Here is a 56884-nt window from a genome sequence, read left to right as displayed (position 1 = left end):
AGCCGTGGTCCCCGCGCGGCAGAACGTCCAGGATCCATCGCCTCACCGTGGACGATCAGGGGCGGGCTCGGGTGGGTGAGGCCGTCTCCGGGGAACTGGCCGGCGTGGTGCTGGACATCGCCGTGTCCGTCGACGGCCGTGTCGCGTACTCGCGGACCACCGCCGACCGGAAGGGCGCGTACTCCTCCTTCGCCGGTGTGCTGGAGCCGGAGAAGGAGTGGCCGATGCACATGCCGTACCAGGTGCACTGGACAGACGGCGCCACTCTGGTCTTCCCGTCGGACACCCGCTCGAACAGCAAGGTCGTGAAGACGTCCGCGGGGCCGAGGATCGAGCCGGGTGACGAGTGGATGGTCACCCTCGATGTCGGGCGTGGCACGACCGGACGGTTCCCGATCGACGCCGACGTCGAGAGCGACGGACTGCTCGGGCTGCTCGCCGGCGGCCGGACGATCGTCGCCGACGTCTACGACGAGGACCCCGAAGTCAGGCCGACGGTGATCGTATACGACGGGAAGACCGCCGTCGGCTCGGTCTTCACCGCACCCCGGGGCCGGATCATATCGTTCACTCTCGACGCTACCGGCGACTACCTGCTGGTGGGGCAGGACAACCAGAACGACGTCTACGCCATGCCCTCGAAGAAGGACTACGAGCTGGTCCGCATCGACCTTCGGCCGCTGGCGAACACGCCGACACCGGCCAAGGGCACCCGCCGCGACCTCGGCCTGCCCCAACGAGTCGTCTGGCAGGGCATGCCACCGATCGCCGAGCTCGCCTGGTGAGAGAACCCGATCACTGGATGCCGCGACAGGCGGACGGGGCGGCCCGAGGAACAGAAGGTCGCGGCCGCCACCGGTGCGGTCACGGCCAGCGGCGTACTTCGGGGAACGCCGCGCGGGGGCCGTCCAGCAGTGTCGTGGGACGGCCGAGCAGGTGCCTGTCCACGAACGCCCGGACGTACGTCCGAGTGATCTTCACCGCCCGTGCTCCGGGCAGTTGTCCCGCCGGCAGCCCGGCCTGCTCGTTGAGCAGCGGATAGTCGGTGAACGAGTCGTGGTCCGAGCCCGTCACGGTCAGCCAGCGCTTCCACCCGGTCAACCTCGGCCAGTTCGCCCCCCACGAGGGCTCCTCGGCCGACGAGCCCGGCTTGAACGACGTCGCGGTGCCGAACAGCAGGAACGGCCGGGCCAGCCCGGCGGCGGGCAGCGGCTCGATGAACGAGCCGTCCATGTTGGCGCCCGCGTCGATGCGCGGGTCGTCCACCATGGCCTTGGCCGCGCTGTTGCCGCCGATGGAGTGCCCGACCATCGCGATCCGCGTGGTATCGACCTGCCCGGGAGCCCCCCACGAGCCCAGCTTGTCGATGACGAACGACATGTCGGCCGACCGGATCGCCGGGACCAGCCCGGGTGAGTCGGTGATCTCGCACGCCTTGCAGGGGGCGGTCCTGCCGTCGGGCAGGGTCACCCCGGCCGCCTCGTAGGTGTGGTCGACCGCGGCGGCCAGGTAGCCGCGGCTGGCCAGCTCCTCGCCGAGCGCGGTCAGCGACGAGCGCGGCGCCCCGAAGCCGGGGGAGAGCAGAACGACCGGCAGGCGGGTCCGGGCGGGCGCGGCGCCGGCCCTGGCATTGGTCCGCACGTGGCTGAGCGCGTCGGGCGGCATGCCCTCGACGCCCTCCGCCGCCAGCAGCGCCGCCGACTCCTCCGGCGTCATGTACCTGGCGCGCGGCTTGGCGGAGGGCTTGGCCGGGTACCAGAGGCTGACCATGAGCTGGCGGCGTTCGGCGGGGGTCCACGGGTCGGCCCTGCTCTGGTCGACGAGGTGCAGCGTGGCCGCGCCGACGGGGAAGGCGCCTGTGGGCGCGGGCAGGGCCAGGGCGGGCGGGGACGGTTTCGCCGAGGCGATGGCCGGAGACGCGCCCGCCAGTACGGCGAGGGCGGCGGCGGCCAGAGCGCGAGGCAGTGAGGAGGACATGCCCCGCAACGTAAATACTGGTCGCCGCCGGTGGTATCGTCCGGGAAGCCAAGGCCAGGCACCGCATCTTTGCCGTGGCGGCCAAACGGTTCGCCCGGGCCCGTCCAGATACTGAATCCATGGATCTGGATCAGGTAGAACGCGCCATAGCCTCTCTCGTCGAGCCGGACGCCCCCGGCCTCGCGGTCGGTGTCTACGCGGACGGCAAAGTGCTCCGCACGGCGGCCAAGGGCGTGGCCACCGTGGAGTTCGGCGTCCCCGTCGACGCGACCACCCGCTTCGACATCGCCTCGGCCAGCAAGCAGTTCACCGCCGCGTGCCTGCTGCTGCTGGCCAGGGACGGCAAGCTGAGCCTGTCGGACGACGTCAGGAAGCACCTGCCGGAGCTGAGCCTGGAGGTCCCGGTCACGCTGGGGCAGTGCCTGCAGCACACCGGCGGCCTGCCCGAGTGGTACGCCCTGCAGGCGATCACCGGCGTGCCGCTCCAGGTGCTGAGCGAGGAACGGCTGATGAAGATCGTCGAGGCGATCCGCAGGACCGCCTTCGAGCCGGGCACCGACTTCTCCTACTCCAACACCGGCTACATCCTGGCCGCCGTGGTGGTCAGACGGGTCACCGGGCAGTCGCTCGCCGAGTTCGCCCGCGACCGGGTGTTCACCCCGCTCGGCATGACCGACACCGTCTACCGCGACGACGCCTCCGTACCGCTGCCCCGCATGGCCTACGGGTACGCGGGCGGCAGCAGGGCCGACACCGAGGAGAGCGCCGTCGGCGACGGCAGCCTGGTGACCAGCGTCAGCGACCTGGCCTCCTGGTTCGGCTTCCTCGCCGACGGCCGGGTGCTGGGCGCCGACCTCAGGGACGCGCTGCTGGAACGAGCCATACTCGCCGATGGCACTGTGCTGCCCTACGCGCACGGCATCTACCACACCACGATCGGCGACCTGCCCGCCTACGCCCACGCGGGCGGCATGCACGGCTACGTCTCCAACCTGCTCTACCTGCCGGGACCCGACCTCGGCATCGCGGTGCTGACCAACCAGAGCGCGCTGGACCCGATCGGCCTCAGCGAGGGCTTGGCCGCGGCGCTCACCGGGCAGCGGCCCGCCGCCAAGCCGGTCCTGCTGGAGGCGGGGCGGGCAGAGGCGGCCAGGCCGCCGCTGCTCGGGCACTGGCAGGACGTGGCGGCCGGCGAGGCGATCAGCTTGGCCCCTGTGGCGGAGGGCAGGATCGCGGCCGAACTCCACGGGGAACCCGTGGAGTTCGCGCTCGGCGAGGACGGCCGCTGGCAAGGGCAGGGGGAGGCCGACGGCGCCTGGCTGGCACTGGAGGACGGGCGGCTGCTGCTGGGCAGCCAGTCTGCCGCGCGCAGGCCGGTCGTCTTCAGGCCGTGCGCCGCGCCCGGTGACGCGCCCGCGCCCGAGGGGGCGTGGCTCAGCGACGAACTGGGCGTGCTCGCCGTGCACCAGGACGGCGAGCTGAGCGTCGGCCTCACGCTGCGGCTCCCGGTCACGCCCGCGCCCGCGGGGGCCTGGCGGGCGGGACCGTTCACGCTGCGCCTGGACGAGGCCGGTGACCTGCTGCTCAGCGGCGGCGGGCTGCGCGGCATGAGGTTTTTCGCCGCGCCCGAGGGCACGAGGCCGGTAGGCATCCCCCCTGGGCTGGTGTAGCGCGGGGCCTTGTCCTGCAGGACGAGGTTGGGAGCGAGGAGTTTGGCTGTCGGGTCAGTGAACGCGAGGCGTCGTGCTTCTAGCGTCCGACTATCTCCGCCACTCCTTCTCCGAGGTGGTTTCATGACAACCAAAACCGCGCTCAGCAGGGCCGCGATCGCCGCCCTGCTCCTGCTGTCTGCGGGCTGCGCCGGATCCAAGAGCTCTGGATCCGGCGCACCCCGCGACACGTTGCGCTGGGCGTTGGCCGATACGCCCAACAGTCTCGACATCGCACACGGCTTCAACACCCCCTCCACGACCATCCAGTTCGCCGTGCTCGACACCATGGTGACCATCGGGCGCGATGGCCAGGTCGCACCAGGCATCGCCGAGTCGTGGACGCACCCGGACCCGCACACCTACATCTTCACCATGCGCGAAGGCGTGAAGTTCAGCGACGGCACCCCGGTCACCGCCGAGGACGCCGCCTTCTCGCTGGCCCGCCACACCGACCCCAAGGTCGCCTCCCAGGCCGCCAGCTACGTCACCCAGGTGGAGAAGGTCGAGGTCACCGGCCCCCGCACGGTGCGGGTCACGCTGAGCAAGCCGAACCCGACGTTCCTCGCCACCGCCTCGATGTCCTGGCAGATCGTGCCGAAGAAGCTGGCCGAGGCCCACCCGAAGGACCTCGGCTCCCCCGAGGTCCCCACGCTCGGCTCCGGCCCCTACAAGGTCACGAAGTTCTCCCTCACCTCGGGCGTGACGCTGGAGCGCAACGAGCTGTACTGGGGCCCGAAGTCGCCCATGCGCAAGGTCGAGATCAAGACCATCACCGACCCGGAGACGCTGCGCCTGGCCGTCTCCTCCGGCGAGGTCGACGGCACCGCCGACGTCAACCCGCGTGATATCCGCAAGTGGGCCACCCTGCCGGGTGTCGCCACCCTCACCTACCCGGCCAACAACGTCTCCTTCCTGTCGCTGACCGTGAAGAACGGCCCGCTCAAGGACGTCCACGTGCGCCGCGCCATCGCGCACGCCGTCGACCGTACGGCGCTGGCCACGCTGTTGACCGGAGGCCGTGGCGAACGCGCCGACACCATCCTGTCCAAGCCCCAGCTCCTCACCCTGTACGGCGCCACGCCGCCGAAGCTGCTCACCTACGCCTACGACGTGAACGCGGCCAAGGCCGAGCTGGCCAAGTCGGCCTACCCGAAGGGCTTCACCATCGTCGCGCCGTACGACAGCGGGGGTGACGGAACCAGCGCGCTGCAGGCGGTCGTCGCCGACCTCGCGAAGATCGGCATCACGCTGGAGCTGAAGCCGATGCCCTCGGAGGCGTACACCACCCAGCTCATGGAGAACAAGGGCACCTCGATCCAGCTGTCCAACCTGGTCTACGGCACCCCTGACCCGGGCGAGGTCCTGCCCGACCTGCTCAGCCGCGCCTCGGCCGAGCCGCAGGGCTTCAACCGCAGCGGCTACGGCACGGCCGAGCTGGACGCCAAGCTCGACGAGCTCGGTAAGCTCGAGGGGCCGGCCAGGGTCGAGGCGGTCACCAAGGTGCTCACCGAGGCCGCCGAGCAGGTGCCGTACCTGCCGTTGTTCCACGCCGAGGGCGCTGTGGCGCTGAACAAGAAGTTCAAGGGCGACTACCACACCTGGATCTCGAACTTCTTCAGCGTGGTCAGCCCGGTGGCTGGTTCCTGATGGCCTTCATCGCCCGCCGGCTGGCGGCCGCCGTACTCCTGCTCGGCGTGCTGTCGGTGCTCAGCTACACGCTGCTGGCGGCGGCGCCGGGCAACCTTGAGCAGGTCCTGCTCGGCCCGCGCCCGTCCACACCCGAGGCCCGCGCCGCCATCCGCGCCGAGTTCCACCTCGACGACCCGGTCCCCGTCCGCTACGCCGCCTGGCTCAGCGACGCCGTGCGCGGCGACTTCGGCACCTCGGTCTACACCCGCGAACCCGTCACCGAGATCATCGCCGACCGGCTGCCGGTCACCGCCGGCCTGGCCGGCTACGCGCTGATCCTCACCGTCGGCATCGGTGTGCCCGCCGGGCTTGCCGCCGCGATGCGCCGAGGCAGCGCACTCGACCAGGGCATCACCCTGTCCGCGCTGGTCGCCCTCGCGATCCCGACGTTCGCGATGAGCATCCTGCTGCTGTACGTCTTCGCGGTCACGCTCGGCTGGTTCCCCGTCTTCGGAGCGGGCGAGACCGCCGCCGAGCGGATCGTCCACCTGACCCTTCCGGCCATCGCGCTCGCCACCGGGCAGGCGGCTCTCCTCATCCGGCAGATGCGCGCCGCCGCCCTCGACCTGGTGGGGCAGGACTACCTGACGTTCGCCCGGGCGCGGGGGCTCAGCCTGCCGCGCATCTGGATCAGCTACGCGCTGCGCAACACCGCGCTGCCCGTGCTCACCGTCGGCGGCCTGCTGCTGGCCGCGAACCTGACGGGCGCGCTGTTCGTCGAGCGGGCCTTCGGGCTGCAGGGGCTCGGCGCGCTGCTCGTCGGGGCGGTCGGGCAGAAGGACATCCCGGTCGTGCAGGCGCTCGTCCTGCTCGGCGGAGCCGTGGTGGTGGGCGTGAACCTGCTGATCGACCTGGCCTACCTCGCGGTCGACCCGCGGGTGCGACACGGGGCGGTGGCCGCATGAGCGCCATCTCGGGTGCGCCGCTGCTGGGCGGGCGGGTGGCGCGGATGCGCCGCAACCGGCCCAAGGCGCTGACCCTGCTGTCGGGTGGCGTGCTGGCGCTGATGACGGTCGCCGTCGTGTTCGGGCCGTGGCTGGCGCCCTACGACCCGGCCGCGCAGGATCTGGCGCTCGGCGCGACGATGCCGAGCTGGGAGCACTGGGCGGGCACCGACGACCTCGGCAGGGACGTGCTGTCGCGCTGCCTGGTCGGGGCCCGCTCGGCGCTGGTCTGGCCGCTGCTGGTCGCGTTGTGCACGTGCGTGCTCAGCACCTCGCTCGGGCTGCTGGCGGGCTACCGGCTCGGCTGGATCGACGCCGTCATGATGCGCGTCGTGGACCTGTTCATCGCCATGCCCGGCATGCTCATGCTGATCGTCATGGTCGGGGTGCTCGGCGGCGGGATGGGCTGGGCGATGCTGGCGCTGGCGGTGCTGTTCACGCCGGGCGACATCCGGGTGGTGCGCAGCCTCACCATGGCCCAGCGGGAGCTGGCCTACGCCGAGGCGGCTCGCACGCTCGGGCTGAGCAAGTCGCGGATCATGTTCCGGCACCTGCTGCCCAACATCGCGCCGACCGTCGTCGCGGCCGCGCTGCTCAGCTTCGTCGCCGCGCTGGTCGCGCTGTCCGGGCTGTCCTTCCTCGGCATCGGCCTGCCCGCGGGCACGCCGGACTGGGGCCTGATGATCGAGGAGAACCGCGGCCTGCTCGACCTGAACCCGTGGGCGTCCGTCGTGCCCGCCGCGCTGGTCACCGTGGCCGCCACCGCCGCCACCCTGCTGGGCGACCAGCTTTTCGAGAGGCTCTCTGATGCTTGACGTGCAGGGCCTGAAGGTCACCGGCACCCGGACCATCGTGGACGGCGTCGACCTGTCGGTGGCCGAGGGCGAGACGGTCGGCCTGGTCGGCGAATCGGGCAGTGGCAAGTCGCTGACCGCCCGCGCGGTCGTCGGGCTGCTGCCCAAGGGGCTGCGCGCCGAGGGGTCGATCAGGCTCGGCGGCGCCGAACTCGTGGGCGCCAGGGAACGCGTGCTGCGCACGGTGCGCGGGCGGCGGATGGCGCTGCTCATGCAGGACCCGTTCGCGATGCTCAACCCGCTGCGCACGGCGGGCGCCCACATCGCCGAGTCGCTGCGGGGCAGGGCCGGCCGGGACGAGGTCGTCCGCAGGCTGGCCGAGGTCGGCATCGAGGACCCCTCGGTGGCCGGGCGCTACCCGTTCCAGCTCTCCGGCGGGATGCGCCAGCGCGTCGCCATGGCCGCGGCGCTGGCCGGCGACCCCGAGCTGATCATCGCCGACGAGCCCACCACGGCCCTTGACGCCACCACCCAGCACGAGATCCTCGCCCTGCTCGGCCGCATCCAGGAGGCGCGCGGGATGGGCGTGCTGCTCATCACCCACGACCTGCGGGTGGCCTTCGCCACCTGCGACCGGGTCGCCGTCATGTACGCGGGGCGCGTCGTCGAGCAGGGGCCTGGCCGGGAACTGGCCGAGACGCCCGCCCACCCGTACACGATCGGGCTGCTGGCCGCGCTCCCGTCCGTGGAGCACACCCTGGAACGGCTGGTGGGCATCCCGGGCAACGTGCCGGGGGCCGACACGGTGGCGGAGGAGTGCGCCTTCGCCGCGCGCTGCGACCACGCCACCCCGTCCTGCACCACCGCCCGGCCGCCCCTGCGCCTCATCGGCCCCGGCCGCCTCACGGCCTGCGTCCACGACACCACCCCGGCCCCGCCGTCCGCGGCGTCGTCCTCGCGCCCGCCACGGGCCACCTCCGAGCCATCCGCCCCCCTGCTGCGCATCGACGACCTCGGCAAGCGGTACGGCAAGCACACCGCCCTGGGCGGCGTCAGCCTCCAGGTCGCGGCGGGCGAGACGGTCGGGCTGGTCGGCGAGTCCGGGTCGGGCAAGACGACGCTGGCCAGGTCGGTGCTCGGGCTGGTGACGCCCGACAGCGGCCGGATCGAACTCGGCGGCCTGGACATCACCGCCCGCGCCCGGATGGACCCGCGCGAGCGCGCCAAGGTGCACCGGCTCGTGCAGTGCGTCTTCCAGGACCCGTCCACCTCGCTCAACCCGGCCATGACCGTCGGCGCGACGCTCGCCGAGGCGATCGCCAGGGCCGACCCCGGAGACCGGACCCCCGTGGGCGAGCTGCTCGAACTCGTCGGCCTGCCCGCCGGGTACGCCACCCGCCGCCCCAAGGCGCTGTCCGGGGGCCAGCGGCAGCGGGTCGCGATCGCCAGGGCGCTCGCCGTACGGCCGGCCCTGCTCATCTGCGACGAGCCGGTGGCCTCGCTGGACGTGTCCGTGCAGGCGCACGTGCTGGAACTGCTGCGCCGGATCGGGCGGGACCTCGGCACCGGGATGCTGTTCATCACCCACGACCTCGCCGTCGTGCGGCAGATCGCCGACCGGACCGTGGTGCTGTTCAAGGGCGAGATCGTCGAGCACGGCGACACGGCGGCGGTGCTGGACGCGCCCGCCCACGACTACACCAGGCGACTGGTGGCCGCTGTGCCCTGACGTCATGTCGCTGAGGACGAGAGAGCCGCCAATCCTCATACCAAAGGATGAAGCGGACACAGTTCACTTTACGAAAGGCTTGGCTTCATGTACGACCTCATCCTGCGTGGCGGCACAGTCCACGACGGGCTCGGCTCGCCCGGCCGTACCGCCGACGTGGCGATCAGCGGTGGCCGCGTCGTCGCGATCGGCCGCGACCTCGGCGCCGCCACGCGCGTCGTCGAGGTGGGCGGCCTCGTTGTCGCGCCCGGCTTCCTCGACCCGCACAGCCATTCCGACGGCGTGCCGTTCATGGCCGAGGCGCAGCCGTTCAAGCTGCTGCAGGGCGTCACCACCGAGATCGTCGGCAACTGCGGCTTCTCCTGCGGCCCGTCGAACCCGGAGACGGTCGGCTTCATGGCCGAATCGCTCAGCGACCGGGCCTTCGCCACCTTCGGCGGCTATATGGACGCCGTGGAGATGGAGGGCACGACCAACAACCTCGCGGTGCTCCTCGGGCACAACACGTTGCGCCTGGCCGTCGGTGGCATGGACGCGGCGCTGCCGCCGGGCGGGCTGGAGCGGATGGTGGAGCTGGCGGCCGAGGCGTTCGAGGCGGGCGCGTGCGGGCTGTCCAGCGGCCTGGAGTACGTGCCCGGCGCGTACGCCGACACGGCCGAGCTGATCGCGCTGGCCCGTGTCGCCCGGCGCTGGAACACCGTCTACGCCACCCACATGCGCAGCGAGAGCGAAGGGCTCGCCGACGCGCTCGACGAGGCCATCGAGGTGGCGGCGGCGGCCGGGCTGCGCCTGCAGGTGTCGCACTGCAAGGCGTCGGGCCGGAACGTGCACGGGGCGTCGAAGATGCTGCTGGACAAGTTGGCCGCGGCCCGGGTCAGGGGCGTGGACCTGCGCGCCGACATCTATCCCTACCAGGCCTTCTGCACCGGGCTGGTGGCGGTGCTGCCGCCGGCCGCGTGCGAGGGCGGACAGGCGGAGCTGCAGCGTCGGCTCGCCGATCCGGCCGAGCGGGCGTCGCTGCGCGCCCTGGCCGAGGACCCGGCCCAGGGGACCGGCGTCGGGTTCTGGCGGGAGCTGCACCCCGAGGACGTGCAGATCATCCAGCACGCCTCTCCCGAGGTGGCCGGGCGGCGGCTGGCCGAGGTGCTGGACGGGCGCGACCCGTGGGACGCGCTCTGTGACCTGCTCGCCGCCGACCCGCACGCCGAGGGCGTCTTCCACACGATGCACGACCACGACGTCACGCGGATCATGCAGGACCCGCTGGTGTCGATCGGCTCCGACAGCGGCCCGCCCGAGGGGCCGAACCACCCCCGCACCTTCGGCACCTTCCCCACCTTCTTCGGCGACTACGTGCGCGAGCGCGGGGTCGTGCCGATGGCCGAGGCGATCCGCAAGGTCAGCTCGGCGACCGCCGCCCAGTTCGGCCTCGCCGACCGCGGCTGGCTGGGCGTCGGCGCCGTCGCCGACGTGTGCGTGTTCGACGCCGAGCAGATCCGCCACGACGGCACCTATGACGCGCCGGACGTACGGCCGGTCGGTGTCACGCACGTGGTGCTGGGCGGCCGGATGGTGATCGACGACGGCGAGTTCACCGGCGGCAGGCACGGCCGGGTGCTCCGAAGAGGAGCCGTGTGAGCGCAGACGGCAGGGTGACCCTCGGCGTGCTGCTGGACAGCCTCGGCGCCGAGGCGGTCACCGCGTTGTGCCTCCCGTCGGGTCGTCAGACCCTGGTCGGCGCGCCCGTCATCTACGGCTCCGACGAGCCGATGATCGCCTTCGACGGCGCCCTCCTGCTGGTCACCGGCAAGCCCGAGGCCGCACTGCTGGAGCGGGCGGCCTCCGCGGGCGTCGCCGCGGTCGTGGTGCGGGGCGGGCTCGGCGACCCCGCGCCCCTGGTGGAGACGGCCAGGAGCACGGGCGTCGCGCTGCTGGCCGCCGCGCCCGGCCTGTCCTGGGGGCAGCTCTACGCGCTGGTCGACGCCCTGCTCGCGGTCGTCGCCCCCGCCGCCGACCTGGGCGGGGTCCAGGCCGCCGACCTGTTCGCGCTCGCCAACCAGGTGGCCACGCGGGTCGGCGGCGCGGTCGCGATCGAGGACCTGGCCATGCGGGTGCTGGCCTACTCCACGGTGGGCGGCCAGCAGATCGACGAGCTGCGCAGGGAGGGCATCCTCGGCCGGCGGGTCCCCGAGCATCCGACACATCCCGAGGAGTACGCCGCCGTCCTGCGCTCCGAGGAGGCCGTGTGGAGCTACGAGCCGCGCGAGTACCTCCCCAGGCTGGCGATCGCCGTACGGGCCAGGGGAGAGGCGCTCGGGACGATCTGGGTGGTGCAGGCCGACACCCCGCTCGAACCCGACGCCGCCGCCGTGCTCGCCGAAGCGGCGAAGACCGCCGCGCCGCACCTGGCGCGGATCAGCCTGGCCGCCGACGAGGCCCGCAGGACCAGAGACGAATGGCTCGGCTGGCTGCTGCGCGGCGTCGGGCCCGTCGGCGAGCTGGCCACCTCGTTCGGCCTGCACCCCGACGAGCCGGTCGCGGTCGTCGCGATCGGCACCCGGGAGGCCGAGCCGAGGACGGCGCAGTCCACGCCGAGGCGGACCGACATCTTCGCCGCCACCCACGCCGGCGACCTGCTGCGCACCGCCTACGCCGCCTACCGGATCAGGGCGGCCGTCGGCGCGGTGGACGGCAGGGCGTACGCCATCGTCGCGGCCGGCTCCACCGCGCCGCTGCTGCGCCGCATCACCGCCGACACCCTCGGCCAGATCACCGACCGCCTGGGCGGCGAGTGGCGGGCCGGGATCGGCAGGACCGTGGGGTCGGTCGCGCAGACGCCGATCAGCGCCAGGCAGGCCGGTGAGGCGCTACGCGCGATGTGCGGGCCGTTCGCCGGAGGCGAGGTGGGCGGGCACGAGGAGCTGTCGGCGGCGCTGTTCCTGCTGGATGTGGCCGGCTCGATGAAGACCAGGCCGGCGCTGCTGGGCGAGCCGCTGTCGCTGGTGGTACAGCATGACGCCAAGCACGGCACGGACTATGTGCACAGCCTGCGCGTCTGGCTGGCCGCGCACTACGACGTGCCCAGGGCGGCCGAGACGCTGTCGCTGCACCCGAACACGCTCCGCTACCGGCTGCGCCGGATCGGCGAGCTGATCGCGCTGGACGACCCGGACGTCCGGCTGGTTCTGGCGCTCCAGCTGCGGCTGGGCCAGGTGCGGGCGTCCGGCACAAACAGCGGCGAGTGAAGTTCGGCTTCCACGCCAACGCCCCGGCAGGGGTACCGGCGGAATGCTGGAGCGCATGGTCGAACTCCTCACCCGGGCCGAGGCGGGGGTACGCGTCGTACCCCTGCACGGCACCTCCCAGCTCCTGGCCGCCGACCGGCTACTACGCCGCATCTGGAACATTCGAACGGGCGACGATCCGCCGCTGGCCGTCGACATCATGTGCGCGCTCGTCCACACCGGCGGCTACGTCGGCGGCGCCTACCTCGGCGATGAGCTCATCGGCGTGGCGGCCGGGTTCCTCGCCGAGGGCGACAGTCTGCACTCCCATGTCGCGGGGGTGGCGGCCGAGGCGCAGGGCCGCGGGATCGGCAAGGCGATCAAGGCGCACCAGCGCGAGTGGGCGGCCGAGCGCGGCCTGAAGTCCATCTCGTGGACCTTCGATCCGCTTGTCCGGCGCAACGCCTTCTTCAACCTGGCCAAGCTCGGCGCGCGGGCCGAGCGCTACCTGCCCGACTTCTATGGACCGTTGACCGACGGAATCAACGACGGCGACGTCTCCGACCGGCTGTTGGCGCACTGGCCGGTCGAGCCCGCGCCCGTCCCGGAGGCGGCCGGTCCGGCCGAAGGCGCGGTCGTGATCCTCGACGAGTTCGGCGCCGGGCACGAGCCGCTCGGCGCGGCCGTCCTGCACTGCGCCACCCCCGCCGACATCGAGCGGCTGCGCCGCGAGCAGCCGGAGGAGGCCACGAGATGGCGGGCCGCCCAGCGGGCCGCGCTGACCGGCGCGCTGGACGAGGGCTACCGGATCACCGCCTTCACGAAGGATGGCTGGTACGTGCTGGAGAGTGCGGCATGAGACTCGTCGAAGCCGAACTGCGCACGGTCGCACTGCCGCTGGTCACCCCGTTCCGCACCTCGCTCGGCACCCAGACCGTGCGCAACGCGCTGCTGGTGCGGGTGCTCGGCGCCGACGGCGAGGAGGGCTGGGGCGAGTGTGTGGCCGAGGACGAGCCCACCTACAGCCCCGAGTACCTGGAGGGCGCGGCCGACGTCATCCGGCGCTTCTTCCTGCCCGCCCTGTTCGCCGTGCCCGACCTCGACGCCGCCGGGGTCGCGCCCGTGCTGGCGCACCTGCGCGGCTACCCGATGGCCAAGGCCGCCGTCGAGATGGCCGTGCTGGACGCGGTGCTCAAGGCGGGTGACACTGCGCTTGCCGTGCACCTCGGAGGGGTACGGGACCGCGTCCGCGTCGGCGTCTCGGTGGGCATCGCCCCCACTCTCGACGAACTGCTCGACACCGTCGACCGGCACGTGAGCGCCGGATACGCCCGGATCAAACTCAAGATCGAACCGGGCTGGGACCTGGAGCCGGTCCGCCTGGTCCGTGAGACGTTCGGCGCCGCGCTCATGCTCACCGCAGACGCCAACACCGCCTACACACCCGCCGACGCCCGCCACCTGAGCAGGCTCGACGCCTACGACCTGACCCTGCTGGAGCAGCCCTACGCCCCCGACGACCTGTACGGCCACGCCGAGCTCGCCGCCAGGATGGAGACGCCGATCTGCCTGGACGAGTCGATCACCTCGGCCCGTGACGCGGCCCGTGCGATCAGGGCGCGCGCCTGCTCGATCATCAACATCAAGCCGGGCCGGGTCGGCGGGTACCTGGAGGCGCGCCGCATCCACGACCTGGCCCAGGCCAACGGCGTCCCCGTGTGGTGCGGCGGGATGCTGGAGACGGGCCTCGGCCGGGCCGCCAACCTGGCTCTGGCCGCGCTGCCCGGCTTCACGCTGCCGGGCGACATCTCGGCGACGGCCCGCTACTACGACCGCGACATCACCAGGCCGTTCGAGCTGGCGGGAGACTCGATGGAGGTGCCTGTGGGGCCGGGGATCGGCGTGACGCCCGATCCGGAGGCTCTGAAGGATCTAGGGGTGAATTCTCCGTTGCAAGTTAGGAAACCTTCCTAACTTCCTTGACATCGCATCAAGCCACTTGCCACGATCGCCGGTAAGTGGCTTGGCGCGGCCTCCGCCCCGGAGGTGACGCGCTCAGCGAGAGACCTGCTGACCCGGCCGCTCTGTCCCAGCATGCCCACCGTCTCTTATCCCCCAGGAGACAGCCATGTCCAGACATCGTCTCTCGTTAACCGTCGCCGCCGTAGCGGCACTCCTGACCACCCTGGTCGTGGCGGTCGGCAGCGCCTCCGCCGCCGAGACCCTGCTGTCGCAGGGCAAACCCGCCACGGCCTCCTCCGTCGAGACGTCCTCCTACGACGCCGCCGCCGCGTTCGACGGCGACACCACCTCCTCGCGCTGGGCCTCCGTCGAAGGCCACGACCCCGAGTGGGTCACGGTCGACCTCGGCTCGCCGCAGCCGATCTCCCGGGTCGAACTGTTCTGGGAGGACGCCTACGCCACCGCCTACCAGCTCCAGGTGTCCGCCGACGGAAACACCTGGACGACCGTCCACTCCACCACCACCGGCGACGGCGGCCAGGACGAGATCACCGGGCTCACCGCCTCCGCCCGCTACGTGCGGATGCACGGCACCGCCCGCGCCACCCCCTACGGCTACTCGCTGTACGAGATGCGGGTCTTCGGCGGCACCCCCACCACCCCCTCGTCGGAGTACCAGGCCGAGAACGCGGCCCTGTCCCAGGCCTTCGTCGACACCAAGCACGCCGGGTACACCGGCACCGGGTTCGTCGACTACGTCAACACCACCGGCGGGTACGTCGAGTTCACCGTGACCGCCGCCGCGGCCGGCACGACCACCCTCACCTTCCGCTACGCCAACGGCACCACCGCGAGCCGGCCTCTCGCCGTCGCGGTCAACGGGACCACCGTCGCCACCCCGGGCTTCGCGACCACCGGCGCCTGGACCAACTGGCAGACCCAGGCCGTGCCGGTCACCCTGACCGCCGGGACCAACACGGTCAGGGCCACCGCCACGACCGCCACCGGCGGCCCGAACCTCGACAAGCTCACCGTCGGCACGGGCGGGCCCACCGAGCCGCCCGGCGACCCCTTCGTGGTGGCCGCCGCCGGTGACATCGCCGCCCAGTGCACCGCCAGCTCCAGCTCCTGTGCCCACCCCAAGACGGCCGCGCAGGTGCAGGCGATGAACCCCGAGTTCATCCTGACGATGGGCGACAACCAGTACGACGACGCCCTGCTGTCGGACTTCCGCAACTACTACGACAAGACGTGGGGCAAGTTCAAGAGCAAGACCAAGCCCGCCGTCGGCAACCACGAGACCTACGACCCCGCGGGCGTCTACGCCGGGTACAAGTCCTACTTCGGCAACATCGCCACCCCGCAGGGCAAGACCTACTACAGCTTCAACCGGGGCAACTGGCACTTCATCGCCCTGGACTCCAACTACTTCGACGACCAGGCCCAGATCGACTGGCTCACCGCCGACCTGAACGCCAACACCAAGGGCTGCATCGCCGCCTACTGGCACCACCCGCTGTTCAGCTCGGGTGAGCACGGCAACGACCCGGTCAGCAAGCCGATCTGGCAGCTCCTGTACGCGAAGAAGGCCGACCTGGTGCTCAACGGCCACGACCACCACTACGAGCGCTTCGCCCCGCAGAACCCGAACCAGCAGGCCGCCAACGACGGCATCGTGGAGATCCTCGGCGGCATGGGCGGCGCGTCGCCGTACAACATCGAGAACGTCCAGCCCAACAGCCTCAAGCGGCTGGCCGACACCTACGGGGTGCTCAAGCTGAGCTTCACCGACACCTCGTTCAGCTCGCAGCTCATCGGCATCGACGGGGCCGTCAAGGACAGCAGCCCCACCTACACCTGCCACTGACGGATGTACATCTCTCTGAAAGGGGGCCGCCTGTCCAAGGCGGTCCCCGCCAACATCGTCGCGCTCGGCGCGGTCAGCCTGGTCACCGACATCTCCTCGGAGATGATCACCGCCGTCCTGCCGCTCTACCTCGTCGGCGCGCTCGGCCTCAGCCTCGTGCAGTTCGGCCTGCTCGACGGCCTGTACTTCGGTGTCACCGCCCTGGTCCGCCTGGCCGGCGGCCACGCCGCCGACCGCTGGCAGCGCCGCAAGCTGGTCGCGGGCCTCGGCTACGGACTGTCCGCCGTCTGCAAGCTCGGCCTGCTCGCGGCCGGCTCGTCGGTCCCGTGGCTGGGCGCCGTGGTCGCCGCGGACCGCACCGGCAAGGGCCTGCGCACCGCGCCCCGGGACGCGCTCATCTCGCTGAGCGTCCCGGCCTCGGGGCTCGGCGGGGCGTTCGGCGTGCACCGGGCGATGGACACCGTCGGCGCCCTGCTGGGCCCGCTGGCGGCCTTCGCGGTGCTCACCGCCACCGCCGGCGCCTACGACGCGGTCTTCGTGACCAGCTTCTGCGTCGCGGCACTCGGCGTCCTGCTGCTCGTCCTGTACGTCGGGGACCGGCGCGAGCCGCTCGCCGCGGGGGTGTCCATCCGCTCGGCCCTCGGCCTGCTGGCCGACCGGCGCTTCCGGCGCGTGTGCCTGGTGGCGGCGGCCCTCGGGCTGGTGACGGTCAGCGACCCGTTCATCTACCTGCTCCTGCAGCGCGGCCACGCGGTCACCCCGGAGCTCTTCCCGCTGCTGCCACTCGGGACGGCGGCGGTGTACCTGCTGCTGGCGATCCCGCTGGGAAGGCTGGCGGACCGGGTGGGGCGGGTCGCCGTCTTCCTCGGCGGGCACGTGGCGCTGGCGCTGGGCTACCTGGTGCTGATCGGCCCCGGGTGGCTGGTGCCGGTGCTGGTGCTGCACGGGGCGTTCTACGCGGCGACGGACGGGGTGCTGATGGCGGTGGCGGGCCCGTTGCTGCCCGCCGAACTGAGGACCAGCGGCCTGGCGCTGCTGCAGACCGGGCAGGCATGCGCGCGGATGGCGTCGTCGATGGCGTTCGGGGTGCTGTGGACGGTGTGGGGGGCGCCGCTCGGGCTCACCATGATGGCCGCCGGGCTGGTCGTGGCGGCGCTGCTCGCTTGGAGGACTCTGTGACCACGGACCACGTACGGCAGGCGGAGCCGGACACCGCCACGCCCTCCCCGGTGAGGCCGCCGTCCAGCGGCAGGCGCCGGGCCGTCATCCTGGCGGCCGCCACCCTCGCGCTGATCGCCGGCGCCGCGACCTACGCGGTGCGGGCGACCGCCCCCACCCCGGTCGCCGACCGCTCCTTCGACACCACCACCCCGGGCAGGCTGCTGCTGCGCAGCGGCGGCAGGGTGGCCTCGGTACCCCTGGCGAACCCTGGAGCACCTCCCACGATCGGCGGCGCCACCTGCGACCGCTTCTACACGGCCAACGGCACCACCCTGTGCCTGGTGGCCCAGCCGGGAGCACTGCCCAAGACCTACGCCCTCCTCCTGGACCGCAAGCTCAAGGAGACCGGCCGGATCAACCTCGCCGGAATCCCGAACCGCGCCAGGGTCTCCGCCAGCGGGCGGATGGCCTCCTGGACGGTCTTCGTCACCGGCGACTCCTACAACCAGGGCGGCTTCTCCACCTGGACCGGCATCCTGGACACCAGGACCGGCTACTCGATCACCAACATGGAGGACATCCCACTGACCATGAACGGCAGGCGCTACCACTCCGAGGACGTCAACTACTGGGGCGTGACCTTCGCGGCGGACGACAACCGCTTCTACGCCACCGTGGGCACGAAGGGCAAAACGTACCTGGTGGAGGCCGACTACGGGGCCTGGAAGGCGCGAACGCTGCGCGAGAACGCCGAATGCCCCTCGCTGTCCCCGGACGGCGCCCGCCTGGTCTTCAAGAAGCGGATCTCCCCGGAGAAATGGCGCCTGCACGCCCTGGACCTGGCCACCATGCGGGAGACCCCGCTGGCGGAGAAGGCCAGCATCGACGACCAGGTGGCCTGGCTGGACAACGACACCGTCATGTACGCCAAGGGCAAGGACCTCTGGTCGGCCAGAGCCGACGGCACCGGCAGCCCGGCCATCCTCGCCGGACAGGCCTCCTCCCCGAGCACCCCCGCCCGCTAGCGGCCGACCGACAGGCGGAGCTGCTCCTCCTCGACGATCCGCCGGGCCAGCGACTGCTCCGAGACGTCGACCGCGTCAGGGGTGGCCTCCGCCAGGTCGCTGCGGCGGGCGTAGGCGTCGAAGAGCCGCGTCTTGCCCCGCAGGATGGTCAGCATCCGCTGGTCCACGCTGTCGGCGGTCAGCAGCCGGTGCACCTGGACCCGGCGCACCTGCCCCATCCGATGCGCCCTTGCCACCGCCTGGCTCTCCATGGTCGGCTTCACCTGCGGCTCGCAGATGATCACCACGGAGGCGGCCTGCAGGTTGAGACCCACGCCGCCCGCCTGGATCTGGCTGAGCAGCACGGCGTGCCCGGGCGCCGCGCCGAACTCGTCGACCACCTGCTGGCGGCGCGCGGGGGAGAGGTCCCCGGAGATGGGCCCGTGCACGGGGGACGGCAGCGCGCTCTCCACGGCGGACAGCACCGCGCGGAAGTAGGAGAAGACGACCACCTTGAGGTTGTTCTCGGCGGCCTCCTCGACGAGCTCGCGCAGGCGGCCGAGCTTGGCCGACGACTCGGGGCGGGCGTAGGCGGCGCGGCGCATCGCCATGAAGTTCCCCTTGGCCACCGCCTCGCGGTACGCCGAGGCGTCCGAGGGGCTGAAGGCCTCCCACTCGTCCACGTGGACCAGGTCGGGGAGCTCGGTGAGGACGTCCTCCTGGTTGCGGCGCAGATACGCGGGGGCCACGGCGCGGCGGAACGCCTGCGCGCCCGCCGCCCCGTCCGCGGCCCGGATGGTGTCGGCGAGGCCGGGCTGCAGGTAGCCGACGAGGGTGCGGAACTCCTCGACGCGGTTCTCCATCGGCGTCCCGGTGAGGAACAGCACGCGGTCGACCCTGGCGCACCACTTGGCGACGGCTTGGGAACGGCGGGCGGCCGGGTTCTTGACGTAGTGGGCCTCGTCCAGCACGAGCATGCCGACCGGCACCCCGTCGGGGATCTCCAGCCGGTGCAGGGCGTCGACGGTGCAGACGCCGACGTCGCCGGCGCGCAGCCACTCGGCCAGGGCGGCCGGGCGGTCGGGCCCGTGCAGGGCGAAGGCGCGCAGCGTGCTGCGGGTCTCGATCTCGCGCGTCCAGTTGATGAGGACGCTGGCCGGGCAGGCCACCACGAAGTGGGTGTCGCCCCGCGCCTTGAGATGGGCTAGGGCGGCGATGGCCTGGACGGTCTTGCCGAGGCCCATCTCGTCGCCCAGGATGACCCGGCGCTGCGCCAGCGCGAAGCGGGCGCCGAACGCCTGGTAGCCGCGGAGCGAGACCCGGCGGTGGGTGTCGTCGAGCTCCTGCGCCTTGACCCTGGCGGCGACGTCGTCGGGCAGGAAGCCCTCGGCGGCGACCCGGTCACCGGGCTCCAGGGCGGCCAGCTCGGCGAGCAGGTTGTAGTACTCCGGGGCGCGCAGCTCGAAGTCGATCCACGCCTCGGCGTCCGACGGCGCGGGGCGCAGCAGGTCGACGGTGGCCTGGCTGACCAGCAGCGCGGTGCCGTACGCGGCGGACTCGCCGAGCAAATCGCCGACCCGCTCCACGGCCTCCCTGGCCCTGGCCCGGCCCCGCCTGCCCGCGAACAGCATGCGCAGGCGGCCGCGCGCCGGTTTGGCGGCGGGCAGGAGTGCCGCCAGGCGGTCCTCGACCGCGTGGGCGGCCGCGCAGGCGCGGGCCAGGTCGGGCCCGGCGGCCACCAGCCGGGCTAACGCGACCAGCAGGGCCGTGGTCTCGGGATCGCGCCGGTCGACGTCGATCTGGACGGCGGTGACGGCCTCGGCCGCCTCGGCGATCTGCCGGGCGGCGGCGTGCACCTGGCCCGCGGTCCGCGCGCCGATGCCGGGCAGCAACTGCAGAGCGTGCGGTGTGGCGTCCAGGACCTGCAGCACCGTCGTGAAGCCGCCCTGTTCGAGGGCGCCGAGGCGCAACCGCCCGTCGGTGACGTCCCGCAGCCGGGCGACGGGGATGACCGCCAGTTCCGCACGCGCCAGCCGGGCCCGCAGCCCCGCCAGCGCGGTGTGCACCTCGGCGCGGGCCCGGGCGTCGTCGGTCAGCAGGGTGCGCGCGCCGGCGAGAAGGCGATCCGCCTCTGACAGGAGGGACTTCACCCGGACGACTGTAGGGGGAACGCCCCCGCGACCCAACCGGTACGGCCCCCGCCCTCAGCCGCCGCGCCCCCGCCCGTCGAAGTTCAGTCCGTCGAGGCCCTGCCCGTCGACGCCCTGGCCACCAGGCGCGGCGCGAACACGTGGTCCACGTGCGGGGCGTGGTAGCCCTGCAGCGCCTGCCACATCGCCGTCGCCACCGCGCTCGCCATCGCCTCCACCGGCTGCTGCACCGTCGTCAGCGCCGGATCCCCGTGCGCGGCCAGGTAGGAGTCGTCGTAGCCGACCACCGACACCTCGCCGGGCACCGACAGCCCGGCCTCGCGGACGGCCGCGACCGCCCCCAGCGCCATCAGGTCGCTGCCCGCGATCACCGCCGTCGCCCCGGCCGCCAGCAGCCGCCGGGTCGCCGCGTGCCCGCCGGTCAGCGAGTAGTCCGACTCCACGTACAGCGCGTCCTCCACCGATCCGAACGAGCGCCGCATCTCCCGCCGCCACCCCGCCAGCCGGTTCTGTGAGGGCCGCAGGTAGCCCTGCCCGCCGGCCAGCCCGATCCGCACGTGGCCGAGCTCGCGCAGGTGCGCGACCGCCATCGCCGCGCCCGCCGCCTCGTCGGTGGTGACCGTGGAGACCGGCAGGTCCGGCACCTGGCCGCCGACCAGCACCATGGGGATGCGCTGCTGGTGGAGCTGCCAGTAGAAGCCGTGGTCCGCCGCCGGGTTGGCGTGCCGGCCGGAGACCAGGACCAGCCCCTGGATGCCTCGCCGTACCAGGGTGGAGATGTAGTCGAGCTCGGTCGGGCCCTTCGCGGTGGAGCTGCCGATGAGGGCGGTGACGCCGTGGCCGCCGAGTTTGGCCTCGATGGCGCCGGCCAGCAGCGGGAAGACCGGATTGTCCAGCTCGGGGACGATGATGCCGACGAACGGCTCGGCGGCGGGGGCGATCAAACCGTGCTCTCGCATACCCTGCAGAACCTTGGCCCGCAGCTCCTCGGACACGCCTGGCCGGCCGTTGAGCACCCTGCTCACCGTCGCGGCGCTCACCCCCACGCGGGCGGCGATCGTGCGGACGGACGGTCGAGGCATACGGAACCCTTCGAGAAACCATTGAAACATGTTGCGAGATGTTGCGGCGTCATTTCCGCAGCTCCTAGGCTCGCGGACACATCAGACCAGGTGAACGGCGTCTTTCGGAGCAGTAACAGCATGGGCTATCGAGAAACACTCTGCAACACACTGGCGCACCACGACGGGTCGCCGCTGTACGTCGGCGACCCCTCGCCGGGGCTCGGCGACCGCGTCCAGGTGTTCCTGCGCACCTCGCCCGCCCTGAACGTGCGCAGGGTCTACGTGCGCACCGCCCCCGACGGCGAGCCGAGGTTCGCCGAGGCGGTGGTCGACCGGACCGGCGGCGCGGAAACCTGGTGGCGCGGCACGGTCGAGATGGTGAACCCGGAGTGCGGCTACCGCTTCCTGCTGCACACCGCGACCGGCCCGATGTGGCTGACCGCCGCCGGGCTGTCGCCGCTGGAGGTGCCGGACACCACCGACTTCACGCTGACCACCCATCCGGCCCCGCCCGCGTGGGCCGCCGACTCGGTGATCTACCAGATCTTCCCCGACCGCTTCGCCCGCTCCGGCCGGGACCACGGCCCCGACCCCGCCTGGGTACGGCGCGCGGCCTGGGACGACCCGATCCCCTGGGGCCGCGAGGGCGCGTTGCAGCAGATCTACGGCGGCGACCTGTGGGGCGTGGCCGAACGCCTCGACCACCTCACCGACCTGGGCGCGAACCTCCTCTACCTGACGCCGTTCTTCCCCGCCCGCTCCAACCACCGCTACGACGCGACCACCTTTGACAGGGTGGACCCGCTGCTCGGCGGCGACGAGGCGCTGCGCGCGCTGACGGCCGCTGCCCACGCCCGCGGCATCCGCGTCATCGGCGACATCACGCTCAACCACTCCGGCGACGGCCACGAGTGGTTCGCCCCCGGAAGCGCCGTACGCGATGACTTCTACTACGTGGACGGGGACGACTACGCCACCTTCGCCGGGGTCAGCACGCTGCCCAAGTTCGACCACCGCTCCGCCGAGCTGCGCCGCCGCCTCTACGACGGGCCCGGCTCGGTGATCGCCCGCTACCTGGAGGAGTTCGGCCTCGACGGCTGGCGGGTGGACGTCGCCCAGTCGGCCGGCCGGCACGGCGAGATCGAGCTGAACGACCAGGTAGCGAGGCTCACGCGAGCCACCGTGGGCGACGCCCTGCTGCTGGCCGAGCACCAGTTCGACGCCTCCGGCGCGCTGCGCGGCACCGGCTGGCACGGCACCATGTCCTACGCCGGCTTCGCCCGCCCCGTCTGGTCGTGGCTGGCCCGGGAACGCTCCACCGAGTTCTGGGGCGTGCCCGGCCCCATCCCGCAGTACGGCGGCGCGGACATGGCCGAGGTGATGCGCCGCTACTCCGCGCTCATCCCGTGGCGGGCCCACACCCACAACCTCACCCTGCTGGACTCGCACGACACCGCCAGGTTCCGCTCCGTCGCCGGACGCGACCACCAGCACCTCGGCGCCGCGCTGCTGTTCACGCTGCCCGGCCTGCCGATGGTCTTCGCCGGCGACGAGGTCGGCGTCGAGGGCGTGCACCTGGAGGACGGCCGCCGCCCCTTCCCCTGGCACCCCGACCGCTGGGACCAGGGCACCTACCAGGTCTACCGCGACCTGGTACGGCTGCGCCGCTCGCACGAGGCGTTGCGCACGGGCGGCTTGCGCTGGCTGCACGCCGACGCCGACACCGTCGTCTACGAGCGGGCCGCGCCAGGACAGACGCTGCTCGTGCAGGTCAGCCGCGCCGCGCACGAACCGCTCTCCGCCCCCGCCGCGGGCGGCGCCCTCACCGGCGGCCCCGACCTGCGGCCCGGCTCGCCGATGCCCGCCGACGGGCCCGCCTTCCACATCTGGGAGCTCGAAGCGTGATCGACATTCTGCACGGCGTCCGTTCCGCCGCCCTCGGCAACGCGCGCGACGTCTTCGTCTACCTGCCGCCCGGCTACGACCCGGCGGCCGGGCCGTACCCGGTGGTGTATCTGCAGGACGGGCAGCACATGTTCGCCGGAGCCGGGCTGGAGCCGAGCTGGCGGCTGGACGAGACGCTGGACGCGCTGATCGCCGCGGGGGCGCTGCCGCCGCTGGTCGCGGTCGCGGTGTCCAACGCGGGCGACGAGCGCGGCGCGGAGTACTCCCACGTCGCGCCCTACCCCCGCGACCCGCGCGGGCGGTTCGCCGGGGAGCTGTACGAGCGGTTCCTGGTGGAGGAGCTGATGCCGCTGATCCGCTCGCGGTACGCGGTGACCGGCGAGGCCGGGCGCACGGCGGTCATGGGCTCGTCGATGGGCGGCCTGGTCAGCTACCACCTGGCCTTCCGGCGGCCCGAGGTGTTCGGGCTGGCGGCGATCATGTCGCCGTTCCTGGTGTTCGTGGACCCGGAGACGCTGGCGGAGACGGCCGTCTACCGGCGCTTCGCCGAGCGCGGGCCGCGCCGGGTGTGGCTGGACATCGGCGGGATGGAAGGGCTGATCACCGCCCACCACGCCCGGGAACTGGCCGAGCAGCTCGTCGGGCTCGGTTACGCGCCGGACCGGGAGCTGCGCTACCGGCACGAGCCGCGGGCCCCGCATCACGAGAGCGCGTGGCAGGTCCGGGCGGCGAGCGCGCTGCTGCACCTGTTCGGGGCGGAGGGGCCGCCGGTCGAGCTGCGCGCCGAAGCCGGCGAGGTCGTCGCCGTCGGCCAGGTCGTCGATGTCGCGCCGCTCGCGGTGCGGGCCGACGGCTGCGCGTACTCGGCGCTCAGCGCGAGCCTCACCTGGAGCCCCGAGCCCCTGCTGAAGCCGTCGGGCGCCGCTCTGCTCACCCCCGCCGCGCCCGGCACCGCCCAGGTGAGCGCCACCGTGGGCGACCTGACGGTCCAGCGGGAGATCACGGTCGTGGACGGCGAGCCGACCGCGACGCTCGACGTCACGGTCGTCACCCCGCCCGGCACCCCCGACGGCGACACCGTCTACTTCTCCGGCCTGGTCACCACCCAGGTCGCGCCCGGCGTGCACCACGGCGTCTGGCGGCTGCCCCGAGGGCTCGGCCTCAACGGCTCGGTCGGCAGAGGCTGGCGCTGCGACGGGCTGGACGCGGGCGGCCTGCCCGTCCGCGAGCCGATCAGGCACGACCGCGACCGCCGCCTGGTCGTCAACGTGCACGGCTGGAGCGACCCGGACGCCCAGCACGACCCGCACAAGGGCGACACCCCCCGCTCCGGCTCATGAGGAGGACCTCGATGCGCACCACCACCCTGGCCCTGACAGGCCTGGCCCTGCTGGCCGCCGGCTGCGGCACCACCGCCCCCGCGCCCGCCTCCCGGCCCACCCAGGCGGCCACCCTCACCGTCTGGGCCGACGACAGCCGCGCCAAACCGCTGCGCGACCTCGCCGCGGCCTTCGAGAAGGACAGGGGCGTCCAGGTCAAGATCGTGCAGAAGGGCATGGGCAGCCTGCGCGACGACTTCGTCTCCCAGGCGCCCACCGGCCAGGGCCCCGACCTGATCGTCGGCCCGCACGACTGGCTCGGCAAACTCGTCCAGAACGGCGTCGTCGCCCCGGTCGACCTCGGCACGACCGCCGCGGCCTTCCCGAAGGTCGCGCTCGACGCCATGCGCTACGAGGGCCAGACGTACGGCCTGCCGTACGCGATCGAGAGTGTGGCGTTGCTGCGCAACACGGCGCTCGCGCCCGAGCGGCCCAGGACGTTCGGCGACCTGGTCGCCACCGGGCAGCGGCTGGTGCGCGACGGTAAGGCGGACTTCCCGGTCGGCCTGCCCGTCGACCCCAAGGCGGGATCGCCGTACCACCTCTACCCGCTGCAGACCTCCTTCGGCTCCAGCGTGTTCGACGGCGGCGAGCTGGCGATCGACGACAAGGGCGGGCTGGAGTTCGCCGCCTACCTGCGCGGGCTGGCCAAGGCCAAGGTGGTCTCCACGTCGCTGAGCGGAGAGATCGCCACCAACGCCTTCCGGGAGGGGCGGGTGCCGTACCTGATCACCGGGCCGTGGGACGCGCCCGCGCTGGCCAAGGCCGGGGTGGCGTTCTCCGTGGAGCCGGTGCCGCCGGCCGGTGACCGGCCCGCCCGGCCGTTCGTCGGCGTGCAGGGCTTCTATGTCAGCGCGAAGTCGGCCAACCCGATCCTGGCCAACGACTTCCTGCTCAACTACCTGGCCACGCCCGCGTCGCAGCGCGCGCTGCACGCGGCGGGCGGCAGGCCGCCGGCCATGACCTCGGTGCGCGAGGAACTGCGCGGCGACCTGGTGATGACCGGGTTCGCCAAGGCCGCGCTGGCCGGGGAGCCCGCGCCCAGCGTGCCCGCCATGGACGCCGTCTGGGGCGACTGGGGCCTGTCCCAGCTGGCGATCATCACCGGCGACGGCGACCCGGCCAAGCTGACCGGGGACGCCGCCGGCCGCATCCGCGCGAAGATCGCGGACTGACCGGTGAGCAGGTTCGTGAAGCCGGTCGTCCTCGGCGTGGTGGACGCGTTCGCGGTCTACGGGCTGGTGGCGCTCGCCGGGCAGCGCTCGTGGTGGCTGTTCGCCGCGATGCTGGCCGGCACGGTCGCGATCAACGTCATCTACCTGGGCAAGCGGCGCGTCCCCGCGAAGTACCTCGCGCCGGGCGTCATCCTGCTGCTCATCTACCAGGTGTACGTCGTCCTCTACACCGGCTACGCGGCCTTCACCAACTACGGCGACGGCCACAACGGCACCAAGCAGGACGCGGTGGCCGCGATCCTGGCAGCCAGCGAGGTCAGGGTGCCGGGGTCGGCCGCCCAGCCGGTCCGGGTGGTCGAGCGGGGCGGTGAGCTCGGCCTCCAGGTGGGCGGCCAGGTCGGTTCCGTCGCGCGGCCGCTGGGCCCGGTGGCGGAGTCGGACGGGTGGCGGGCGCTGCCGTACGCGGAGATCGTGGCGCGGCAGGCGGAGATCACCGCGCTGCGCGTGCCGGTGCCCGGCCAGGGCAGCCTGCGCACGTCGGACGCGGTGACGGCGGCGATGTACCGCTCGACGCTCCGCTACGACGAGCGCGCCGGCACCGTCACCGACCCGGCCACCGGCGCGGTCTACCGCGACGACGGCCGCGGCCGGTTCGCGGCGGCGGACGGGACGGTGCTCAGCCCCGGCTGGAAGGTGTTCGTCGGCCTGGAGAACTTCCGTACGGTCCTCACCGATCCCGGCATCAGGGGCCCGTTCCTCGGTGTGCTCGTGTGGACGTTCGCGTTCGCCGGGCTGTCGGTCGGGCTGATGTTCGTCCTCGGGCTCGGCCTGGCGCTGGTGCTGGACCGGCCGGGGCTGCGCGGACACCGGATCTACCGCTCGCTGCTGGTGCTGCCCTACGCCTTCCCCGCCTTCATGGCCGCCATCCTCTGGCAGGGGCTGCTCAACCCCGACCACGGCTTCGTCAACGCCGTGCTGCTCGGCGGCGGGCAGGTGCCATGGCTCACCGACCCCTGGCTGGCCAGGCTCAGCGTGCTGGCGGTCAACATCTGGATCGGCTTCCCGTACCTGTTCCTCGTCTGCACCGGCGCGCTGCAGGTCATCCCGCCCGCGCTCACCGAGGCCGCGCAGCTGGACGGCGCGAGCCCGTGGCGGGTGCTGCGGCACATCAAGCTGCCCATGCTGCTGGCCGCGACCACACCCGTGCTGGTGGCCACCTTCGCCTTCAACTTCAACAACTTCAACGTGATCTACATGCTCACCGGCGGCGGCCCCAGGGACGCCACCTCGCCCGTCGACGTCGGCTCCACCGACCTGCTCATCTCGCTGGTCTACAAGCTCGCCTTCGGCGGCAGCGCCAGGAACTACGGCCTGGCCTGCGCGGTGTCCATCCTCATCTTCGCCGTCATCGCGGCGATCTCGCTCGCCGGCTTCCGCAGGGCGCGCAGACTGGAGGCGAACTGAGATGGCCCGCTGGTTCTCCAGGTACGGCTGGCGCCACGCCGTCGGCGCCGCGGCGGTCGTGGTGGCGCTGTTCCCGCTGCTGTTCGTGCTCGCCGCCTCGGTCAACCCGAGCGGCACGCTGACCGGCTCGAACAACCTGTTCGCGGCGCCCACCCCGGCGCACTACCAGGCGCTGTTCACCGACCCGCTGCACCCGTTCGGGAAATGGTTCGCCAACTCCATGGTCATCGGCCTCACCACGGCCGCCGGATCGGTCTTCCTCGGCGCGTGCGCCGCCTACGCCTTCTCCAGGTTCTCCTTCAGGGGGCGCAGGGCAGGGCTGCTCGGGCTGGTCTTCGTCCAGCTCTTCCCGCAGCTCCTGGCCTACGTCGCGATCTTCCTGCTGCTGTCGGCGCTCAAGGACGTCTTCCCCGCCATCGGCCTGGGCAGCAGGCTCGGCCTCGTGATGGTCTACCTGGGCGGGGCGCTCGGCGTGAACACCTACCTGATGAAGGGCTTCTTCGACACCGTGCCGAAGGAGCTGGACGAGTCCGCCCAGATCGACGGCGCCTCGCACGCGCAGATCTTCTTCCGCGTGCTGCTGCCGCTGGTCGCCCCGATCCTCGTGGTCGTCGGGCTGTTCGCCTTCGTGGCGACGCTCAACGACTTCGTGATCGCCGGGCTGGTGTTGACCGACCCCGATCAGCAGACCCTCGCCGTCGGTCTCCACCAGCTCGTCTCCTACAAGCTCGGCCAGAACTGGGGGCTGTTCGCCGCGGGCGCGCTGATCGGCGCGCTGCCGGTGCTCGTGCTCTTCCAGTTCCTGCAGCGCTTCATCGTCGGCGGGCTGACCAGCGGCGCGGTCAAGAGCTGACCCTCGGCGTGGACCTGCCGTTGAACAGGTGCGTGGCCACGCCGTCGCGCACGATGAACATCACCGCGTCGTGCAGCCCGGCCTGGCCCTGGGCCGAGACGAACGTGTACGCGTCGAGGGCGACGAACCGCTTGACCGTCACCGGCAGACCCATCTCCTTGAGCAGTCCCTCCGGCGTCAGGGTGATCTCCAGCCCGCCCTCGGCCGCCGCGACGTCGCTGGTGATCATCGGCCCCGCGTACCTGCCCAGGTACGGCGTGACGTCCACCTCGTACGGCACCGCCGGCGGCACGGGCCGGCCGGTCGGCTCAAGGCCGGTCAGCTCCTGGGTGATCGGGTGCGCCAGGTCGCGCAGCACCCCGTAGGGGTTGCCGCCGTTGCAGGTCAACGCCACGACCACGTCGTGACCCGGCACCACCCACCACTGCGTGATCTGCCCGGGGGTGCCCCCGTCGTGCCCGTAGACGCCGCCGCCCCAGCCGAGGAGGTTGAAGCCGAGCCCCCAGCCCTCGCCCAGCCAGCGGAAGGCCGTCGGCGGGACCTGCTGCGAGGTCATCGCCCGCACCGACTCCTCCGACAGCACCCGGGTGCCGTCCTCGGCCAGGCCGCCGCGCAGGAACATCTCGCCGAAGCGCACCAGCTCACGCGGCGCCGCGCACATCGTGGCCCCTGCGGGCGCGGTGCTGCGGGGCATGCCCCACGGCCTGACCACGACCTGCTCCTCGGTCCCCGGCGCCTTGCTGTGCCCGGCCGCGGCGCGGTGCAGGACGGCCTCCTCGGGGAAGAGCGCCACCTGCCGCGAGCCGAGCGGCTCGAACAGGTGCCTGCGCATCGCCGCCTCCCAGGTGCACCCCCTGAGCTTGGCGACGATCGCGCCGAGCGTGGCGTAGCCGGAGTTGCAGTAGGAGAAGGCGCTGCCGGGCGGGTCGACCTGCCGGGCGTCGCGCAGCAGGTCCACGTAGCGGTCCAGGCTGTCGTCGCCGCGCCCGGTGTCGGTGAACAGGTCGCCGTCGAAACCGCCGGTGTGCGTGAGCAACTGCCTGACCGTGACCTTCGCGCTCGCGTCGGCGTCGGCCAGCGTGAACTCCGGCAGGTAGGTACGCACGGGGCGGTCCAGGTCGACCAGACCCTCGTCGACGAGCTGCATGATCAGTGCGGCCGTCCACACCTTCGTGGTCGAGCCGACCTGGAACAGGCTGCCCGCCGTGGTCTCGACCCCCGTCTCCAGGTTCAGCACTCCGGTCGCGGCCTCGGTCAGCTCGCCCTTCACACTCACCGCGATCGCCGCGCCGGGCACGTCGTGCGCGCGGGCGGCCTGGTCCAGCCGGGACTGCAGGTCGTCGAGCAGCATCGGTCTCATCCCCTCGTCGATTGCTAACGTGTAACGCACGTTATGGTCCGGGCACGGCGGTCACCAGGGCCGATCGGCCAAACAGGGCGGCCTTCATTGTCGGAAGGGACAACCATGGCACGAGTCCGGCGAGGCACCCTCAGCCGCGAACGGGTCGTCGAGGCGGCGGTGGCGCTGCTGGACAGGGGCGGGCCGCTGACGATGTCGGCGGTGGCGGCCGAACTGGGCGCCCAGCAGATGTCGATCTACAACTACGTGAGCGGCAAGTCCGACCTGCTGTACGCCGTCGAGGACCACCTGCTGACCGCGATCCCGCTGCCCGGCCCCGGCGCCGGCACCGACGGGCTGGCCGAGCTGCTGCGCGCCTATTTCCGGCTGGTGTCCGCCCATCCGTGGCTGGTCGGGTTCGCGATCGAGCGCGAGCGCGAGGGGAGCACCCCGGCGAACCTGCGGATCGTCGAGGCGGCCTACGCCGTGCTCTTCCGGCTCGGCCTCACCCCCCGGGACGCGGTGCCGCTGTTCTCGGCGCTGGTCAACCTGGTCGTCGGCGCCGCCGTCCAGCATGCGGACCTGCGCGAGCGCGGCGTCCGTGGGGAGATGCGGGCCCAGATCTCGGCGCTGCCCGAGGCGGAGTTCCCCGCCCTGGCACGCCTGGCCGCCGACCTGCCGGAGACGAGTCCCGCCGACGCCGTGGAGCTGGGCCTGAAAGCCCTGCTCCACGGCCTCGGCACGGTCCCGGACGCGGACGGCGGCACCGGGTAGCCGGGCGTCAGACCCGGACGTTCAACCGTCCCGTGTGCAGGAAGCCGGGCCGGTCGCCGTCGCCCACGAAGGCGACCGCCGAGTGGGTGCCGCCGCGCGCCTCGGCGAACACGAACGTATCGCCGCGCAGCCGGGCCAGCTCGATCCGCTGGGGCTCGCCGTGCGCGGCCATCGCGCCGAGCGGCGTGACCGTCACCCACAACGTCCCGGCCTCGTCCCCCGCCACCTCCCACGCCATCACGTCGGAGACGTAACGCCCGGCGTAGCGCTCGACGTCGACCGGCAGCGGGGAGGAGGGCGGCACCGGAGGCTCCGGCGCGGTGACCCCGGCGAGATCCCGCAGCAGCGGCTCGACCAGCTCGGTCATCAGCGGGTCGGGGTCGCCGCCGTTGGTCAGCAGCACCACGGCCACTCCCGCCTCGGGCACCATCCTCAGCGCCGCGGCCTGTCCCGGCGTCGACCCGTTGTGCCCCACCACCGTCCCGCCTGCCCACTCCTGGAGTTCCCAGCCGAGCCCCCACCGGGAGGTCCGCCCCAGGTCGGGCAGTGTGATCTGCGGCTCCCGCATCAGCCGGGCGAGCGGCCCGGGCAGCACGGGCGGGTCCTCGGCGAGGTGGGCGCGGGCGAAGGCCAGCAGGTCGCGGGCGCGCATCGCCAGGCTGGACCCGGCCGGGTCGTTCGACCGCATCAGCGACCAGACCGGCACCGGCTCGCCGCCCGCGTGGCCGACCGCCGTGCCGTACAGGATGGCCTCGTCGGCGCTGGTGGCGGCGTGGGTCAGCCCGAGCGGGGCGATCAGGTGGGCGCGCAGCGCCGCGTTGTACGGCAGGCCGCGCAGCACCTCGACGATCCGGCCGAGCACGACATACCCGGCGTTGTTGTAGGACCACACCGCGCCGGGCGGTGCGAGCCGCGGCACGTCGCCGAGTAGCGCGACCAGCTTCTCGATCGCGTCGTCACCCCGGCCGGTGTCGGCGAAGACGTCGCCCTCGAAGCCGCCGGTGTGCGCGAGGAGCTGCCTGATCGTCACCGGCTCCGGCAGCTTGAGCTCGGGCAGCGCCGACTGCGCGGTCTGGTCGAGGTCGAGCCTCCCCTCGGCGACGAGCTGGAACACCAGCGTCGCCGTCCAGGGCTTGGCGATCGAGCCGATCTGGAACAGCGAGTCGGGCGTCGCGGGCTGTCCGGTGCGGGTGTTGAGCACCCCGGCGGCAGCCTCGGCCACCTCGCCGCCCGCGGCGACGGCGAGCGAGGCCCCGGTGATGCCGTGCGCTGCGACCAGCGCGTCGAGGTCGGCCTGAAGGTTGAGCGATTCGAGGCTCACGCGGCCCCTCCGAAGGTCGGGTCGAGGCGGTATCCGGCCGGCGGCTCCGCGCCGATCAGGTGGCGGGTGAGGAAGTCCCACTGGCGGCGCAGCACGTGCGCCTCGGCGTGCAGGTAGCCGTGCGCCGCGTTCGGCACCATGAGCATCTCGAAGTCGGCGTCGGCTTCGACGAGCGCGTTGACCAGGCGCAGCGAGAGGCCGGGATGGCAGTTGTCGTCCATCTCGCCGAACAGGAGCAGCAGCTTGCCCTTGAGCCGCCCCGCGTGCGGCAGCAGCGAGCCCTCGGCGTAGTCCTGCGGCGGCGGCCCCTGGTAGGTCTCGCCCCAGATCGCGTAGTACGCGTTGTGCTCGTAGTCCCCGGCGGAGGCGACGCCCACGCTGAAGAAGTCCGGGTGGGTCAGCAACGCCCTGGCCGTGGCCGCGCCGCCGCCCGAGTGCCCGGCGATACCGACCCGGTCCAGGTCGAGGTAGGGCCGCTCGGCCGCGAGCCGGGTGATCGCCGCCACGTGGTCGGCGAGCCCCACCGCCACCCCCGGGTCGCCGTAGGAGGCGTCCTGGAAGGCCCTGCCCCGGTACGGCGTGCCGCGCCCGTCCAGCACCACGACGGCCAGGCCGAGCGCCGCCAGCGACGCCGCGCCCGCCGCCGGGTCGAGCAGCCACGGGTCCAGCGTGTAGCCGCGCAGCGTGGTGCGAAGCTGCCGGGGGATCTGCGGCCCGTTGTAGACCGAGTCGAGGATCGGGTATCGCCTGCCGGGGTCGAAGTCGCCGGGCAGGAACAGCAGCCCGTGCAGGTCGGTCACGCCGTCGGCGGCCTTGACGGTGAACCGCTCGGGCGCCCGCCAGCCCGCCTCCTCCAGCGCGCTCAGGTCGGCTCGCTCCAGCTCCATGACGACCGCGCCGGAGGCGTCACGCAGCACGGTGACGCTCGGCGTGCCCGGGGTGGCGTAGGTGTCGACCAGCCAGCGTCCGTCGGGGGAGGGCTGGGTGTGGTGGTCGGCGTCCTCGGGGGTGAGCACTGTGACGCCGCCGCCGTCCAGGTCGGCGCGGCAGAGCCGCCGGTCGTAGGGGTTCGAGCCGTGCCCGCCCGAGGTGAACAGCACCTCGCGGGCCGTCCAGTCGACCCTGAGCAGGTCGCGGACCAGCCACTCGCCCTCGGTCACGGCGTTCTTCAGCTCGCCGCCGGCATAGCGGTAGAGGTGGCCCCAGCCGGAGCGCTCGGAGTACCAGAGCACCTCGTCGCCGTGGGTGCGCACCAGCGGGTGCTCCACGATGGTGGGGGCGGAGTTCATCACCGTGTCGCTCTGCTCCTCCAGCACCTTCGTCGTCCGGCCGGTTCCGGCGTCGACGCGGTAGAGGACGGCGCCGCGGTAGCCGCGCGTGCCGTACAGCATCCACAGGGTGTCGTCGTTCTCCCACCAGACCCGGCCGAGGTTGAGGGGCGCGTCGTGGGTGAAGGTCAGCGGTTCGTGGTCGAGGTCGATCCGGTCGCCGGTCTCGGCGTCGAAGATCATCTGCTGGAAGGTCGGGAGCGGGTCGCCCGGCATCTCGTAGTGCAGGGTGTGGGCCAGCGAGCGGGGGCCGCCGTCCGGTGGGCAGGACTGGGTGAGCGTCAGTGTGGGGACGTGCCGTTGGTCGACGCGCAGCGTGACGAACCTGCGGCCGTCGGGGGCCCAGGCGAGCAGCGGCGGGGTGGTCATGCCGCGCTGGGTGAGGACGATCGGCAGCCGGTTCTGGTCGCTGGGCAGGCCGTAGGCGTGGCCCTCCGCGCCGTCGTGGGTGATCTGCCTGCCGTTGACCAGGAGGTTCCCGTCCTGCACGGACACCGCGTAACGCCCGTCCGGGGAGGTCTGGGCGCCCGTCATCTCGGGCGGAAGGACAGGCTCCGCCACGACGGGCGTCTCACCCTCCACCCGCTCCTCTTTGTCCGGAAAAATCCGGATAACTGAGGGGCCGTCGGGGGTGCTCACCTGGTACCAGAACGAATCGTCCTCCCAGGTGGGAGTAATCGTGGATCGGTGCACGAGCTTAGGCTCCTGCGACGGGTGCAGCGCCTCGGCGCGGCGATATTCGTCAATCATTGGGTTTCTCCGATCGCGTGATCGATCAGGGCGTCAAGATCGCCCATGAGGGTTTTGTGGATGGTCGCGATGAACCAGGCCCCGAAGGCCGCGGGCACCAGCAGCAGCAGGAGCGCGCCCCGCAGGTCGAGGAAGGTCGTGGCCAGCGCCAGCAGCCCGGCGCCGATCAGCCCGCCGACCGCGATGATCAGCCCCATGGCCGCCATCGCGTGCGCCCTGTCCGCCGGCCGGATCACCGACAGCGCGCCGATGAACAGGCACGGCCCGATCACCGCCAGCAGCGCCTGCCCCAGCGCCAGCAGGCCGAGCAGCGCCCACAGCCCCGGCGCGACCGCCGACAGGCTGAACGCCGCCGCCGCTGCCGCCAGCGCGCCGCCGGACAGCGCCATGAACCGCGCGGGCCCGGCCCGGTAGGCCGCCTCGGCCCTGCCGCCGAACGCCACCAGCGCCACGATCGACACCGCGGCCGCCGCACTGGTGAACAGCCCGCGCTGACCGGGCGTCAGGTCGTACTCCTGCTCCAGCAGCGTCGAGACCACCACGCTGTACGGCACGGCCAGCGCACCGATCGCGGTGAACCCGACGCACATCCGCCGGATCGACGCGATGCCCAGCACCCGCCGGACGGTCACCCAGAATCCGGACACCTCGCCGGACTCGGGAATCGCCGTCCCCGAACGGGCCCGCAGCTCGGCCACGTCCCACCGGCCCAGCACCGGCTCGCGCAACCGCAGCGCGTACAGGCAGGCCAGCAGCGACAGCACGCCGAGCGAGACGAACACCGCCCGCCAGTCCATGCCGAGCCACGACACCAGCCCCGCGATGACCAGCGGCGCCAGGATCCCGGCCAGCGGCGACGACGCCGAGTACAGCGACATCACCCGCATCCGGGCGGGCGGCGGGTAGGCGTCCATGAGCAGCGGCGGGTGCAGCAGCGCCACCGTGCCGGTGGTGGCCCCGTTGACCAGCATGAGCGCGGCCAGCGAGACCGGCCCGGCCACCGAGCCGGTGAACAGCGTGGTCAGGCTCCAGGCGAACCCGGTGCCGACCGCCAGCCGTACCCGATGGGGGTGGCGGCGCAGCAGCGCCGCCACCGCGAACGGCGCCAGCCCCGCCGCCACGCCCTGGACGGCGACGATCCCCGACAGGGAACCGACGTCCATCCCGAGCGAGGCGGCGACCTCGGGTGCGAGCACGCCGAACACCTGGGTCTGGAAGTTGTCCACTACGGCGAGCACGGTCAGCGCGGCCATGAAGGACAGGCCGACACCGTGCTCCCTGAGTGTGCGCAGCAGCGGGGCGGTGTCGCCCGTCCTGCCGGTGACGCCCAGCACCGCGCGGGCGTCCTCCCTGCTCAAGGGGTCGTCTTCGCCTGAGGGATCGTTCATATCCACCGAGGATCACGCGGCGCGGCGGGCCCGCACGAGCCCCGATGGGGTGCCGGTCGATGGGGAAGGTAGGCGGCGGGAACCTACTTTCGTCGTATCCAGCCCGCTGACCTGCGCCGGTAGCGTGGCGGGTATGAACGCGCGGGCCAGGAGGCTGACCGGAGACGTCGCGCTCGCCGCGGCCGTGGGCATGGTGGGCGTCGGCAGCGACCTGGCGATCAGCGGCGCGGTGCCGATGGTCCTGGTGCCCGACGTGCCCTGGCAGGGGCTGTGGGTGCAGGTCGCGGGCGCGGCGCTGCTGCTCGGGCGGCGGCGCTTCCCGCTCGCCGTGGCGCTGGCGATGATCCCGCTCGGCTACGTCGAGGTGCCGCTGGCCATGCCGTTCGCGCTGTACTCGCTCGGCGCCCACCGCGGCGACCGGCGGCTGCTGCTGGCGGTGGCCGGGCTGGCGCTGCTCACCCTGTCGCACCTGTGGGAGGCGCGCGACCCGGCCACGGCGCTGCACCTCATCTCCATCTGCGGCCTCGTCGTGGTGCCCGCGACGCTGCTCGGCCTCTACGCCGACAGCCTGCGACGGCTCAACACCGCACTCGCCGAACGGGCCGACCGGGCCGAACGCGAGCAGCGACTACTGGCCGAGCAGGCCAGGGCCGAGGAGCGCACCCGGCTCGCCCGCGAGATGCACGACGTGGTCACCCACCACGTCAGCCTGATGGTGCTGCAGGCCGGATCACTGCGGATGGCCGCGCCCACGCCCGAGGTGCGGCAGGCGGCCGAGGAGCTGCGGGCGACCGGACGGCGGGCCCTCGACGAGCTGCGCGAGGTCGTCGGCGTGCTGCACGACCGCCAGCCCGCCGACCTCGCCCCGGCGCCGACCCTGCTCGACGTCTCCCGCCTCGTCGCCGAGTCCGGGCTGCTGGTGTCGCTCCGCCAGGACGAGGGGATCGAGGTGTCGGCGCCGCTCGGCCGTACCGCCTACCGGGTGGTCCAGGAGGCACTGACCAACGTCCGCAAGCACGCGCCCGGCGCTCCGGTCCTGGTACGGCTGAGCCGCCACGACGGCGGCGTCCGCGTCGCGGTCAGCAACCAGCCGACGGCCCACCCGGCGCCCACGGACCTGCCGCCGTCCGGCACCGGCCTGCTCGGCCTGCGGCAGCGGGTGGAACTGGTCGGCGGCGCGTTCACCGCGGGCCCGACCGACGGCGGCGGCTTCCACCTGCTCGCCACCCTGCCCGGCAAGGGGACCACCCGTTGATCAGGATCCTGCTCGTGGACGACGAGCGCATGGTCTGCGCCCACCTGCGGGCGATCCTGTCGCGCGCCGACGACCTGGAGGTGGTGGGCGAGGCCCACGACGGCGCCGAGGCCGTCGAGGCGGTGGTACGGCTGGCGCCGGACGTCGTGCTGATGGACATCCGGATGCCCGGCGTCGACGGCCTGACCGCGACCGAACGCGCCTGCGAGCTGCCCGACCCACCCAAGATCATCATGCTGACCACCTTCGACCTGGACGAGTACGCGGTCCGGGCGCTGCGCGCGGGTGCGGTCGGCTTCCTGCTGAAGGACACCGACCCCGAGGACCTGGCCGACGTCGTCCGGGTCGCCGCCGAGGGCCACGCCGTCATCTCCCCGGCCCTGACCCGGCGGCTGATCTCGGCCTTCGCGCCCGGCGAGCCCGCCAGGCGCGCCGCCAGGGCGCTGGTGGCCGAGCTGACCGAGCGCGAGACCGAGGTGCTGACCTGCCTGGCGCAGGGGCTGTCCAACTCGCAGACCGGGGCCCGGCTGTTCCTCAGCGAGACGACGGTCAAGGGATACGTGTCCAGGCTGCTGGGCAAGCTCGGCTGCGCCAACCGCACCCAGGCCGCACTCCTGGCCTACGACGCCGACCTGGTCACCAGGACCTAGCGGCTTTCACAGGCCGTGGATGCGGCGGCCGGTGATCTGATGGGGGACGACGCGGATGTAGACGCGGCGATCTCCGCCGGCCCAGGTCTCCACCTCCACTTCGCCCGCCGGGACGTGATGGGCGGGCCCCTGGATGAGGACGCTCCAGCCCTCGTGCCGGGCCTCGTCGATCCGATCGACCTCGAAACCGATCTTGATGTCGACCCCTTCGAGCCCGGTCCGCAGATCCTGGTCCATCGGCCCGCCCTCCTGGGTACGGAAGACGACGGCGCCGTCGCGGAAGACGTAGTTGACGGGCAGCACGGTGGGACCGCCCAACCCGCTGAAGGCGACCCGGCCGATGCCGCCGGGCGCGATCAGGCGCAGGCACTCCCGCTCGTCCAGCTTCTCGAGCACCGGGCCGGGTAGGGGGCTGGTCATCGGCTTCTCCTCCACTCGCGGGTCCGTACGCCTCGACGCTAGGCCGCGCGGCAACGACCGGTCAGGGCCGTCTGGCCCCGATCGGGTGACGAAAGGCACTGGGAAGCCCCCTTTCCTCTGGAGTCAGATGGGGGCAAAGGAGGACAATCATGACTGGTCTGATCATCGTGGGAGTCGACGGCTCGGCTCCCAGCACGGCGGCCGTCGAATGGGCCGCCGACGACGCGATCCGGATGGGCGCACGCCTGCGGCTCGTGCACGTCCTGAATCGCTGGCCGTACGACATCACGGACGGGGACGACTACCTGGCCGAGGCGGCAGGGAAGGTGCTGGCGGCGGCCGAGGTGACCGCGCGTACCCGGCAGCCGGACGTCGAGGTGAGCACCCGGCTCATCGAGGGCGTCCCCTCGGCGGTGCTGCGCGAGCAGGAACAGGAGGCCACCGAGCTGGTCGTCGGCAGCCGAGGACTCGGCGGGTTCGCCGGGGCCGTCCTCGGATCGGTGAGCATGCACCTGGCCGGGCACGCGCACTGCCCCGTCGTGGTCGTCCGTCCCGGCCAGCAGGAGCGGCACGGCGAGATCGTGGTCGGCGTCGACGACTCCGACGCCTGCGAGGCCGCGCTCGGATACGCCTTCGAACAGGCCGGACTGCGCGGTGCCACGCTGCGCGCGATCCACGCCTGGCAGCTTCCCGTGCACGCCTTCGCCCCGGAGATCTCCTACGACCTGGACCAGATCCGCGCCGCCCAGCAGGAGGTCGCCACCCAGAGGCTCGCCGGATGGCGGGCGAAATACCCCGAGGTGCCGCTCATCGAGGACGTGCGGCGCGCACACCCCGTGGACGCGCTCACCGGCGTCGCGTGCGACCTGATCGTCGTCGGCTCCCACGGGCGCGGCGCCATCGGCTCGCTGCTCCTCGGGTCGGTGAGCAGGGGCGTACTCCACCACGCGCGCTGCGCCGTCGCCGTGGTCCGGCCGTAGGAAGGGGGCGGCACAATGCCGATCAAGGTGAGCGACGTGATGGGGCGGGTGGCGATCGCCGTACGCCAGGACGCGCGTTTCGGCGACATCGTCGCCGCGATGAAACGGTACGCCGTCGGGGCCGTGACGGTCGTCGACGCCGACCACCGGCCCATCGGCGTGGTGACCCAGGACGACCTCCTCCTCAAGGAGACCGACCCGGTACGGCACCGCACCACGATCTTCGAGGGCGCCGGAATCCGGCAGGAGCACAGAAAGGCGGCCGCGACCATCGCGGGGGAGCTGATGACCTCCCCCGCCATCACCGTCACCCCCGGCACCCCGGTACGGGACGCGGCCCGCACCATGCACGAGAAGAAGATCAGGCAGCTCCCCGTGATCGACCCGGCGACCGGCCGCATCACCGGGACCGTGCACCAGGCGGACCTGCTCCGCGTCTTCGAGCGCCCCGTGAACGAGCTGTGGGCCGAGGTCGAGGAGACCATCCGCGACGTCGTCCGGGTGGACCCCCGCACGCTGTCGATCGGCGTCGACGGCGGGATCGTCACGATCGCCGGACAGGTCGGCAGCCGCTCGCAAGCCCTCCAGCTCGCCGAGTCGGTCCGTCGACTGGAAGGCGTCATCGACGTCACCTGCGAGCTGACCTTCACCAGGGACGACGTGCTGCTGTGAGGGTTACTGCAGGCGACGGCTCAGCGCAGGCGGCGGCGCGGCGGGGGCTGCGGCGCGGTGGGGGCGGCTGTGGCCCGGCGGGGGCCGGCTGGACCCGGACGTCGATACGGGCCGCGCTGCCCGATCACCGGGTTGAGGTCCAGTTGCCGCCGATGACCTGGTTCGCCCGAGTTGCTGATGATCGCGATCTGCCCTCCGATGGGCAGCGGCTGGGGCACCGGCAGTTTCGCCGTGTCGAGCAGCTCCTGCACGGAAGGCACCCCAGCCCGGTGACCTGCCGCGTCCTCGGGTTGACCAGGTAGATCTGCCTGTCGTACCCGTTGCCGATCGGGTTGCGCAGCACTCGATGCCTGACAGCGGTCGGCGACCAGCTCCCGCCGCCGGGTGCTCCAGCAGGAGGTGCCGACCGTGACCGTGCACCCCGTCGTCGAGAGGATCGCCAGAGTGGCCTCAACGGTCAGACCCGGGGACCGAGGTCCTCCCTGTGGGTGACCTTCGGCCACTGCCGTGACCGCCCGCCGCGCGATGGCATGGAGACAGTCCGGCAGCCGTCACACGGCCTCGCGAGGAGTACCGATGAGCGTCGAAGAACTGACCGCCAGCAGGTGATGACCCGGGTGCTCGTGGTCGTCAGGCCTGAGGAGTCCCCGCTCATGGCGTGGGAACTGATGCGCCGCGCCGGCGTGCACCACCTGCCGGTCGTCGACCGCGAGGCCCACCTGGTGGGCGTACTCACCAGGGAGGACCTCACCTCCGCCTGGTCCGGTGGCCCCGAGGCGCAGTCACGGCTGCACGTGCACACGCTGCTCGGAGGCCGGGTGACGCCGCTCGTGGGCCCCGGCGATCCGCTGCCCAGCGTCGCCGCCGCCATGCTGGACGCCGGATGCGACGCCGTACCCGTGATCGCCGAGGACCGCGGCGCGCTCCTGGGACTGATCACCGCCAGGGACGTCCTCGAAGCCGTCGCCGGGCGCGAGAAGAACGGCGACGGGACGGAGGAGATCGTCACCGGCATGTTCCGCCTGGAGCCGGTACTGCCGTGAACCCGCTTCGGACACCATCGTGATCATGGAGGTAGAGATGCCAATCGAAGTCAGGGACGTGATGGGGCGGGTCGCCATCGCGGTGAACATGGGAGCCTCATTCGCCGACATCGTGGCGACCATGAAGCGGTACGCCGTGGGCGCCGTCACCGTCATCGACGCCGACCGGCGGCCGGTGGGCATGGTCTCCGGGGAGGATCTGCTGCTCAAGGACACGGACGCGGTGTGCTTCGAGGGCAGGGCGGCGACCGGCTGCACCGCGGCCGAGCTCATGACCTCACCGGCCGTCACCGTCACCCCGGAGACGCCACTCGAGGAGGCGGCCCAGCTGATGCGCGAGAAGAACGTCAAGCAACTCCCCGTGATCGACCCCCTCACCGCCCGCGTCCTCGGCACCCTCCACCAGCCCGACGTGCTACGCGCCCTCACACGCTCGGCGGCCCCGTCATCGCTCTAGCGACGCGCTAACGCATGGGGCATCCGTCCCTCTGGTGGCGCGCTCTGACGCGTGGACGTCCGTCCCTCTGGTGACGCTGTCGCTCTACGGGCGCCCGTTTACGCGCGGATACCCGCCGCTACCCTGTCGGCGGCTCGTGGCCGAGCCGGTGCGCGTCATGTGGTGGCGGGCTCGGCCAGTGGGGTGAAGAGGGCGCCGAGCCGGTTCACGGCCGACGGGATGATCCAGTAGTAGACCCAGGTGCCGCGGCGTTCGCTGTCGATCAGCCCGGCGGTGCGCAGCACCTTGAGGTGATGGGAGATGGTCGGCGCAGTCAGGTCAAAGGCGTCGGTCAGGTCGCACACGCACGCCTCGCCGCCCGCGTGCGAGCCGATCATCGACAGCAGGCGCAGCCGCACCGGATCCGCGACCGCCTTCAGCAGCACCGCCAGCTCGGCCGCGTCGGACTCCGCGAGCGGCTCGCGCACGATCGGCGCGCAGCACTGGACGGTCATAGCACTACCTCCTACTTCGACAACTGTCTAAAAGATAGGCGATGGCAGGCGAGCAGGTCGAACACGGCCCCACGCACACAACGGCCACCGCCCCCATCGCCAACGACGTACCCCGGCGACCTGCGCCACCACCACCTCACCCCACCGCCACCTCACCCTGCGCCCGCTGTACGACGCGCTGCACGACATGATCAACGCCACCTCACCCCACCGCCACTTCACCCCACCGCCACCTCCACTCGGCGGCGCCCCGCCCTGGCGGTGGTGGCGAAGACGATGCGACCAGCGCCTGCGTAGGCGGTCGTGCCGTAACAGGGGGCTACGAGGTGCGGCTGGGTGGTGGCATCGACGCAGAGCCCAAGCCCGACCCCGAACTCAAGCCCAAGCCCGACCCTGAACTCAAGCCCGACCCTGAACTCAAGCCCGACCCCGAGCCCAAGTCCGACCCCAGGCCCGACCCCGACCCCGACCCCGACCCGACCCCGGGCCAGAGCCCGAGCCGAGCCCAAGCCCGAACAGCGGCACACAGCTGATCGAGCCCAGCACGCTCGCGCCAACCAGGGGCAGGAGCGCACCGCCGCGGCATAGAGGGTGTGGATCGCCGCCGCGGTGATCGCTGTTCCTTCCGGGCCTCTCTGATTTGAAGTCAGTTGAAGTAATGCGGTGTCGGGGCGGCAAATGTCAAGGAATGCCGGGGCCGGTCATGCCGCCGAGGCTGAGATTGTTGCCGCGACGCAGACGGCCCAGCCAGGACGGAGGTCGCCTGCCAGGTCCGAGCCGGAACGCCTCCAGCAGCCAGTCGGCCAGCCGGTCACGATCCACGACGACCATGTCGTGCTCCTGGGCCGTCCGAGTCGCCTGCGCGCTCAGGTAGTGCGACGTCACCAGAACTCCTTGGTGGGCCTGGTACGCCCGGGCCTGCAGCGCCCCGACGAAGTCGCGTACGTCGCCCGGACCCACATGACGGCTGTAGTACTTGCACTGCAGCGCGTACGCCTGCCCGTCCGGTGAGATCCCGAGCACGTCGACGCCTCCGTCACCGGCGCCCCCGATGACACGGACCTTGCGGAAACCGTCACGGCGCAGCAACTCGGCGGCCAGTTCCTCGAACCGGCGCGGATCGAGCCGATCCAGCCCCGCCCGCACCAACGCGTCCTTCCGGTACGCCGCCCCGAGCCGGCGAACCACCAGCACGCCGACACCCAGCACGATACCGAGCGCCACGACCCCGCCGGCCAGCGGCATCCAGGCGGACCGCAGGAAGTCGAGCGCCAGCGGAACCACGAAGATCACCGCTAGCAGGGCGGCCGGCCACAGCGGGTTGATCTTTCTTCCGCGCCGCCGACGGGTGGTGCGTTTCCGTGCTGGTGATCTACGCCTCGCCATCGAGACCTCCAGGGGGAAGGGGTGATGACTGAGAGTGTGCACGGCGCCACTGACAAAATCCGGGGCTCATCCGAACTGGAGCACTGGGGGAGCGGCTCACCCCGGCTACTGACGGAGCGGCACGCCCCGAACTGGAGCTTCAGTGCCGAGAGTGCGGCCCGCCCGAACTGGAGCGTCGGCTACCAGGGGACGGCTCAGGCGAACCGGCGCGTCGCTATCGAGGGAAGCGTAGATAGCCGGGCGGAACGTGGTCGACGAGCCAGACACCGTTGGCGCTGCACCGGAACCCGTGCCCGGCCGCATACATCCCCGCCGCGTCCACGACCAGCACCACCGGCACGCCCCGGCGGGCCCCAACCCGAGTCGCGGTGTCACGGTCCGGCGACAGGTGTACATGGTGACGGCTCATCGGCCGCAGCCCTTCCGCCTTGATGACCCCCACGCTGCGGGAGACGGTGCCGTGAAAGAGCACCGCCGGCGGCTCGGCGACCGGCAGATCCAGATCCACGCGCACCGAGTGCCCCTGGCTGGCCCGGATCCTGCCGTCCTCAATCACATACCGCCGCTTGTCATTACCCTCGACAACCTGCTCCAACTCCTCCCGCGAAACCACGAACCCATGCGCGGCGGCAGCGGCCAGCAGCACCTCCACTTCCACCCAGCCCTGCGCGTCGAGCGTCACCCCAATCCGCTCAGGCTGATGCCGCAGATGCTTGGCCAGATACTTCGAAACCCGCACCGTACGTCGTTCGTCCATCACGACTTCCCCGCCAATGTGGGCGGCTCACCCATAAGAACCGCCATAATCATCTCGCTCAAGCGTATCGCTTCGTGTTGGAGCCTTCCCGTTAATCTCAACACAAGATCTTCCATCACTGGATCTCCTGCGACACGGCTAAATGGCAATGGGAGCTTGGTGCGTTTCATGACAGACCTCATTCCGAGTAGGCGGTCGCGTGCGGGAAATCCGCTACCTAGCTGCGGACCGCGCAACCGGACTGGGGCGATCTATCGGCTGAACTACGGTCGGGTGTGGTCTCACCCGTGATTGATGGAAGTTCGACGAGGGTGAGATAACCCCAGCTCGCTTTCTCCTCGCCACGGTCAGGAATACCAGTGCGCCCGGAGGAGCGTTGTAGCTTCCTGTGGAGGGCGCCGCACCGCTGACCATGGAGTCCGACCGCTATGCAGTTCGTGAAGAATCACTGCGGGACGCGCTGTTCTCCTTTCATGGTCCGTTGTAGGACGTGGACCTCGACCCGGTTCACAAAGAATTGCACCGGACTCGACTGCCGAACCCTCGGGACCTTCTGTGAGAATCTTCATACCGGGCAGACGTGCTCGAATGGGGCCACGATGTCGACAACTTCTACGCCACGTCGACGTACCAGATCTTCAAGCCCCTGGCATGGGACTGTCGGCGATCTCCGACCTGAAACCCATGCTGGGAGAGCCGTCGTGGAGGGTGGGACGGCACCCTGTTGGCCACCGTGATCGCGCCATGCCCCCGGGAGGGAACGGGCCGTGCAGGAGTAGCATCGGTTGCCGGAGAAGGTGGGGTTGTGGTGTGAGCCGCTGGTGGGACTGTCGTTGGGGCCGTGCCTGCTGCCCGCGCTGAGGCCGGACCGGTGGTATGAGTGATGGAGCGACGGGGGCTGCCGCCCGCCACCACGGCCGCGGTCTGCGGTGCGCTCGCCGACGTCTCCGAGCTCGGCGGCTATTTCGAGTTCGGCGTCGGCCCGATCGCCCCTGGATGGCGCCCGCTCACCGATCTGGTCGGCGACCGGGACATCCTGGAGGCCAGGATCGCCGATGTGGCCGCCAGGCTCGGCACCGGCGAGACCAGGGTGGCCGCCTCCATCCTGTTCCAGGGCCTGGCCGCCCGCCTGTGGTCGCCGCCCTTCGGCGCGGCCGTGGCCCACGACCTGCTCGTCCGCCTCGCGCCCGGCGACGTGCACTGGCTGCCCACCCCCAGTGGTCCGCTGCCGCTGCGCGCTGCCCGACCGAAAGGCTGGGAAGCCGCCGAGCCCTCGTGGATCGCCGAGCCGCTGTACCGCACTGTGGTGACCGGCCTGCTGGAGCCGCTGGCCGCCACCGTCCAGAGCATCGCGAAGATCGCGCCCGGCCTGCTGTGGGGCAACGCCGCCTCCGCCCTGGCCGGAACCGCTACCGCCCTCGCCCGGCAACGGCCCGGCCTGTCCGCGCGGGCGGTGGACCTCGCCCGCGACCTGCTGGAGCTGGGACACCTGCGCGGCGCCGGCGAGTTCGCCGAGCCCGCCCCCGGGCGTCACTTCTTCGTCCGGCGTAGCTGCTGCCTCTACTACCGCGTGCCCGGCGGCGGCACCTGCGGGGACTGCTCCTTGATCACCCCCGCCGCCCGCCGCGAGCAGTGGGCGCGAGCGGTGCGGGAGAAGTCCTGAGCCGGGCCGCCCAGGCGGGAAGCCACCAGTTCCAGCGGCCCATCATCGCCACGACCGCCGGGACCAGGACGCCCCGGATGAGGGTGGCGTCCAGCAGGATGCCCAGCGCCAGGCCGCTGGCGAAGACCTTCACGTCCAGTTCGGGGGTCATGGCGAGGGCGGCGAAGGAGGCGAACAGGATCAGCGCCGCCGAGGTGACCAGCCGTCCGGTACGGCCGACGCCCTCGACGACCGCCTGGTGGGTGTCGCCGGTCCGGTCGTACTCCTCCCGCATGCGGGCCAGGATGAACACCTCGTAGTCCATGCTGAGGCCGTACAGGAACGCGAAGATCGTGAGCGGGACGAACTCGCCGATCGAACCGGTGGGCTGGATGTCCAGGAGTTCCCGCGTGCCCCAGCCGTACTGCCACAGCAGCACCATCGCGCCGATCACCGCGCCCAGCGACAGCAGGTTCAGCGCGATCGCCTTCAGCGGCAGCAGCAGCGAACGGAACGCCCGCGCCAGCATCACGTATGTGACCAGCGCGATCAGGCCCAGCATCCATGGGAACGCGCCGTAGGCGTGCGCCTGGAAGTCCATGCTCTGCGCCATGTTCCCGCCGACCCGCACGCTGCCGGGGGCCGCCTCGCGAATCCTGGTGATCGTCGCCGCGCCCGCCTCGGTGCCGTTCTCGGCGACCGGCAGCACGGAGACGACCGCCGTGCCCTCCCGCCGCCACGCGGAGGTGGCCGGGGCGAGCACGGCCGACACCCCGTCGACTCGCCTGAGCAGGTCGGCGGTCGGGGCGGGGTCGCCGGTCACCAGCACGTCGATCGGCGTGATCGACCCGGTGGGGACGCCCGCACCGGTGAGCGCGGCCAGGCCCGTGTGCCCGGGGCCCGCGGTCAGTAGGTTGCGGCTCTCGGGCAGGCCGAGGTTGACGCCGAGCCCGGTCACGGCCAGCGCCAGCAGCAGGCCGCCGGAGACCAGCGCGGCCGGCACGCGCAGCCGTACCACGCCGCGGGCCCACGCCGACCACGCCCGGCCCGCGCGGGCCTCCCGCCGGAAGCGCGCGGCGGGGGAGCCGCTACGGTCCAGGCGGCGGCCCGCGAGGGCGAGGAGGACGGGCAGCACGGTCAGCGTCGCGGTCACGCTCACCGCCGCGATGACCATCCCGGCCAGGCCGAGACTGCGCAGGAACGGCACCGGCAGCACGACCATCGTCACCAGCCCGACGGCCACCGCCGCGCCGCTGAACACGATCGCCCGCCCGGCGCCCGCCATCGCCCGGTGCACCGCCTCGTCGCCGCGGTGGCCGTTCGCCTGCTCCTCCCGCCAGCGGGCCACCAGCAGCAACGAGTAGTCGACCGCGATGCCCAGCCCGAGCAGCGGCATCGTGGTCAGCGCCACATCGTGCACGGTCATCACGAAGGTCAGCAGCAGGATCACGACGAACGACCCGAAGACGGCCAGCACCGAGATGAGGATCGGCGCCAGCGCCAGCGCCGACCGGAACACCAGGAACAGCACCACGACGGCCGCGAGCACCCCGATGCCGATCTTCGCGGGCACGTCCACGCCGCCCGCGTCCACGCTCGGCGCCAGCGTGTCCAGCCCGGTGACGTGCACGGCCGTGCCAGGCGGCAGGTGCGGGGTCATGGCCGCGACGATGACAGGGCTCTCGTCGGGCGTCTCACCCAGCCCGCCGCCCGGCGGGCTCCCGTCGGAGTAGGTCCCGGGGAACACCAGCCCGAACGTGGTACGGCGATCGCCGCCCACCAGCCGCGGATCGCCCGTGTCGGCGTAGGACACGACGCGGGCCCGCGGCAGCCTCGCGGACACGGCGGCGAACGCCCTGCCGACCGCCTCCTTGCCCGCCTCCACGTCCGTGCCCTCCGGCAGCACGACGACCGGCACGAACGGCCGCTGGTAGCCACCGTTGCCGTAGATCCGGACGATCTCCTGGTTGGCGTCGAACGCGGGCATCCCCGGATGGGCGTACTCCTCGGACAGGCGCTGGATCGCGATCGGCGTGGCACCCACCCCGGCGAGGAACGCCAGCGAGGCCAGTAACGCGACCAGACCCTTGCGGCCGAGGACGAATACCGACAGTTTCTTCATGGGATCAGCGCAACAGAGCGGAATGTGACCGCCATGTGAGCGGCGTTGGACGGGCATGTTCACATGGATCTCCAAGCCACGTCCCGGGCCGGACCCGCGAGACTGGAGCGCGTGAGCCGCATTCTTGTCGTGGACGATGAGCCCTACCTCGCCGACCTGGTCGCCACGGTCCTGCGATACGAAGGATTCGAGACGGCCACCGCCGCCTGCGGAGCCGAGGCGATCGCGATGAGCGGCTCCTTCGAGCCCGACCTGATCGTGCTGGACGTGATGCTGCCGGACGTGGCGGGCACCGAGGTGTGCCGGCGGATCCGCGCGGCCGGGTCACAGGTGCCCGTGGTGTTCCTGACCGCGAAGGACTCGACCGAGGACAAGATCGGCGGGTTGACGGTCGGCGGCGACGACTATGTGACCAAGCCGTTCAGCCTGGGCGAGCTGACCGCGCGGGTCAAGGCCGTGCTGCGCCGTACCCTGCGGGCCGAGCCGGAGACCGGCCTGCTCACGTTCACCGACCTGGTCATGGACGAGGACTCCTACGAGGTACGGCGGGCGGGCACCCTGCTCGATCTGACCCCGACGGAGCACAAACTGCTCCGCTTCCTGCTGATCAACGCCGGAAAAGTCATGACAAAGCGCCAAATCCTGGACCATGTGTGGGAGTACGACTTCGGCGGTAACGACAGTGTCGTGCTCACCTACATCTGCTACCTGCGCCGCAAGGTGGACGCCTTCGACCCGCCGCTCATCCACACCGTGCCCCGCGTCGGGTACGTGCTGCGCCTGCCCAGGAAGCCGTGATGTCGCTGCGCGTCCGCCTCGTCCTGACCGTCGTCGGCCTGCTGGCCCTCGCACTGGCCCTCGCGACCGGCGCCACGTTCGGCGCCCTGCAGGACTGGCGCGGCCCCGGCGACTCCCGCCTGCTCGCCCTCACCACGCCCGAACAGTTGCTCGCCGCCTCCGACGAACTGACCGAACGCGTCACCTACGTCCTGATCGGCTCCTCGGCGTTCGGCCTCGCCTGCCTGACCCTCCTCGCCGCCCATCTGATCCGGCGGGGGCTGCGACCGCTCGACCGGATCGTCGAGACCGCGGCCGCGATCGGCGGCGGCGACCTCTCCCGCCGCGTCGGGACGGCCCCGCCCGGCACCGAGGTGGGCCGGCTCGGCGACGCCCTCAACGCGATGCTCGGCCAGCTCGAACACGCCTTCACCGAGCGCGGAGCCTCCGAGGAGCGGCTGCGCAGGTTCGTCGCCGACGCCTCCCACGAACTGCGCACCCCGATCGCCACCATCCGCGGCTACGCCGAGCTCTTCAGGTACGGCGCCGCCACCCGGCAGGCCGACCTGGACAAGGCCATGCGCCGGATCGAGGCCGAGGCGACCCGGATGGGCTCGCTGGTGGACGAGCTGCTCCTGCTCGCCCGCCTCGACCAGGGCCGCCCGCTGGACCGCGCCCCCGTCGAGCTGACCGAACTCGCCGCCGACGCCGTGGCCGACACCCTCGCGATCGAGCCCGACCGGCCGCTCTCCCTGGAGCACGACGGCCCCGCCGAGGTGCCGGGCGACGCGGCCAGGCTCCGCCAGGTACTCGGCAACCTGCTGGCCAACGTGCTCGACCACACCCCCTCCGGCACGGCGGCGACGGTCAGGGTCGGGGTGGCGGGCGGGCTGGCGGTGATCGAGGTCGCAGACGAGGGGCCCGGGATGACGGACGAGCGGGCCGCGCTCGTCTTCGAGCGCTTCTACCGGGGCGAGCGCCGCCACGGGGACGGCGCCCGCCACGGCGGCGCCGGTCTCGGCCTGTCCATCGTCTCGGCCGTCGTCACCGCCCACGGCGGCGACGTCTCCGTCACCTCCGCCCCGGGAACAGGCACCACCTTCCGGGTACGGCTACCGCTCGGGTGAGCTCCGGATCAGAACATTCTCCGGAGAACGGGCGCGAGGGACGCCGCGGTCAGGTCGGGGGTCAGGGCACGGTGCAGCATGAGGCCGTCGACCGTGGCCATGAACACCGAGGCGGTCTCGCCCGGCGCGGCCACCCCGTGCTCGGCGAGCAGACGGGTGAGCAGGCGGCGGAAGTCGTCGACGATTGTGCCCGCCGCCGCCCGCAGCTCCTCGTCACGGGCCGCGGCCAGGTACGTCTCCACGAACAGCAGCGACATGGGATCGCGTCCGCTGAAGCCGTCCAGGGAGGCGGTCATCGTCTCCAGGAGCTCCTCGGGGCTCGCGGCGCCCTCCAGGAGCGGGCCGAGGCCGTCGAGCAGCTCGCGGATCCTGCCGAGCGCGGCCTCGGCCAGCAGCGCCTGCAGCGAGGCGAAGTGGTAGTGCACCAGCCCGGGGGCGACGCCCGCCCGGTCGGCCAGCACGCGGGTGCTGACCGCCATCCAGCCGAGCTCGGGGATGAGGTCGGCGGCCGTGCTCAGCAGTCGCCGCCGCACCTGACGCCCTCGCTCAGCCGCGGAAGGTGATGCCATCGGACCTCCTGGTCGCTCGCCTTGGGTGATCGCCCAGGACGCCGGTTCAACAGGATAGCAAGCGCGGGTACGTCACCGGCCTGGTCGGTCGCTTGGGTTGCCGCACTTTGGGACGGCGCCCGCGCGGGGCGCCGTCCCGTTGGCTGGATCAGTATCCGCGGGTGAGTCTCACGCCGGGCCCGACGACGCGCGGGATCCCGATGTTGTCGATCAGGTTGCCCGAGGAGGCGAGGGACATCGAATCGCCCTCCGCCTTCTTGAAGAGCATCCCGGTCTCCTGCTTGGTTCCGTGCCCGAGGATGGTGTTCCCGGTCACCGCCGCGTGCCCGGCTCCGTAGTTCACGCCGTCGAGGGCGAGGTAGACGAAGTTGGTCTCGGGCGGGAGCGGGCCGGTGAGGGACTTGGCGCGCTCCGCCGGCGCCGTACCGAGCTTGTGAGACTTCCGGAACTCGGCCAGCGCGTTGGGCGGCGGCAGGAACTTGTGGATCCGGTTGTTGTTGATCGTGGTGGCGGCCTCGCCCTGCAGGTCACAGCGGACGCCGTAGTAGGTCTCCTTCGCCTTCCCCTCCGAGCCGAAGTCCTCGATGTAGTTGTTCTGGATCGAGGTGCCGAAGCAGCGGTGGGCGTCGATCGCGTGCTTCGGAGACGCGTACAGGTGCAGTTCGCTGAACGTCCATCCGGCCGCGTTCTCGGTCTCGATGGCGCTGGCGCCGCTGAAGCCGATCCAGGACCGCTGGAACGTCCAGTCGGTGACCGAGTTGCCCGGGTCGATCACCTTGAGGCCGGAAGCGCCCGCGCCCTCGATGTAGACGTCGCTGATGACGCTGTTCACCATGGTGTTGCGGAGCAGCGTGCCGTTCTTGGACGGGTTGCTGATCCGGATGCCGTCGGTCGGGGCGCCGAAGATGTCCACGTCGTAGACGCGGGTGTTCCACGAGCGCAGCATCAGGCCCACGGTGCCGGTGTTGTGGTCCCGGTTGCCGTCGAGCGTGAGCCGCTCGATGCGTACGGTGTCGGAGCTGTACTCCTGGTCGGTGACCCAGGACGCGGAGGCCAGCATGGCCGGCAGGTTGGCGCCGTCCGCCTGCTTGATCACCGCTCCGGCCTTCGCGTCGCCCCGGTAGGTACGGCGGTCAAGCAGGCTGATGGTCGCGTTGATCAGGCACGGGCCCTTGATGACGATCTCGTCGCCCTCGTGGGAGGAGTCGATCGCGGCCTGCAGAGTCGCCGCGTCCGTGGCGGTGTTGCCGCAGGTGGCGTCCACCCGGGCGGCCGAAGCGGGAAGTACCGGCAAGGCCACCGCGATCCCGGTGGCGGCCACGGTGAGTGCGATGGCGCCGACCATTGGTCGAAACTTTAATCTAGGCACGTTCTGTCCCCTTCCAGATCTGCCAGAGATGATCTGAGGGCACAGCGCGATCAGCGCACGAGACTACCCCCGTCTCGCGCGTGCCCCCGATTCTCGAGCATCATGGCAGGTTTCACCAAGATCCGTGATCTTTTAGAAGGAGTGCCACAAATGGGGCAACCACTGGTGCGTGGTTCTCTCAACGGCCGGAATGTCCCCCCACCGTGCAGCCCGCTCAGAAAAGATAACGTAAAGTGATGAACCGAAGGCGCGGGGTAACTGGACCGTGTTGGTATGAGCCGCACGGCCCCTACCAGGAACAGGAACCCCATGCCTCGAACCTTCGCGCGTGGCGTCGCCCTGAGCGTCGCGCTGCTGCTCGCCTCCGGATGCGGCGGAGCCTCGGGCTCCAGCGCTGAACGCCCGGGCGCGACCTTCACCCCGCTGCCGATCTCGACCCCCGGCAAGGCGACGCATCCCGCCGGCAAGCACGGCGCGACGCACGGCCCGGTGAAGATCCGCCGCAAGCACCCCCGGCAGGTGCCGGGGCCGGCCCGCATCAGGCCGGTGACCCGGCCCGCCGTACGGTCCGGTGTCCACCCTGGCTCCTTCTGCTCCCCGGCCGGTGCCCTCGGGCGTACGAAGACCGGCACGCTCATGAAGTGCGTGTCGCGGGGCGGCGGCCACGCCCGCTGGCGCAGCGGCTGAGACGGCTGGCTGGTGCACACGCCCGGTTCTCGCCCGGCGGCTACCTCGAGAAGTTTCGGCTCGCCACCTCGCCAGGTTGGACGATCGGCCGCCAAGGGCGGAGCGAGACGACCGTCACCCCGGGCGTCGTGTAGTAGGGATCCTCCGATCGTCAAGGTCGAGCCGGGCGCGGTGGCCGTCCTTGACCCGGCGGCGTTGCACGCCCGTGCCGGGAACGCGCGCGCGTGACCCGGTCCGGCCGGACGTGGCGCTGATGGACCTGCGCATGCCCGGCCTGGACGGCGTCGGCGCGACCGAGCGCCGCCTCATCGAGAGATGACCGCCCCCTGGTGCGGTATCCGGCGCCGACCCGGGTGGTCGAGGCCTGGACTAGGGACTTTGGTCCCTACCTGCGGAGATTCGGGTGAGGCACAGTAGGGCCATGCCGTACCACGCCGACCCGCCGGTCCGCCTGCACAGGGAAGCGTCCCGGGCGGAGTCTCTTCGTCTGCTCCGCGACGCCGATCTGGGCCGGATCGTCTTCATCAGCAGGGCGGTGCCCGCCATCCGCCTCGTCAGCCACATCGTCCGCGACGATCACATCGTCATCGGCACCGGATACGACCCCGAGATCGCCTCCGTGCTGCGGCGGCCGGGGCTGACCCAGGTGATCTACCAGGCGGACCTGATCGCCCCGGACACCCGTCTCGGCTGGAGCATCACGGCGACCGGGCGGGCGGGGCTCATCGAGGACGAGGGCGAACTGGACCGGTTCCGGCCGCTGCTGCGCGGCTGGACCGGCCAGGATCTCGACCTATTCGTGCAGATCCGCCCGGAGCTGGTCACCGGAGTCGTCGTCGGAGCCCGGTCATGAGGACCGGACAAGCGCGCCAGATCAACGAACTCTCCCGCGAGCAGGCGCTGGAGCTGCTGGGCACGGTCTCGCTCGGACGGGTCGTGTTCACCCGCAACGCGCTGCCCGCCATCCGCCCGGTCAACCACATCGTCGACGGTGAGGCGATCATCATCCGCAGCCACCTGGGCGCGGCGATCGTCTCCCACTCCGACGGGCCGCGCGGCGCGGTGGTCGCCTACGAGGCCGACAACCTCGACCCCGACGCGCACCTGGGCTGGAGCGTCATCGTCACCGGCACCGCGCACATCATCCGCGAACCCGCGGCGATCGCCCGCTACGAGCGGCTGCTGCGCCCGTGGGTGGCCCGCGAGATGGACTACGTCATCTCCATCCACGCCGACATGATCACCGGCATCGAGCTGATCCCCGAAACCTGACCGACCGCCCAAGGTCCCAGGAACCGACCGACCGCCCCGGAGTCCGGGGCGGTCGGTCGGGTTTTCGTCAGACGCCCGCCCACGAGGTGACCGGGACGGTGTCGTCCCGTGCCCAGGTGAAGTCGGCGTGCACGCCCACCACCCCGTCGATCCGCTCCGCCCCGCAGACGATGGCGTCCGCCTCGCTGCGCCGGTCGGTCCGCCCGGTGAGCCCGACCACCCCCTGGGCCACCGTGATCTCCAGATGCGCGGCCTGCGTGACGCACGCCAGCCCGCGCAGCTCCCGCTCGATCTCGGCGTCCTGCCGGACGAACACCTTGAGCAGGTCGCCGCGGCTGACGATGCCGATCAGCCCACCCTCGGCGTCCAGCACCGGCAGGCGCTTGACGCCGTGCCGGTCCATCAGGCGGGCCGCGCGGACCACGGAGAAGTCCGGCTTGGCGACGATCGCGGGCGAGGTCATCAGATCGCCCGCGGTCTCGCCCTCGGCCTTGCGGAAGGTGTCGCCCTCCGCGCCGAACCCGTGCCGGAGCCGGGCACGCAGCGGCGGCCGGTAGCGGTCGCCCGCGAAGCGCTGCCTGAACTCCTCCTTGCGCAGCAGGTCCGCCGCCGACACCACGCCCAGCACGCGATCGTCCTCGTCGACCACCGGCAGGCCGCTGACGCCGGACTCGACGAGGATCTCGGCGACCATCTGGAAGGGGGTGGTGTCGTGGACGGCCACCACGTCGGTGGTCATCAGGTCGGCGACGGTCATTCTCATGAGACGGCCTTTCGGGTCTGGTGGGCGAACGCGGTGTGGCCGGTCTCCAGCTCGGCCGCGGGACGGCGGGGCGAGCGCGGTACGGCGGGGCCGTACCCGAACCTGATGATCATCTGGGGGTGGCCGCGGCGGTGTTGCGGGTCGCAGCGGTGGCGCATGTCGCGCAGGTCCAGCGGCTGGTTCAGGAAGGACGCCGAGACCCCGTGCGCGGTCGCGACCAGCAGCACCCGCTGCAGCGCCTGGCCCGCCCGCAGCCAGTCCAGGGGCCGGTCGCCGGGCGTGGTGAGCACGGCGAGCTGGGGACGCGGCTCGAACGGGACGCCCGGCCCGCGCCGCCCGAAGTCCCGGGTCGGCGGCAGGTCGCCGGACGGGCGCGGCCCGTGCACGTAGCCGGGCACGCCGTCGTGGCAGGCGCCGGGCATCGTCCAGGCGTCCCGCTCGGCCAGGTAGGCCGGGTCCCCGGACAGCTCGTCCTCGGCCATGACCGCGTACTCCAGCAGTTCTGCGGCGTCGGCCGGGATCAGGTTGGCGCCCTCCCAGCTCGCGGCGACGCGCAGCTCGGCCATCACCCGGGGCGGCACCCGCCGGACGCTGAACGGCTGCCGGTTGGTGCGCCGCAGCGGGATGCAGTCGTACAGGCCGCGCTCCTCGGGAGAGGGCGCACCCGCCGCGGTCATCCGTACCCGCGCCAGCACCTCGGGGTGCTTCGGCGACGGACGCAGCCGCACCTGCGGGCGCTGCCCGGCCACCCGGAGCGCCAGCCTGAGGTTGAACAGGGCGGCGCCGCAGCTCACGAGCTGCGAGCGGCCACGCGGGTCGCTCACCCTGAGCCGCCTGCCGGGGTCGGCCAGCAACTCGATCGCCTCCTGGCGGATCACCGTGAACCGCCACGGCTGGGTGTTGAACACGGACGGCGCCTGCCCGGCGGCGACGAGCAGCCGGCGGACCCCGAGTTCGGTGGCAAGGGGTGAGCCCATGGGCCCCTCCTTCGTCGGAACGGTTACCCCCGACGCTCCTCCCGACCGCCCGCCCGCAGCAGGGCCGTACGGCCCGCACGGCCGGGACTTTGGTCCGGCGACCGGCGACGACCAAGGTCCCCGCTAGCCGGGCCGCCCGCCCCTACGCCGGACCGGCCCCCACCGGCCACTCTTGCATCGCCTCCCCCGCGACCCCTTGATTCGGAGCCCCCATGGATGTGTTGGACCTGTCGCGCTGGCAGTTCGGCATCACGACCGTGTACCACTTCCTGTTCGTGCCGCTGACGATCGGCCTGTCGGTCATCGTGGCGGGACTGCAGACCGCCTGGTACCGCACCCGGAAACCGGTCTACCTGAAGCAGACCAAGTTCTGGGGCCGGCTGTTTCTGATCAACTTCGCGATGGGCGTGGTCACCGGCATCGTGCAGGAGTTCCAGTTCGGGATGAACTGGAGCGACTACTCCCGCTTCGTCGGCGACGTGTTCGGGGCGCCGCTGGCGATGGAGGGGCTGATCGCCTTCTTCCTGGAGTCGACCTTCCTCGGCCTGTGGATCTTCGGCTGGGACAAGCTGTCGCCGAAGGTCCACCTGGCCACGATCTGGATCGCGGCGATCGGCACCAACCTGTCCGCCTACTTCATCCTGGCCGCCAACTCGTGGATGCAGCATCCGGTCGGCTACCGCATCGTCGGCGGCAGGGCCGAGCTCACCGACATCTGGGCCGTGCTCACCAACTCCACGACCCTCGTGACGTACCCGCACGTGATCTTCGGCGCCTTCATCACCGCGGGCGCGTTCGTCGCCGGGGTGAGCGCCTGGCACCTGGCCCGCCGCCGCGACGTCGAGCAGTTCCGTGGCACGGCCCGGATGGCGATGGCCGTCACGGTGGCCGCCTCGATCGGCGTCGCGATCTCCGGCCACTGGCAGGCGCAGCTCATGACCGAGCAGCAGCCGATGAAGATGGCCGCCGCCGAGGCGCTCTGGGAGGACGAGACGTCGGCCGGGTTCTCGCTGTTCGCCGTCGGCGACGTCGAGAACGGCCGCAACCACATCAACCTGCAGATCCCGTACGGCCTGAGCCTGCTGTCCACCAACACCCTGGACGGCAAGGTCGAGGGCGTCAACGACATCCAGGCCCGGTACGTGGAGCAGTACGGCCCCGGCGACTACCGCCCGGTCGTCGGCCTGGCCTACTGGTCCTTCCGCCTGATGATCGGCTTCGGCGTGCTGGCCGCGCTGCTGGCCGCGGCCGGGCTCTGGGCGACCAGGCGCGGGCGGTTGCCCGAGGGCCGCTGGTTCTACCGGCTGGCGCTGCTGGGCATCGGCCTGCCGTTCCTCGCCAACTCCATCGGCTGGATCTTCACCGAGGTCGGCCGCCAGCCCTGGACCGTGTTCGGCATGATGCGCACCGCCGCCGCCGTCTCGCCCGGCGTCGACGTCACCGAGGTGGCCATCACGCTGGTCGGCTTCACCCTCGTCTACGCCGTCCTCGCCGCCATCGAGATCCGGCTCCTGGTCAAGTTCATCCGGATCGGTCCTCGCGACGAGGACGAGCCCGCCGACGCCGCCCCGGCCCTGTCGTACTAGAGGAGTCCCCCATGGAACTGACCACCGTCTGGTTCGTGCTCATCGCCGTCCTGTGGACCGGCTACTTCGTCCTGGAGGGCTTCGACTTCGGCGTCGGCATCCTGCTGCCGTTCCTGGGCCGCGGCGACGCCGACCGCGGCACCCTGGTGCGCTCCATCGGCCCGCTGTGGGACGGCAACGAGGTGTGGCTGGTGGTGGCCGGAGGCGCGACCTTCGCCGCCTTCCCCGAGTGGTACGCGACCCTGTTCAGCGGCTTCTACCTGCCGCTGTTCCTCATCCTGCTCGCGCTCATCATGCGCGGCGTCGCCCTGGAGTACCGGAGCAAGAGCGACAGCACCAAGGGCTGGGACCGGGCCTTCTTCTGGGGCTCGGCGGGCCCGGCCTTCCTGTGGGGCGTGGCCTTCGCCAACATTGTGCGCGGCGTGCCGCTGGACGCCGACCACGAGTACACCGGAACCCTGCTCACCCTGCTCAACCCCTACGCGCTGCTCGGCGGCCTCGCCACGCTCGCCCTGTTCACCCTGCACGGCGCGGTGTTCCTGGCGCTGAAGACCGGCGGTGAGCTGCGCGGGCGCGCGGTCGCGGCCGTACGCGTGGTCGGCCCGGCGACCCTGGTGATCGGCGGGGCCTTCCTGGTCGCGACGCAGCTGCAGGCGGGCAAGCCGGTCACCTGGATCTCGGTGGCGGTGGCCGCGCTGGGCATCGCGGGTGCCCTCGCCGCGACGCTGCGCGGGCGCGACGGCTGGGCGTTCGCGGCGAACGCGCTGGCCATCGTGGCGGTCACGGTCACCCTCTTCGCGAACCTGTGGCCGAACGTGATGCCCGCCCTCGACCCGGCGCACAGCCTCACCGTCGACAACGCCGCCTCCTCGCCGTACACGCTGGGCGTGATGACCTGGGTCGCGGCCGTCTTCACCCCCGTCGTC

The 56884-nt window shown here is 72.0% G+C and carries 52 protein-coding genes (2 of these 52 cut by a window edge); 35 read left to right on the top strand and 17 right to left on the bottom strand.

Annotation, left to right across the window (positions count from 1 at the left end):
- Positions 1–785 carry the 3' portion of a hypothetical protein gene (locus ABZ911_RS07680; protein ID WP_358053023.1) on the top strand. It extends 706 nt beyond the left edge of the window, so 785 of the gene's 1491 nt are visible here — the last part of the coding sequence; its start codon lies beyond the left edge, outside the window; the stop codon is at positions 783–785.
- 79 nt (positions 786–864) lie between these two features.
- On the opposite strand, the gene ABZ911_RS07675 is transcribed toward ABZ911_RS07680, so the two are convergent.
- Positions 865–1977 (bottom strand): alpha/beta hydrolase, encoded by a 1113-nt coding sequence (locus ABZ911_RS07675; RefSeq protein ID WP_358053021.1) that lies wholly within the window; start codon positions 1975–1977, stop codon positions 865–867.
- A gap of 119 nt (positions 1978–2096) precedes the next feature.
- Between ABZ911_RS07675 and ABZ911_RS07670 the strand changes: the two genes are divergently transcribed.
- The 12 genes from ABZ911_RS07670 to ABZ911_RS07615 all read left to right on the top strand — a co-directional run bounded on the left by ABZ911_RS07670 (position 2097) and on the right by ABZ911_RS07615 (position 18084).
- Positions 2097–3647, top strand: coding sequence for a serine hydrolase domain-containing protein (locus ABZ911_RS07670; protein WP_358053019.1), 1551 nt, complete (start codon positions 2097–2099; stop codon positions 3645–3647).
- A 123-nt stretch (positions 3648–3770) separates the two neighbouring features.
- Positions 3771–5336, top strand: a complete 1566-nt coding sequence (locus ABZ911_RS07665) for an ABC transporter substrate-binding protein (protein WP_358053017.1) — start codon at positions 3771–3773, stop codon at positions 5334–5336.
- Entirely contained in the window at positions 5336–6283 is a 948-nt protein-coding gene (locus tag ABZ911_RS07660; RefSeq protein ID WP_358053015.1) for an ABC transporter permease, read from the top strand. The genes ABZ911_RS07665 and ABZ911_RS07660 overlap by 1 nt, the downstream gene beginning before the upstream one ends.
- A complete protein-coding gene (locus tag ABZ911_RS07655) occupies positions 6280–7137 on the top strand; it encodes an ABC transporter permease (RefSeq protein ID WP_358053013.1) in 858 nt (285 codons plus the stop codon). The genes ABZ911_RS07660 and ABZ911_RS07655 overlap by 4 nt, the downstream gene beginning before the upstream one ends.
- Entirely contained in the window at positions 7130–8845 is a 1716-nt protein-coding gene (locus ABZ911_RS07650; protein WP_358053011.1) for an ABC transporter ATP-binding protein, read from the top strand. The genes ABZ911_RS07655 and ABZ911_RS07650 overlap by 8 nt, the downstream gene beginning before the upstream one ends.
- Positions 8846–8932: 87 nt before the next feature.
- On the top strand, positions 8933–10483 hold the full coding sequence (locus ABZ911_RS07645) for a D-aminoacylase (RefSeq protein WP_358053009.1): 1551 nt from the start codon (positions 8933–8935) through the stop codon (positions 10481–10483).
- Positions 10480–12090 (top strand): helix-turn-helix domain-containing protein, encoded by a 1611-nt coding sequence (locus ABZ911_RS07640; protein ID WP_358053007.1) that lies wholly within the window; start codon positions 10480–10482, stop codon positions 12088–12090. The genes ABZ911_RS07645 and ABZ911_RS07640 overlap by 4 nt, the downstream gene beginning before the upstream one ends.
- Positions 12091–12145: 55 nt before the next feature.
- Positions 12146–12928 carry a GNAT family N-acetyltransferase gene (locus ABZ911_RS07635; protein ID WP_358053005.1) on the top strand — a complete coding sequence of 261 codons (783 nt, stop codon included), beginning with the start codon at positions 12146–12148 and terminating at the stop codon, positions 12926–12928.
- A complete protein-coding gene (gene menC / locus ABZ911_RS07630; protein WP_358053003.1) occupies positions 12925–14043 on the top strand; it encodes an o-succinylbenzoate synthase in 1119 nt (372 codons plus the stop codon). Before ABZ911_RS07635 ends, menC begins: the two co-directional genes overlap by 4 nt.
- Before the next feature lie 154 nt (positions 14044–14197).
- A complete protein-coding gene (locus ABZ911_RS07625; protein WP_358053001.1) occupies positions 14198–15898 on the top strand; it encodes a discoidin domain-containing protein in 1701 nt (566 codons plus the stop codon).
- A gap of 3 nt (positions 15899–15901) precedes the next feature.
- Positions 15902–17077, top strand: coding sequence for an MFS transporter (locus ABZ911_RS07620; RefSeq protein WP_358052999.1), 1176 nt, complete (start codon positions 15902–15904; stop codon positions 17075–17077).
- The gene (locus ABZ911_RS07615; protein WP_358052997.1) at positions 17074–18084 is read left to right on the top strand and encodes a hypothetical protein; all 1011 of its coding nucleotides are present in this window, start codon (positions 17074–17076) and stop codon (positions 18082–18084) included. Before ABZ911_RS07620 ends, ABZ911_RS07615 begins: the two co-directional genes overlap by 4 nt.
- Here ABZ911_RS07615 and ABZ911_RS07610 read toward each other — a convergent pair.
- Together ABZ911_RS07610 and ABZ911_RS07605 are read right to left on the bottom strand one after the other, a co-directional pair.
- The gene (locus tag ABZ911_RS07610) at positions 18081–20213 is read right to left on the bottom strand and encodes a DEAD/DEAH box helicase (RefSeq protein ID WP_358052995.1); all 2133 of its coding nucleotides are present in this window, start codon (positions 20211–20213) and stop codon (positions 18081–18083) included. The two genes, ABZ911_RS07615 and ABZ911_RS07610, sit on opposite strands and share 4 nt — an antisense overlap.
- A gap of 83 nt (positions 20214–20296) precedes the next feature.
- Positions 20297–21295, bottom strand: coding sequence for a substrate-binding domain-containing protein (locus ABZ911_RS07605; protein ID WP_358052993.1), 999 nt, complete (start codon positions 21293–21295; stop codon positions 20297–20299).
- 120 nt (positions 21296–21415) lie between these two features.
- Here ABZ911_RS07605 and ABZ911_RS07600 point away from each other — a divergent pair, with 120 nt between their 5' ends.
- From ABZ911_RS07600 to ABZ911_RS07580, 5 genes are read left to right on the top strand one after another with little or no spacing between them, the layout of a single operon-like run.
- Positions 21416–23182 carry a glycoside hydrolase family 13 protein gene (locus ABZ911_RS07600; protein WP_358052991.1) on the top strand — a complete coding sequence of 589 codons (1767 nt, stop codon included), beginning with the start codon at positions 21416–21418 and terminating at the stop codon, positions 23180–23182.
- Positions 23179–24522 (top strand): alpha/beta hydrolase-fold protein, encoded by a 1344-nt coding sequence (locus tag ABZ911_RS07595; protein WP_358052989.1) that lies wholly within the window; start codon positions 23179–23181, stop codon positions 24520–24522. Before ABZ911_RS07600 ends, ABZ911_RS07595 begins: the two co-directional genes overlap by 4 nt.
- A gap of 11 nt (positions 24523–24533) precedes the next feature.
- The gene (locus ABZ911_RS07590; RefSeq protein ID WP_358052987.1) at positions 24534–25736 is read left to right on the top strand and encodes a maltose ABC transporter substrate-binding protein; all 1203 of its coding nucleotides are present in this window, start codon (positions 24534–24536) and stop codon (positions 25734–25736) included.
- Positions 25737–25739: 3 nt separating this feature from the next.
- Positions 25740–27200: an ABC transporter permease subunit gene (locus ABZ911_RS07585; RefSeq protein WP_358052985.1), complete on the top strand. Its 1461-nt coding sequence runs from the start codon at positions 25740–25742 to the stop codon at positions 27198–27200.
- Between the two features lies 1 nt (position 27201).
- Positions 27202–28053, top strand: a complete 852-nt coding sequence (locus ABZ911_RS07580) for a sugar ABC transporter permease (RefSeq protein ID WP_358052983.1) — start codon at positions 27202–27204, stop codon at positions 28051–28053.
- On the opposite strand, the gene ABZ911_RS07575 is transcribed toward ABZ911_RS07580, so the two are convergent.
- Positions 28043–29404, bottom strand: coding sequence for a serine hydrolase domain-containing protein (locus tag ABZ911_RS07575; protein WP_358052981.1), 1362 nt, complete (start codon positions 29402–29404; stop codon positions 28043–28045). The genes ABZ911_RS07580 and ABZ911_RS07575 overlap by 11 nt on opposite strands.
- 114 nt (positions 29405–29518) lie before the next feature.
- On the opposite strand from ABZ911_RS07575, the gene ABZ911_RS07570 reads away from it, so the two are divergent.
- Positions 29519–30166, top strand: coding sequence for a TetR/AcrR family transcriptional regulator C-terminal domain-containing protein (locus ABZ911_RS07570; RefSeq protein WP_358052979.1), 648 nt, complete (start codon positions 29519–29521; stop codon positions 30164–30166).
- 7 nt (positions 30167–30173) lie between these two features.
- On the opposite strand, the gene ABZ911_RS07565 is transcribed toward ABZ911_RS07570, so the two are convergent.
- The 3 genes from ABZ911_RS07565 to ABZ911_RS07555 are packed head-to-tail and all read right to left on the bottom strand — an operon-like array spanning position 30174 to position 34953.
- Positions 30174–31487, bottom strand: coding sequence for a serine hydrolase domain-containing protein (locus tag ABZ911_RS07565; protein WP_358052977.1), 1314 nt, complete (start codon positions 31485–31487; stop codon positions 30174–30176).
- Positions 31484–33565 carry a DPP IV N-terminal domain-containing protein gene (locus ABZ911_RS07560; protein WP_358052975.1) on the bottom strand — a complete coding sequence of 694 codons (2082 nt, stop codon included), beginning with the start codon at positions 33563–33565 and terminating at the stop codon, positions 31484–31486. The genes ABZ911_RS07565 and ABZ911_RS07560 overlap by 4 nt, the downstream gene beginning before the upstream one ends.
- The gene (locus tag ABZ911_RS07555; RefSeq protein ID WP_358052973.1) at positions 33562–34953 is read right to left on the bottom strand and encodes an MFS transporter; all 1392 of its coding nucleotides are present in this window, start codon (positions 34951–34953) and stop codon (positions 33562–33564) included. The genes ABZ911_RS07560 and ABZ911_RS07555 overlap by 4 nt, the downstream gene beginning before the upstream one ends.
- 133 nt (positions 34954–35086) lie before the next feature.
- Between ABZ911_RS07555 and ABZ911_RS07550 the strand changes: the two genes are divergently transcribed.
- Together ABZ911_RS07550 and ABZ911_RS07545 are read left to right on the top strand one after the other, a co-directional pair.
- Complete coding sequence (locus ABZ911_RS07550; protein ID WP_358052971.1) at positions 35087–36208, top strand: histidine kinase; 1122 nt, start codon at positions 35087–35089, stop codon at positions 36206–36208.
- Positions 36205–36858 carry a response regulator transcription factor gene (locus ABZ911_RS07545; protein ID WP_358052969.1) on the top strand — a complete coding sequence of 218 codons (654 nt, stop codon included), beginning with the start codon at positions 36205–36207 and terminating at the stop codon, positions 36856–36858. Before ABZ911_RS07550 ends, ABZ911_RS07545 begins: the two co-directional genes overlap by 4 nt.
- A 6-nt stretch (positions 36859–36864) precedes the next feature.
- Here the strand turns inward: ABZ911_RS07545 and ABZ911_RS07540 are convergent, their stop codons facing one another.
- Complete coding sequence (locus ABZ911_RS07540) at positions 36865–37278, bottom strand: pyridoxamine 5'-phosphate oxidase family protein (protein ID WP_358052967.1); 414 nt, start codon at positions 37276–37278, stop codon at positions 36865–36867.
- A gap of 149 nt (positions 37279–37427) precedes the next feature.
- On the opposite strand from ABZ911_RS07540, the gene ABZ911_RS07535 reads away from it, so the two are divergent.
- Both ABZ911_RS07535 and ABZ911_RS07530 read left to right on the top strand, forming a co-directional pair.
- Positions 37428–38258 carry a universal stress protein gene (locus tag ABZ911_RS07535; RefSeq protein ID WP_358052965.1) on the top strand — a complete coding sequence of 277 codons (831 nt, stop codon included), beginning with the start codon at positions 37428–37430 and terminating at the stop codon, positions 38256–38258.
- A 15-nt stretch (positions 38259–38273) separates the two neighbouring features.
- Positions 38274–38930 (top strand): CBS domain-containing protein, encoded by a 657-nt coding sequence (locus ABZ911_RS07530; RefSeq protein ID WP_358052963.1) that lies wholly within the window; start codon positions 38274–38276, stop codon positions 38928–38930.
- A 20-nt stretch (positions 38931–38950) separates the two neighbouring features.
- On the opposite strand, the gene ABZ911_RS07525 is transcribed toward ABZ911_RS07530, so the two are convergent.
- Positions 38951–39181, bottom strand: a complete 231-nt coding sequence (locus tag ABZ911_RS07525; RefSeq protein WP_358052961.1) for a hypothetical protein — start codon at positions 39179–39181, stop codon at positions 38951–38953.
- 357 nt (positions 39182–39538) lie between these two features.
- Between ABZ911_RS07525 and ABZ911_RS07520 the strand changes: the two genes are divergently transcribed.
- Together ABZ911_RS07520 and ABZ911_RS07515 are read left to right on the top strand one after the other, a co-directional pair.
- Entirely contained in the window at positions 39539–39973 is a 435-nt protein-coding gene (locus tag ABZ911_RS07520; protein WP_358052959.1) for a CBS domain-containing protein, read from the top strand.
- Between the two features lie 37 nt (positions 39974–40010).
- Complete coding sequence (locus ABZ911_RS07515; protein ID WP_358052957.1) at positions 40011–40430, top strand: CBS domain-containing protein; 420 nt, start codon at positions 40011–40013, stop codon at positions 40428–40430.
- Positions 40431–40585: 155 nt separating this feature from the next.
- Here ABZ911_RS07515 and ABZ911_RS07510 read toward each other — a convergent pair whose 3' ends face one another.
- Positions 40586–40924 (bottom strand): metalloregulator ArsR/SmtB family transcription factor, encoded by a 339-nt coding sequence (locus ABZ911_RS07510; protein WP_358052955.1) that lies wholly within the window; start codon positions 40922–40924, stop codon positions 40586–40588.
- A gap of 326 nt (positions 40925–41250) precedes the next feature.
- Here ABZ911_RS07510 and ABZ911_RS07505 point away from each other — a divergent pair, with 326 nt between their 5' ends.
- Positions 41251–41457, top strand: coding sequence for a hypothetical protein (locus ABZ911_RS07505; RefSeq protein WP_358052953.1), 207 nt, complete (start codon positions 41251–41253; stop codon positions 41455–41457).
- Positions 41458–41605: 148 nt separating this feature from the next.
- Here ABZ911_RS07505 and ABZ911_RS07500 read toward each other — a convergent pair whose 3' ends face one another.
- Positions 41606–42217: a restriction endonuclease gene (locus ABZ911_RS07500; RefSeq protein WP_358052951.1), complete on the bottom strand. Its 612-nt coding sequence runs from the start codon at positions 42215–42217 to the stop codon at positions 41606–41608.
- A 307-nt stretch (positions 42218–42524) separates the two neighbouring features.
- Complete coding sequence (locus ABZ911_RS07495; protein WP_358052949.1) at positions 42525–43067, bottom strand: RNA 2'-phosphotransferase; 543 nt, start codon at positions 43065–43067, stop codon at positions 42525–42527.
- 883 nt (positions 43068–43950) lie between these two features.
- On the opposite strand from ABZ911_RS07495, the gene ABZ911_RS07490 reads away from it, so the two are divergent.
- Positions 43951–44730 (top strand): (2Fe-2S)-binding protein, encoded by a 780-nt coding sequence (locus ABZ911_RS07490; RefSeq protein WP_358052947.1) that lies wholly within the window; start codon positions 43951–43953, stop codon positions 44728–44730.
- Here the strand turns inward: ABZ911_RS07490 and ABZ911_RS07485 are convergent.
- Entirely contained in the window at positions 44675–46831 is a 2157-nt protein-coding gene (locus ABZ911_RS07485) for an MMPL family transporter (RefSeq protein ID WP_358052945.1), read from the bottom strand. The genes ABZ911_RS07490 and ABZ911_RS07485 overlap by 56 nt on opposite strands.
- A 111-nt stretch (positions 46832–46942) precedes the next feature.
- On the opposite strand from ABZ911_RS07485, the gene ABZ911_RS07480 reads away from it, so the two are divergent.
- Both ABZ911_RS07480 and ABZ911_RS07475 read left to right on the top strand, forming a co-directional pair.
- Complete coding sequence (locus ABZ911_RS07480; protein ID WP_358052943.1) at positions 46943–47629, top strand: response regulator transcription factor; 687 nt, start codon at positions 46943–46945, stop codon at positions 47627–47629.
- On the top strand, positions 47629–48735 hold the full coding sequence (locus ABZ911_RS07475; protein WP_358052941.1) for a HAMP domain-containing sensor histidine kinase: 1107 nt from the start codon (positions 47629–47631) through the stop codon (positions 48733–48735). Before ABZ911_RS07480 ends, ABZ911_RS07475 begins: the two co-directional genes overlap by 1 nt.
- An 8-nt stretch (positions 48736–48743) precedes the next feature.
- Here ABZ911_RS07475 and ABZ911_RS07470 read toward each other — a convergent pair whose 3' ends face one another.
- Both ABZ911_RS07470 and ABZ911_RS07465 read right to left on the bottom strand, forming a co-directional pair.
- Positions 48744–49304, bottom strand: a complete 561-nt coding sequence (locus ABZ911_RS07470) for a TetR family transcriptional regulator (protein WP_358052939.1) — start codon at positions 49302–49304, stop codon at positions 48744–48746.
- Between the two features lie 148 nt (positions 49305–49452).
- Positions 49453–50649, bottom strand: a complete 1197-nt coding sequence (locus ABZ911_RS07465; protein WP_358052938.1) for a hypothetical protein — start codon at positions 50647–50649, stop codon at positions 49453–49455.
- A gap of 333 nt (positions 50650–50982) precedes the next feature.
- On the opposite strand from ABZ911_RS07465, the gene ABZ911_RS07460 reads away from it, so the two are divergent.
- From ABZ911_RS07460 to ABZ911_RS07445, 4 genes are all read left to right on the top strand, one after another.
- The gene (locus ABZ911_RS07460; protein ID WP_358052936.1) at positions 50983–51360 is read left to right on the top strand and encodes a hypothetical protein; all 378 of its coding nucleotides are present in this window, start codon (positions 50983–50985) and stop codon (positions 51358–51360) included.
- A 181-nt stretch (positions 51361–51541) separates the two neighbouring features.
- Positions 51542–51679, top strand: a complete 138-nt coding sequence (locus tag ABZ911_RS07455; RefSeq protein ID WP_358052934.1) for a hypothetical protein — start codon at positions 51542–51544, stop codon at positions 51677–51679.
- 84 nt (positions 51680–51763) lie between these two features.
- Positions 51764–52213 carry a pyridoxamine 5'-phosphate oxidase family protein gene (locus ABZ911_RS07450; RefSeq protein ID WP_358052932.1) on the top strand — a complete coding sequence of 150 codons (450 nt, stop codon included), beginning with the start codon at positions 51764–51766 and terminating at the stop codon, positions 52211–52213.
- Entirely contained in the window at positions 52210–52632 is a 423-nt protein-coding gene (locus ABZ911_RS07445; RefSeq protein ID WP_358052931.1) for a pyridoxamine 5'-phosphate oxidase family protein, read from the top strand. The genes ABZ911_RS07450 and ABZ911_RS07445 overlap by 4 nt, the downstream gene beginning before the upstream one ends.
- 67 nt (positions 52633–52699) lie before the next feature.
- On the opposite strand, the gene ABZ911_RS07440 is transcribed toward ABZ911_RS07445, so the two are convergent.
- Positions 52700–53395 (bottom strand): CBS domain-containing protein, encoded by a 696-nt coding sequence (locus ABZ911_RS07440; protein ID WP_358052929.1) that lies wholly within the window; start codon positions 53393–53395, stop codon positions 52700–52702.
- A complete protein-coding gene (locus tag ABZ911_RS07435) occupies positions 53392–54372 on the bottom strand; it encodes a nitroreductase family protein (RefSeq protein WP_358052927.1) in 981 nt (326 codons plus the stop codon). The genes ABZ911_RS07440 and ABZ911_RS07435 overlap by 4 nt, the downstream gene beginning before the upstream one ends.
- 212 nt (positions 54373–54584) lie before the next feature.
- Between ABZ911_RS07435 and ABZ911_RS07430 the strand changes: the two genes are divergently transcribed.
- On the top strand, positions 54585–55958 hold the full coding sequence (locus ABZ911_RS07430; protein WP_358052925.1) for a cytochrome ubiquinol oxidase subunit I: 1374 nt from the start codon (positions 54585–54587) through the stop codon (positions 55956–55958).
- 11 nt (positions 55959–55969) lie between these two features.
- Positions 55970–56884 carry the 5' portion of a cytochrome d ubiquinol oxidase subunit II gene (cydB, locus tag ABZ911_RS07425; protein ID WP_358052923.1) on the top strand. The gene runs 63 nt beyond the window's last position, so 915 of the gene's 978 nt are visible here — the first part of the coding sequence; the start codon lies at positions 55970–55972; its stop codon lies off the right edge, out of view.

The sequence above is a fragment of the Nonomuraea sp. NPDC046570 genome, assembly GCF_040645915.1.
Taxonomy (GTDB): domain Bacteria; phylum Actinomycetota; class Actinomycetes; order Streptosporangiales; family Streptosporangiaceae; genus Nonomuraea.
This window is presented reverse-complemented; position numbering and strand designations above follow the sequence as displayed.

Coding starts and splice junctions, on each gene's coding strand:
- ABZ911_RS07675 (WP_358053021.1), bottom strand. CDS start 1,977: ATGTCCTCCTCACTGCCTCGCGCTCTGGCCGCCGCCGCCCTCGCCGTA.
- ABZ911_RS07670 (WP_358053019.1), top strand. CDS start 2,097: ATGGATCTGGATCAGGTAGAACGCGCCATAGCCTCTCTCGTCGAGCCG.
- ABZ911_RS07665 (WP_358053017.1), top strand. CDS start 3,771: ATGACAACCAAAACCGCGCTCAGCAGGGCCGCGATCGCCGCCCTGCTC.
- ABZ911_RS07660 (WP_358053015.1), top strand. CDS start 5,336: ATGGCCTTCATCGCCCGCCGGCTGGCGGCCGCCGTACTCCTGCTCGGC.
- ABZ911_RS07655 (WP_358053013.1), top strand. CDS start 6,280: ATGAGCGCCATCTCGGGTGCGCCGCTGCTGGGCGGGCGGGTGGCGCGG.
- ABZ911_RS07650 (WP_358053011.1), top strand. CDS start 7,130: ATGCTTGACGTGCAGGGCCTGAAGGTCACCGGCACCCGGACCATCGTG.
- ABZ911_RS07645 (WP_358053009.1), top strand. CDS start 8,933: ATGTACGACCTCATCCTGCGTGGCGGCACAGTCCACGACGGGCTCGGC.
- ABZ911_RS07635 (WP_358053005.1), top strand. CDS start 12,146: ATGGTCGAACTCCTCACCCGGGCCGAGGCGGGGGTACGCGTCGTACCC.
- menC (WP_358053003.1), top strand. CDS start 12,925: ATGAGACTCGTCGAAGCCGAACTGCGCACGGTCGCACTGCCGCTGGTC.
- ABZ911_RS07625 (WP_358053001.1), top strand. CDS start 14,198: ATGTCCAGACATCGTCTCTCGTTAACCGTCGCCGCCGTAGCGGCACTC.
- ABZ911_RS07620 (WP_358052999.1), top strand. CDS start 15,902: ATGTACATCTCTCTGAAAGGGGGCCGCCTGTCCAAGGCGGTCCCCGCC.
- ABZ911_RS07605 (WP_358052993.1), bottom strand. CDS start 21,295: ATGCCTCGACCGTCCGTCCGCACGATCGCCGCCCGCGTGGGGGTGAGC.
- ABZ911_RS07600 (WP_358052991.1), top strand. CDS start 21,416: ATGGGCTATCGAGAAACACTCTGCAACACACTGGCGCACCACGACGGG.
- ABZ911_RS07590 (WP_358052987.1), top strand. CDS start 24,534: ATGCGCACCACCACCCTGGCCCTGACAGGCCTGGCCCTGCTGGCCGCC.
- ABZ911_RS07580 (WP_358052983.1), top strand. CDS start 27,202: ATGGCCCGCTGGTTCTCCAGGTACGGCTGGCGCCACGCCGTCGGCGCC.
- ABZ911_RS07575 (WP_358052981.1), bottom strand. CDS start 29,404: ATGCTGCTCGACGACCTGCAGTCCCGGCTGGACCAGGCCGCCCGCGCG.
- ABZ911_RS07570 (WP_358052979.1), top strand. CDS start 29,519: ATGGCACGAGTCCGGCGAGGCACCCTCAGCCGCGAACGGGTCGTCGAG.
- ABZ911_RS07560 (WP_358052975.1), bottom strand. CDS start 33,565: ATGATTGACGAATATCGCCGCGCCGAGGCGCTGCACCCGTCGCAGGAG.
- ABZ911_RS07555 (WP_358052973.1), bottom strand. CDS start 34,953: ATGAACGATCCCTCAGGCGAAGACGACCCCTTGAGCAGGGAGGACGCC.
- ABZ911_RS07550 (WP_358052971.1), top strand. CDS start 35,087: ATGAACGCGCGGGCCAGGAGGCTGACCGGAGACGTCGCGCTCGCCGCG.
- ABZ911_RS07540 (WP_358052967.1), bottom strand. CDS start 37,278: ATGACCAGCCCCCTACCCGGCCCGGTGCTCGAGAAGCTGGACGAGCGG.
- ABZ911_RS07535 (WP_358052965.1), top strand. CDS start 37,428: ATGACTGGTCTGATCATCGTGGGAGTCGACGGCTCGGCTCCCAGCACG.
- ABZ911_RS07530 (WP_358052963.1), top strand. CDS start 38,274: ATGCCGATCAAGGTGAGCGACGTGATGGGGCGGGTGGCGATCGCCGTA.
- ABZ911_RS07520 (WP_358052959.1), top strand. CDS start 39,539: ATGACCCGGGTGCTCGTGGTCGTCAGGCCTGAGGAGTCCCCGCTCATG.
- ABZ911_RS07515 (WP_358052957.1), top strand. CDS start 40,011: ATGCCAATCGAAGTCAGGGACGTGATGGGGCGGGTCGCCATCGCGGTG.
- ABZ911_RS07510 (WP_358052955.1), bottom strand. CDS start 40,924: ATGACCGTCCAGTGCTGCGCGCCGATCGTGCGCGAGCCGCTCGCGGAG.
- ABZ911_RS07495 (WP_358052949.1), bottom strand. CDS start 43,067: ATGGACGAACGACGTACGGTGCGGGTTTCGAAGTATCTGGCCAAGCAT.
- ABZ911_RS07490 (WP_358052947.1), top strand. CDS start 43,951: ATGGAGCGACGGGGGCTGCCGCCCGCCACCACGGCCGCGGTCTGCGGT.
- ABZ911_RS07485 (WP_358052945.1), bottom strand. CDS start 46,831: ATGAAGAAACTGTCGGTATTCGTCCTCGGCCGCAAGGGTCTGGTCGCG.
- ABZ911_RS07475 (WP_358052941.1), top strand. CDS start 47,629: ATGTCGCTGCGCGTCCGCCTCGTCCTGACCGTCGTCGGCCTGCTGGCC.
- ABZ911_RS07470 (WP_358052939.1), bottom strand. CDS start 49,304: ATGGCATCACCTTCCGCGGCTGAGCGAGGGCGTCAGGTGCGGCGGCGA.
- ABZ911_RS07465 (WP_358052938.1), bottom strand. CDS start 50,649: ATGGTCGGCGCCATCGCACTCACCGTGGCCGCCACCGGGATCGCGGTG.
- ABZ911_RS07460 (WP_358052936.1), top strand. CDS start 50,983: ATGCCTCGAACCTTCGCGCGTGGCGTCGCCCTGAGCGTCGCGCTGCTG.
- ABZ911_RS07445 (WP_358052931.1), top strand. CDS start 52,210: ATGAGGACCGGACAAGCGCGCCAGATCAACGAACTCTCCCGCGAGCAG.
- ABZ911_RS07440 (WP_358052929.1), bottom strand. CDS start 53,395: ATGAGAATGACCGTCGCCGACCTGATGACCACCGACGTGGTGGCCGTC.
- ABZ911_RS07435 (WP_358052927.1), bottom strand. CDS start 54,372: ATGGGCTCACCCCTTGCCACCGAACTCGGGGTCCGCCGGCTGCTCGTC.
- ABZ911_RS07430 (WP_358052925.1), top strand. CDS start 54,585: ATGGATGTGTTGGACCTGTCGCGCTGGCAGTTCGGCATCACGACCGTG.